Origin of the sequence: Mariprofundus sp. NF (genome assembly GCF_013387455.1) — a bacterium.
Lineage (GTDB): Bacteria > Pseudomonadota > Zetaproteobacteria > Mariprofundales > Mariprofundaceae > Mariprofundus.
This window is the reverse complement of sequence record NZ_VWNC01000007.1, coordinates 115,344-157,849: the sequence shown is the minus strand read 5'-3', so window position 1 is coordinate 157,849 and position 42,506 is coordinate 115,344. Positions and strand designations below refer to the sequence as shown.

Below are 42,506 nucleotides of genomic sequence, written 5' to 3'. Positions count from 1 at the left end.
CATATAATCGACTCAGGCCGCACCTCAGCCTGGGAATGAAAACACCCGAAGAGGTGCATAAAAAAGCCGACTGCCATTGGCAGCCGGCTTGAATAAAAAAACGTCAACGTATTTTAGGACGAGACACCGTTAGCCTATTCTGATCAGGACTCCAGCAGTACTGCCTGAGCAGCAGCCAGACGTGCAATAGGCACACGCGGACCGGAGCATGATACATAGGTCAGGCCGATGCTGTGGCAGAAGCGGATAGAGGCTGGATGGCCACCATGTTCACCACAGATACCGATCTTCATGCCCGGTTTAACACCGCGGCCCCAGTTTACGGCCAGCTCCATCAGTTTGCCGACGCCGTTGGCATCGAGTACTTCAAATGGATTATCCTGAAGGATTCCAGCTTCGTTATACATCGGCAGGAATTTGTTCTCTGCATCCTCGCGTGAGAAGGAGAATGTTGCCTGAGTCAGATCATTGGTACCAAAGCTGAAGAAATCGGCCTCCTCGGCCAGCTGTTCAGCTCGCATGCAGGCACGAACGACCTCCATCATGGTGCCGAATTTGAAGATTGGTGCGATACCTTGTGACGCTTCAACCTCTTGCCTGATGGTTTCAACAATTGCTTTGATCGCGATGAGCTCTTCAGAAGTACATACCTGAGGAATCATAATCTCAGGGTGAACTTCGGTGCCTGCTTTCTGGCATACGCAGGCCGCTTCAAGTACTGCACGAATCTGCATAGCATAGATTTCAGGGAAGGTGATGCCCAAACGTACACCGCGATGGCCAAGCATCGGGTTGACTTCAAAGAGGGCGCGAACCTTTTTAAGGATCGCCTCCTTCTTCTCGATCGCTTCATCCACCAGCGATGAGTCAGCTAGCTGCTGAATTGGTGCCAGAGCACCATTGCGGGTAGAGAGCAGGCTCAGTGTTGCAGTCAGTACCTCTGAACCACGCATGGTGTCTTTCAGATGTTTCAGCTGCACGAGATCATCAATCAACTGATTCTCTGAAGGCAGGAATTCGTGGATAGGTGGATCAAGCAGACGCACGGTCACCGGGTTGGGTGACATGGTTGTGAACAGTTCAACGAAATCCTGACGTTGGATAGGCAGGAGTTTATCAAGGGCTGCCTGACGCTGTTCAAGTGTGTCGGAAACAATCATCTCCAGCACGATTGGCAGACGCTCTGCGGCATTAAACATGCGCTCTGTACGGCACAGTCCAATACCCATGGCACCATATTTAAGGGCGCGTTCAGCATCTTCAGGGATATCGGCATTGGCCATCACTTTCAGGCGTGCACGTTCATCTGCCCATGAGAGAAGGGTTTTAAGCTCTTCGGAGAACTCAGCCTCAACGGTTGCAACTGCACCGAGATAGACATTACCGGAGGTGCCATCGATGGTGATCAGATCACCCTCTTTAATAACAACTTCACCGATATGGGCGCGACGGGACATAACATCAACTTCAATGCCATCAGCTCCGGCCACGCACGGTTTGCCCATGCCACGAGCCACAACAGCAGCATGACTGGTTTTGCCACCACGTGAGGTGAGAATAGCTTCAGACACAAAGAAGCCATGGATATCTTCAGGCTTGGTCTCTTCACGCAGCAGAATCAGAGGACGATCATGCGCGGCTTTCTGCGCCACGGCCCTGTCAGCATCAAAGACTACATGGCCACATGCAGCACCGGGGCTGGCTGGAAGGCCGGTTGCCAAAGCCGTTACTTTGGCATTGGGGTCAAGGCGGGGGAAGAGCATCTGCTCCAGTGATTCAGGTGCAATACGCAGCAGCGCCTGCTCTTTAGTGATCAGTCCCTCTTCAACCAACTCGACCGAAGTGCGAACCATGGCCTGGGTGTTCATTTTACCATTACGGGTCTGCAGGCAGTAGAGGATACCTTTCTCAATAGTGAACTCGAAATCCTGAACCTCGGAGTAATGGGTCTCAAGCTTGTTACGCAGCTCTTCAAGTTGACGGTATAGATCCGGCATCTCATCGGCCATCTGGGCGATTGGTTTAGGCGTACGAATGCCTGCCACCACATCTTCACCCTGTGCATTCACCAGATATTCACCGTAAAAGATGTTTTCACCAGTACCCGGGTTACGAGTGAAGGCCACGCCTGTTGCACAGTCATCACCACGGTTACCAAATACCATAGTACAGATATTTACAGCAGTACCGTTGGCCTGATCCGGTGTGATGTTGAATTCACGGCGGTAATCAACGGCGCGTTTGCCTGACCATGAGCCGAGAACCGCTTTAATCGCCAGATCCAGCTGTTCATACGGATCTTCAGGGAAAGCGCGTCCTGTCTGGGCATGTACGATTTCAAGGAACAGGGTTGCAATCTCTTTCAGATTTTCAGCAGAGAGGCCGACATCTTCCTTGACGCCTTCACGTTTCTTGATCGCTTCAAATGGCTCATCAAAGTGCTCATCTTCAATGCCGAGAGCTACTTTTCCGAACAGCTGGATAAAACGGCGATAGGCATCATAGGCAAAACGCTCGTCACCAGTCTGCTCAATTTCACCCTGCAGTGTTTCGCTGTTCATGCCGAGGTTGAGGATGGTGTCCATCATACCGGGCATCGACATCGCGGAGCCTGATCGTACTGATACCAGCAGTGGATTATGGGCATCGCCGAATCCTTTGCCTGTCAGCTTCTCAAGTGCGGTCATCTGCTCTTTTACTTCATCCATCAGACCAGCCGGATAGGTATTGTTATTCTCCAGATAGCTAAGGCATGCCTCGGTTGTAATGGTATATCCCGGAGGGACATTCAGGCCGATCTGTGTCATCTCACACAGGTTGGCGCCTTTACCACCTAGAAGTTGTCTCGCTTTGCCGTCTCCCTCCATAAAAGAGTAGACGTATTTGTTTTGCTCATTAGTCATTATTACTTTCCCTGAAGTCCATTGAAACACGCTCTGTGTCCATGGTTATTAGTGTATTGGGCAAGTCAGAATTGGCTTACGCCGAACAGCAGCATCATACGCCTGAATGGCTTTTCTGAAAAGGGAGTATTTCTGATCAGAGACTTTTTGCATCAATTCAGAGCTGCCTCTTTTTTTACAGTGGAAATTCCTCTGCCGGAGCTGTTCGAATATGGCCGCAAATATGCACTGGTAGTTATAAGTGTTGATGCATGAATCTTTGGAGGTGAAGTAGAAAAATACAGTTAAAACAGGTGGTTGTATTGCTTTGTTAATGCCCTATATGGATCGTATTTCGATTTGGAGCGGTAATGTTTGCCGCTGCTAAGGGGAAAGAATTGCCTTTTTACAGGGGTGAAGGGTGAAGCTGACTGTCGCGCTGGGGCTGCAGTACGACAGCAGCAGACCTGATGCTTATGCTGTTGTTCCATCCGAACTTGAGCGAGCAGTGGTTGTTCCTGCTTGCAAAGATGCTGTGATTGATCTGCAGACTACACCACCACCTGCGCAGCAGTTTGAGTTCAGCTGCAGACATAACATCTTCTTTTTAACTTATACGCTGCAGGGGTTGCCCGCTCCCATCGCTCTGAACCCTGGCAGTGTGGATATGTTCGCCTGACTTTCAGAACATGCGGCTTCTGTTCCTGGCTATGAATACCTGTAAATGCTCCAGTTTGTAATCTCTACTGTATATTATAATATGTACTGCTTTATCTGCATGCTGTTTTGGCATGGATATTGATAGTAGTATGGTAGGCTGATTGATTAGCGATATCAGGGCGCCGGCATATGCCGGTAAATATTGAGGTGACATGCCGGATCAGGATTACAGTGAACACAGGAATTTTGAGCGTTATCCCATCGATTTTGATGCGGAGATTACTGGCTCTGCTCCGGGTGGAGATGCCTTCGTCGACAAGAGTGTGTTACGTAATATATCTGGCGGTGGTGTCTGCCTGTTAACGGATTTTCCCGCCTATTATGCACTTGGACGGGAGGTTTACTTAAGAATACGCCTGCCTGATACAGACAAACTGGCTGCATATATGGTCTGCAGCGCTACCGTCGCGTGGATTCACAGGAGTGAGGCAACAGAGTCTGAAGCCGAGATTGTTTTTATCGGTCTCTCTCTGAATGATCCATTAACCTTTGAGAGCCAGAAATTTTCCACCATTGCCGATGACAAGGCGTCCGGGCTCTGATGATGAAAAAGGCGATTCGATTCAGAGATATTGAGCAGGCCAGTTACAGCCTGATTGGATTTATTCCCTACCTTCTGGCCCTCTATCTGGTGATCTATCTTGATGCCGAGATCACCCCGACGCTGCTGCTGATCGGTCTCTCTGCTCTGCTTGCGCATCTGACTGGTTATTCAGTGATTCGCAAATTTGGCAGGCAGCTGTGCAATGTTCGGGATATCACCGGTCAGGCGGCGATGTCAGATGATAAGCAGTCGATTGAAATTCATGAAAATACACCCGATGAACTGGTTGGTATCATTGAGCATTTTAATACGGTACTGGCGGAATCGGAACGTTCATCGCGCAATTTCCAAGAGATGACAACCAAGCTGCTGCTCTACACCCGTGAAATAGAGGGCTACCAGAAGAAACTCAGGGAAGAGAGTCTGTCGCGCAGCCGATTGAGTCGCTATGTTGATAAGAGCCTTGTCGAAAAGATTATCAATTCAGAAGAGGATATCCCGCTACAGAATATGCAGCATGAGGTGACAGTGCTGTTTGCCGATATACGATCATTTACTTCGATTTCAGAGCACATGAGCCCTGAAGAGGTGATCGGCATGCTCAATGACTATTTTGATGCCATGGTGAAGATCATATTCAAGCACAATGGCATTCTTGATAAATTCGTGGGCGATGAGTTGATGGCCACCTTCGGTGTGGTGGGCAATCAGGATGAAGGAGCGCTGAATGCGCTGCAGGCAGCCCTGGAGATGCAGCACTGCGTGAAAGCCCTAATGCCCGAATTCAGGTTAAAAGGTTATCCGGTATTTGAGGTCGGCATTGGTGTGAATACGGGCGATGTTGTGATGGGTAATGTAGGGTCAAAAAATCGAATGGATTATACGGTGATTGGCGATACCGTGAATGTTGCAGCCCGTCTTGAGCAGATGGCAGAAGGTGAAGTTATTATTGTCGGCGAAGAGACCTATAACCGTTGTCATCATCTTATTTCCATGCAGCCAAGGGGTGATATCAAGGTGAAGAACCGTGGCGCACTGGTTAAATGTTATCAGATGAGCCTGAGTTAATACCTCAATACTCTTTCAGGCTCTTCTCCGAACAGAGAAACAGAGCCGATCTTATAGTCACCACCGCGATTGGTCATGATGAAGCCATTGAAGGGATCCTGATAGTTTCTGTCGCGCACACGCATAATCTGTTTGCCATCAATCTGGATAGTCATTACACCACTATTTGAGCGTAACCAGTTGATTTTATGCAGCTTACCATCGCCAAGCAGGTTACTTTGGTCATAGCGGTCAATCACTGCCGACATGCCTGAACGGTAGCGGATAACCTTTATGGCGGGCCGGTCACCTCCCTCATAGGCAATGCGGTAGCCGGAATCACGCTGCCTGCCTTGATACGGTCCCCATTCAAAACTGCCCTCTCTGTTTAGTCCATGCCGGCCGAATTCGACAGTGATAGCAAAAGCATTGCTGATCTGTGCCGCAGTCGAAATATCTGCCTGAGTGGAGAGTGCGGTGGGTTGCGTCTCTGCTCTTCTATCACCCGGTTGTATCACCCCCTCCAGCAACATGCCAAGGATTGCCTCTTCAGTGGACTGGCGTGGCTTATCCTGAGTCAGGGGTTGTCGTCTGTTTTCAAGGCGGGAGCGGAGTTTGCCAGAGCGGTCAATCCGGAAGTGATCCATATCGCCATGCCAGACAGGGTTTCTGGTCAGATCCCCATCGCGGAAATCATCATACAGAACCTGTTTGCGCCAGGGGGCGTCGTAGCGAGAGGTAAGATCGCGAAGCTGGTCAATAAACCGGTAGTTGGCACTTCGATCGCGCTCCGCCTGATCGGTTAATTGCTTTAGTTCCTTGACGAGTTGTTGTGTCTGTTGCTGATCCGATTGTGCCAGTAGGGGGGCAGGCGCCCATAATATCGCTAGCATTATCCACATTACTTTCATGACAATCTCCCTGATAATCAGTCGGTCAGGCTGCTTCTCTGAGGCCCATCCTCTTCTTCGTTCTCCTCATCATCATCCTCTTCTTCATCTTCCTCAAGCTCTTCGGGCCTGTTTCTATCGATAAAGTAGATGATCAGTCCTGTGACAACGGCAATAAAGGCCAGTGTCAGTACAACGGTGGCTGAAGGTGGAAGATCGAGAAAGTCCGCGAGCAATGTGCCTGCGGTACTGGCAATAACCGCCAGTGTCAGTGCCTGCCATGTTGGTCCGTTATGACCACGCCGCCAGACTGAGAGGGCAGGCATGACCAGGTAGGCGAATACCAGCAGTACACCGATGGCATAGATCGCCGGTACAATGATCAGGCTTAAACCGGCATAAAAGCGCAGACGGCCACTGAAGGTATTGCTGTGCTCAGGCAGGGCAAGCAGCAGTCCCAATCCGGCAAATACGGATAGTTCAATGATACCTTGCCAGTCGATACCCAGCACGCTACCGAACAGCAGCCCCATAAGCTGGCCCTCTCCATAGGGGAGTAGGGATAACAGCACCATGCCAACCGATGCTGCAAAGGCGTATACCGCACCCATCACCGCCTCTTTGGGAAGCGGTGTATCCTCATCCATCAGTGCCATCAGAACCAGTGCGATGGAGGTGGTTGCCGCAGCGGCATAAACGCCCGGTATTTGCAGTGCCATGCCCATGGCGTAACCGGTTGCTGCAACCTGTGCCAGAGCCAAGTCGACAAATACGATGCGTCGCTCTAGCACCCGTTGTCCGAGCACCGGCAGGGTTATGGCGATCACCAGCGTGGCTATTAAAACAGTCAGTAAAATCATTGGCTCCACCTCGCTACGCGCTCTACCATCAAATCAAACATGCCGATGTACCCCTCTGTACCATAACCTTCAACGGCATCCGGTAGTATCATCATTTTAATGCCAGCTGCGCCGGCAAGGCGCTTGGCAATCGCTCTGTTGTTGTAGGGTTCAACCCAGATCAGCTTGACGTTTTTCTCCCTGATCACTCTGAGCAGGTCATCCATATAACGTGTTGATGGTTCAATGCCGGATCTCGGCTCAATAAAACCACCCAGTTCGATATTCATCGCTTCCATGAAATAGACATAGGTGTTGTGGTAGGTGATCACCACACCAGTATGAATATTCATATGATCACGCCATACCGGCAGCTTCTCTTTGACTGCCTTCTCAAATTCGGATGCCCGCTGCAGATAACGCTCAGCGTTGACCGCATCAAGTTCACTCAGGCGAACGGCTAGTGCATGGGCAACTTTGATGCCCATTTCAGGGTCTAACCACCAGTAGGGGTTTTTATCCGGTGACCACTGGCTGATCTGCTGCGAGCTCATGCCACGTGGTACACCTATCGCTTCAATGGCATCACCACCGCTGAAATAACCATCGCTGCCGGGAATGATTTTGCTGTTGCCTGAGCGTTTTATGAGCGAGGGAAGCCATGAGGACTCCAGACCAAAACCGACGCTGAAGAGTAGTAGGGCACTGCTCAGGGCACGGGCATGGCCGGGGCGGGGTGAGAATACATTGGGATCGTGGCCGATGCTGGTGAGTGATTTGACGTGAATATCTATGCCGCCGACAGCCTGAGCAATCTGGGCGAGGGCGGGTACGGTTGCGACAACATGAGGTTTGGCAGTTGCAGGGGAGGGGAAAGAGATCAGGAGAAGCAGCAGGGGGACTGCTGCTGTATAGATCGACTGAAGCACTGCTGATTTTTTCAGCAGAGACATAATATTCCGTATGATCTGTTATTTAGCATCATTTACCCCGGCAAATGTCTGTTTTTATGATCTATTTCCTATAATCTAAGCAGGTTTAGTGCCAACTTGCCATAGTAGTTGGTATAATTTTAATTTATGTAATCTATAACTTTTATAAGTTAGTTATTTTGTAAAGATCGGTTAGAGTATCCCCAAGATTTGAATGTGGGGGCAGTTATGACCGATAAGGATCAGTACAAGATTCACGAAGAGCCATTTTATCAGGCACAGGACGATGAGATCGAGCTCTATGAAGCCGCTTATGCCGCACGATTGCCGGTGATGGTGAAAGGGCCAACAGGTTGTGGTAAATCACGTTTTATTGAATATATGGCATGGAAACTGGACAGGCCGCTTATTACCGTGGCCTGTAATGAAGATATGACAGCTTCGGATCTGGTAGGTCGTTACCTGCTGGATGCCAACGGCACACGCTGGCTGGATGGTCCGTTGACCACTGCAGCACGCATTGGTGCGATCTGTTACCTCGATGAGGTGGTTGAAGCGCGTCAGGATACCACGGTTGTAATCCATCCTTTGACTGACCATCGTCGTACACTGCCGCTGGATAAGAAGGGCGAGCTGATTGAAGCACATCCTGATTTTCAGTTGGTGATCTCCTATAACCCGGGTTACCAGAGCCTGATGAAGGATCTGAAACAGTCGACCAAACAGCGTTTTGCCGGTTTTGAGTTCGACTATCCAACGGCTGAAGTTGAGACCGGTATCATTGCTAAAGAGACCGGTATTGATACGGAACTGGCTGCTAAGCTGGTAGGTATTGGTGGCACGGCCCGCAACCTCAAGGGTCATGGTCTGGATGAAGGTATCTCTACCCGTCTGCTGACTTATGCTGCAGCTCTGATTAAGGGTGGCGTAGCGCCTAAGGCTGCATGCCGTATGGCACTGGTGCGTCCGATTACCGATGACGCAGACATCCGCGATACACTTGATCACGCCATTGACGCGACCTTCGGCTAATCGCGTTATTTCACACAGGCTTACGGCTCTGCTGAGAGGTTAAGGTATTCCTATGGTTGAAACAGTCACAAGAAGAAAGATGGACGTCGAGATGTACTGGCAGCGCTTGAACTGCAAGTTTGCTCAGGTTGACCGGGTCTTTGATGATTGCATGGTAGAGGCCAAAGCCCGACTTTCGAGTCAGGGACTGGTTGCCTATATCGAACATGCAGGTTTCCTTGGTAAGCTTGGGCGAGGGCCTGAGCCTGTTCTGGTCTATCTGGAAGAGGCACCGATTGTCGCTTCAGAGGTTGGTGAAGAGGCGCTGGCGGATCTGCGCGAGTTTGCACACTACCTCTCGACCCATACCAACTTTAAGGCGATGGTGCCGTTTCTGCAGACCAGTGGCGCTGTAGCTCGACGCCTGAAAACCTATAAGTTGTTTCGTCAGTATATTGAAGTGTTACGTGATATGGTGGAGAAAACCTCCGTCTCTGTACTTGGTCACCACACCACATTCCCAAGCCCCGGCCTGCCCGATCTTCTCAAGCAGGCACCAAGGCTGTTGATTGAACTCTCCCTCGAAGGGTTTAAAAACTGGGTCGAGTACGGCATCAACTATTACAGCACACATCCCGGACGTCAGGTCGACTACTTCAGCTTCCAGTCACCGGATGCGCATGCTGTGATGCAGCGTGAACGCCATGGTACGTTGCTGATGGATCATGAGCGCAAACTTGATTCATACATGCGCGGCCTGTGGGCTGATCACGATTATCTTGTGCCATATTCGCTGGCCTTTGATGAGTTGCGCAAACCGATGCCTTACTATGATGATCTGGGTATCCGCATTCCTGATGTCTATGATGATGATCGGGGAGTGAAGGGAATTGATCGTTATCGCGCTGCACTGGCGCATATGGCTGCACATCGTCGCTGGAGCCAGAAGATGGTGGTGGATAACTGGAGCCCGTTCCAGCGCCTGGCTGTTGAAACCTTTGAAGACTCGCGTGTCGAATATCTGGCCATGCAGCGCTTCCCCGGTTTGAGAAAGATCTTTCTTGCCCTGCATCCGATCCCGGATGAGAAGGCGTTGCAGCTGGAGAGTACGTCCCTGATTAATCTGCGTTTGGCGATGGTTTCCAGGGCGATTCTTGATCCTGATTACCAGTATGAGAATGCAGATGTGCGTGAGTTTGTCGGCCGTTTCTTTGCTGAGATGGAGAAAGATGGCTCCAAGAGCATGGATATGGCGATGATTGCCCTCTCTTTTATTGGTCGAACCCGTAAGCAGTCTGATGCGTTGCCCAACACCTATTTCGATAATACTGAGGTCGATTATCGTGATGATAATCGTCATCTCTGGATCTATATCGAGCAGGGTGATGATGAAGAGACAACCTTTGAACACCTTGATCAGAAGCAGCAGGATAATGAAGAGCTGAAAGGCCTTCCCCCGCGTCACTATCATGAGTGGGATTATAACGCCGTTCACTATCGTCCGGATTGGGTGAGTGTCTATGAATCACTGCACCCGCGCGGCAATGCAGCGAAAATCGATAAACTGCTTGATAAACACAAGGCGTTGGCCAAACGTTTGAAGGCGATGCTCGATATGCTTAAACCTCAGGATAAGGTGCGTATCCGTTATCAGGAGGAGGGCTCTGAACTTGATCTGGATGTAGCGATTCGCTCATTGATCGATTTCAAGGGTGGTTCTCAACCCGATACACGTATCAATATGAGTCACAAAACCGATGGTCGTGATGTTGCGGTGATGCTATTGCTCGATCTGTCGCAATCGCTCAATGAGAAGGCGGTGGGTTGCAATCAAACCATTCTCGAACTCTCTCAGGAGGCAGTATCACTACTGGCCTGGGCTGTGGATCAGGTAGGTGATAAATTCGCTATTGCCGGTTTCCACTCTGATACACGTCACAATGTTCGATACTTTCATATGAAAGGTTATAACGAACCCTGGAATGATGAAGTCAAATCACGACTAGCCGCCATGGAAGCGGGTTTCTCAACCCGTATGGGTGGTGCGATGCGTCATGCAGCTCACTATCTGAAAGCACAGCAAGCAGATAAAAAGCTGATGCTGATTCTCACCGATGGAGAACCGGCTGATATCGATGTTGATGATGATCAGCTATTGATTCAGGACGCCAAGCAGGCGGTGAAAGAGCTGGGTGCTGATGGTATTTATAGTTATTGCATCAACCTTGATCCCAAGGCGGATGAGTATGTGGCAGATATCTTCGGCAAGCAGTACACCATTATTGATCATGTCGATCGTCTGCCCGAGAAGTTGCCGGAACTGTTTATCGCACTGACAAAATAAGATATGTTAAGGGGCCCAATATGGGCCCCTTTGCTTTTTTCAACAACGTAATACCTTATAATATAGGTCATCCATTGTTTGCCGTTGAAAAAAACAGTATTGCCTTCGCAGAGGCTGAATTTTAAGTGTTGCCTATAAAATAGGCAGGTGATGATTAAAGCATGACCAATTCTACGCTGATGCAAAATAAAAAACGTTGCAAAATAAGCATTCTCAATATGGCACTACGATTGCTTTGTCTATTTGATTACTAAAACCTATAACTAGAGGACATCATCAATGAGTGGAAACGAATCCCGACTTCAAGCAATTCATCAGATCACCAATCGTCAGGCGACACCTGTAGATCAGCCTGAGCCATTGAGCAAGATCTGGGCTACTGATGTATTTAATTTGGCAAAAATGGAGGAGTGCCTCTCCAAGAGCGCCTTCAAAGCGATCAAGAAAACGGTTCAGACCGGTGAACCGCTTGATCCGGCGACTGCCGAGGTTGTTGCCGCAGCCATGAAAGAGTGGGCAATGGGTAAGGGTGCCAAGTTCTTCTCCCATATCTTCTATCCGATGACCAATGCCTCTGCTGAAAAGCATGATGGCTTCATCGTGACCAACTCCGAGGGCAACGCCATCACCGAATTTTCCGGTAGCCTGTTGATCAAGGGTGAACCGGATGGTTCATCATTCCCTAACGGTAGTATCCGCATGACCAATGCCGCACGTGGTTATACTGCCTGGGACCCAACCAGTCCGGCCTATATTATGCAGACCGAGAATGGTGCGACATTGACCATCCCAAGTGTGTTTATGTCATGGACCGGTGAAGCATTGGATAAGAAGATTCCGCTGTTGCGTTCCAATGCAGCGATGAACAGAGCCGCACAAAAGGTGCTCTCATTGATGGGTGAAACGGAAATCGCTCCGCTGAACTCAAGCTGTGGTGCTGAGCAGGAGTATTTCCTGGTCGATGCCAACTTTGCCGCCGCTCGTCCTGACCTGTTGCTGGCTGGACGTACCCTGTTTGGAGCGCCTTCAGCCAAAGGTCAGCAGTTTGATGATCACTACTTCGGTGCGATTCCACAACGCGTTCAAGTCTTCATGCAGGATTTTGAAGAGCAACTATACAGACTCGGTATCCCCGCAAAAACCCACCACAATGAGGTTGCACCGGGTCAGTTTGAGATCGCGCCCTATTTTGAAGCGGCCAATGTCGCTGCCGATCACCAGCAGCTATTGATGACCGTGTTGAAAAACAGTGCCAAGAAACACGGCTTCCTCTGCCTGCTGCATGAGAAGCCATTTGCTGGTATCAACGGCTCCGGTAAACATGTGAACTGGTCGGTGGGTAATGCTACTCAGGGTAACCTGCTTGATCCGGGTGATACCCCGCATGATAATCTCAACTTCCTGCTCTTCTGTGGTGCTGTGGTTCGTGGAGTGCATCTGCATGGGCCGCTGCTGCGTGCTGCGATTGCTACCGCCTCCAATGATCATCGTCTGGGTGCGAATGAGGCTCCGCCTGCGATTATGTCTGTTTATCTCGGTGATCAGCTTGAAAAGCTATTTATGGATATCAAAGAGGGCAATCTCAGTGTGACAGAAGAGGGTGGTGAGATGGATCTTGGTCTCTCCCAGATTCTTAACTTCAAACGCGATCCGGGCGACCGTAACAGAACCTCTCCATTTGCTTTCACCGGCAACCGTTTTGAGTTCCGCGCTGTTGGCTCTGCTCAGTCTGTGTCAGGACCACTGGTTGTGATGAATACCATGTTGGCTGACTCCCTGGAGTGGATAGCCGGTAAACTTGATGCTGAATTGGCATCAGGTAGCGATCAGGCGACGGCTGTGCTTGCTGTGCTTAAAGACCTTATCAATGAACATGGCAATGCAGTATTTGGTGGCGATGGCTACTCAACCGACTGGCATACTGCGGCTGTTGATGATCGTGGGCTCAAAAATATTCCAACAACTGCTGACGCACTGCCTGCACTGCGCGAGGCATCGGTAAAAGAGCTGTTTGCATCGACTGGCGTACTCTCTCCTGTTGAGCTGGAGAGTCGTTTTGAGGTCTATTCAGAGCAGTATATTCTGGCTATTGAACTGGAGGCCAATCTGGTTGTGGAGATGGCAAAATCGAGCATCTATCCCACCGCAATCTCCTATCTTTCAGAACTTGCAGCAGCCAATGTAAGTATGGCTGAGATGGGCATTGAACTGGATAGTTCAACAGCTAAAACTGTTGCAGCTGAAGCCAATGCAATGATGGCTGCTGTTGCAAAACTGAGTGTAGCACTTGAGCAGCACGATTTTGCATCGACTGAAGCGCATATGCAGTACCTTGCCAAGGATGTACGCTCTCTGATGGATGAGGTGCGTTTGCATGCTGATGCGCTTGAAGGTGAAGTATCTGATGAACTCTGGCCTCTGCCTAAATACCGCGAGATGCTGTTTATCAAGTAAAATAGATCTACAGGATAATAGAAAAAGGCCGCTTTTCAGCGGCCTTTTTTGTTTCATTCTCTCACATTGTCGTGGTGAATCCAGTCAGCACCGAGGGTGCCCTGCAGGCGTTGCAGGTAGTCATCACTTGTCACCCTCTCAATCATGCGATCAGTCTTGCTGATACGTTCGGCAAGATGTGCGCGTCTCTCATGCTCATCTTCATCAAGCACAGTGATCTGAGCATTGAGATTCTCGCGGTGCTGTAGCCAAACCTGAGAGTCACGAGCCTGTTTAATGTTCAGGCGTTCCTGGTACCAGTCACTCTGCAGCAGCTCCTCGCGACTGAACATCTGGCGGATGGATGGATCATGAATATCCCTGCCCTGGTAATGACCATGAGCCATGATATGCAGTAGTGCCTGCAGTGGCGGGCAGGCATCATCAATAGAGCTATCCTCGAAGTAGGAGAGGGCGACGCGCTGGTGAGCTTCGCATATATTGTTGATGCCATCGACAAAGCTTTCCATATCCTGCGTTTCCGGTTTCAGCATCGCTTTATCAAACACAGCCACAGGTGTATCAAACAGTTTGCCGAAATGGTTGCGCACGAAACGCTTGCTGATCCGGTAGCCAAGACGACTGGCAAGCACGGTTTTACCGTTGTATTCAAAATCTTCCAGTTTTTTCAGATAGCCCCATTTGATCATATATTGAGGCTTCTGAACTTTGGCCGGCAGGCGGCACCAGATTTCAGGTATTAACATGCTGATGTCATGATCGATGCGCCGTTTTGATCCAATGTAACCGGCAGCCGTGGAGAAGCCGTCATAACCACAGAGGATAAAGGAGACCAGTGCTGTATTAAGGTCTGCTGTGGCGCTAAGCGGATTGAAAGGGCCCTTGGTGAGTGCCCCCTCAGAACCGGCACCTGTAGTGGATGGTGATTTGCCGGTCAGGCTGCAGATGAAATCCATGAACAGCTCAGGAAGTTTCTGATAATGGATCGGATTATAGACCGCCAGTGGCCGGATGCCCGGTTCCGCCGGATTGTTTCGTCGTCCGGTCAGAACCGCATTAACCGGAAGGTAGACCTTCTGTTCCGGTTCAAGTCCCCGGCGCAGACGGGTGCTGACTTCAGCCAGATATTTCGAGCGCGGATCGGCAAGATCAGGACGATCCTGCAGGTAGCGGACATTCAGGCTCGGTTTACCATCGACAATTCTCGGATGTGCGCTGGAGATGAAGTAGAGCGACTCATCCATCTCTGAAGCATGGCGGATCAGCGACTGCATAGGTTCGCTGAACTCCTCAAAATGCATCACATCATCCATCAGTTCACGGGCATCGTCCCGCTGCATAGGCTGGAAATTGGAGATAAAGCTGTTGCCGCTGGAGAGATCAGACTCGGTCTGTGTATCCGACCCACGGTTAACCGCTTCATCAGGCCTTTGGAAGAGTCTTTTTTCACAGTTGTCCACCAGCTTGATGCAGGGGTGGTCATACTCCGGGTTGAGCCCGCTGACATAACTTGCAGGAATGACAATCGAGGCGCTGATATCATCCTCCATCTGGATTTTATCCGATGCGATAAAGTCCTGACGCAACTTGAACAGGCGCCAGCTGCCATCATCTGCAAAACCGACACGCAGATAGCTGGCCATCAGCTTGCGACCATTGTATCTCAGTTCATGACCGGGACTGCCGTTAACCGTATCAACGGAGAAGTGCTCGTGCCAGTTCTCTCCCCAGGCAGTTCTGTAGAAGCGCTTGATCATGAAGACCAGTGCGAGAATGTGGCTCGGAATGGTTTTCAGCCAATGGTTGTACTCATCTGTGTAGTCGAGAATCGAAGGGGTTAGCAGTTTGATCACAGAGCCCAGACTGCGCTCCTTGCTCAGCAGCGTTCGAGAATCACTTTTCTCCGATTCAGGATGACGGAAGCGGTCACTATAGTTACGCTCAAAGATAGCCCTAACCTGTTTGAGATCCTGTTCAAAGTTATCGACATAGGTTGGCCCTGAGATCACTGCACCGGCAATCGACTTGGAGATCTCCGATTTGCCGCCGCCAGATACGGTACTTGGTTTATGACAGAAGGTGCCTTCACCAATGGTGCCGATCAGTCGCCAGCTTGGTGAGTGGGCATGGCGCGCCATATGTACCCTGAAACCACTGGGGTAGATAAAGGTATTAGCGGCCAGCAGTTTGATCTGTGACGGTCCGTTTGGACCTTGCCAGCAGATCTGCATCTCATGCATACTGATCTGCGCATCTTCAGGCAGATAGATGATGTCGGGGTACTGCTTATCAACCGCATAACCTTCCGGTTTGAGCTCTATCTTATCGCTCAGGCGATGGCATAGGTCGGCAAAGGTGTGATTGTCGAGCATATCACTGGCACGCGGGATATAGACCTCACCAAGGTTGTAGCGTGGAAATGCCAGTGCGCCACCGGCATGCTCCTCTTCACAGCCACCGAAGAGGTTGGCCGAATAACTGATCTGGGATTTAATCTCTTTCTTGCTGTAGCCGAAGTAGTTGTCGGCAATGATGGTGACGATAACACCGCGTTTGTCACGGCAGACCACTTTAAATGCCTGACCATCGTTATAGAGATCATCTTCATGCTGCCAGCACATGCCGTCATGGCGCTGGCGATCAGTGGCCTCATCAATGTGCGGTAGCCCCAGTGCCTTCTTCTTCAGCTTCACCAGATGCGGGGCGAGAATGATGCAGCCGCTCTGGCCGGTCCAGTGCTCGATATCGGCTGCAGCATCATTTTCAGTCAAAAACGGATCACCGGCATTACCGAAGATCGACTCTACAAAATCGAGATTGGAGACCAGACCACCGGGGGCAAACATGCGCACCTCCAGACTCTTGTCTGATAACAGGCCGGCAACACCGACAACACCCGGCACGCCCGGGCGTACTTTCGGGCGTAGTAACAGCGATACCCATACCTCCGCCTTCTTCTCCTCCTCACTGGTGGCAGGCAGCTCCATTAGAGAGCGGGGGGGATTCAGTGCCTCTTTGATCAGGGCACCATAGGTGGCAACCGGCACCTCAAGTTTATCAGCCGGCACAGGCAGGCCACCGGCAGCAATATGGAATACTCCCTTAGTGGTGCGGCGGTCGCTTTTCGGGTTGTGCAGCACCCCCTGTAGCAGGCGGTAGGAGTCGACCAGATCGGAGTGGAAATGGGTGCCGTTGAGCGGCAGCGATACTTCGCGCGCCATGCCGGGACGATCAAGAACAAATGTGGTGCCGGGCAGCTCCACCTGTTGCTCAACACCATGCTCAGCCAGATAGGCATTGAGAAAGTTCTGAATGCGTTGATCGGCAGGGCAGCGGTAGGCTGAGAGCAGACGGCGTTGGCGTGCGTAATGTTTGAGCAGACTGTCAGCAATGGTCAGGTAGGAGTGGTCTCCACCCTCAAGTTTGCAGGTCGGCTGACCCAATGCGGCCAGCTTGAGATTGATATGCTGGTGCCACACATGCGGTGGCGCTGCACTATGATCATTTTCTGTTGTAAAGACAGGCTCATTCATTGACTAAATCCGGTATTCAAGTTCATTTAAATTACTCGTCTATTCTACCCATCTGAGTGGCTGGATACCATCTGAATTCTAATGCTATACCAATGCTCTTTCAGGTTTTTAACGCACTGATTATACAGCAATGGCTATGCCAATGGTGAAGGGTGAAATATCAATGCCTTTAGCCTGATTGAGTTGGATGAATGCTTAATGAATATGCAGGGCTGCTCATTGGACAGACACTGTGATGATTAATTTTATCAGTTCGGCTTGTTGGTGTAGGGCCACTTAGGCGTGTTTTCACGCTCAATCTCTTGCAGCATATCAAGATAGAGTTTCTCCACCTTGGTTCGTGCCCAGGGATTTCTTCGCAGGAATTTCAGGCTCGATTTTACCGAAGGGTCGTTGTTAAAACATTTGATCCTGACGTAGATGCCCAGCTCACCCCAACCATAGTGTTCAACCAGCGCATTGAGGACTTTCTCCAGGGTCATGCCATGCAGTGGGTTGTTGGGCTGTTCATTCATAAACCGGACTCTCTCCTGTCATAGACCACGCCAAGTATACGAACAATCAGCGGCAAGTCTCGCAATGCTGGGGCCTGGTAAACAGTCATCAGCATTAACCCGGACGAATGGCGATCCAGATGGTGTGGTGTACGCCGGATTTTTCCGAGAGCGAACGCACCTGCTTCTGATCCACATCGAAACCGACCTTCATCATACGCTGGGTAAATGCCTGATCTTTGGAGGCAGACCAGACAGTAAGCACACCACCGGGTTTAAGTGCATCATAGGCATTGTTCAGTCCGCGCAGGCCATACAGGGCATCGTTATCATCACGGCTGAAACCATCCGGGCCATTGTCGACATCGAGCATAATGGCATCGAAGCCGTTTTTGTTTTCACGCATTACTTTGCCGACGTCCTGTTCCAGAATGTGAACACGCTCATCCTCTATCGGGCTGCCAGCCAGAATACCCAGGTATTCCCGGTTCCAGCGAACCACGGCCGACATCAGTTCAGAGACAGTTACCCGCGCACAATCGGTTGTGTTGGCAAGTACTGCAGCCAGTGTGTAACCCATGCCAAGACCGCCCACCAGAAGATGAGGTTTTTTCCGCCCGGCAATCGCTTTGCAGGCCAGTTCCGCCAATACATCTTCCGAGTAGTGCAGGCGGCTGTTCATCAAGTCGCCAGCTTTATCCACGCGAATCGAATAATCGATACCACGTTTATACAAGCGCATGGTAGTACCGTGTTCAGTGGCTTCATCAATGAGTCTGAAGGGGATCATGGCTAACTTCCTTTCGTCAGCCTTAAATCCGCTGAATATATTATGTTGAGAACTCTGCCCTTAGAATCAGAAAAACAAAATAACAGCTATACAATGGTACAAGGGTAGACCTGCCCCCGCTGTCGGTTTCGTCTGAATGTTATGCAGGGTTGATTTCGGCAGCGACCACTGAGATCTCTACCAATAGCGCTTCTCGAGCCATACTGGCTGTGACACAGGCGCGAGCTGGTGCATGCCCCTCTGGTACCCAGTTGTCCCAAACTTCATTCATCTCGGCGAAGTACTTCATGTCTTTGATATAGATCGTTGCCGATAAAATATGATTCCTGTCGCTACCGGCTTGTTGCAGCAGCTCATCGACCTTCTCCAGCATCGTTGCTGTCTGCTCTTTAATGCCTTGCTCGGCATCTTTGCAGACCTGGCCGCACAGATAGATTGTGCCGTTGTGTTTAACGATTCTGCTCATTCGTTGTTTTGTTTGCATGCGTTCAATCATGGTCTACACCTTTAAATGTTCATCGTTGTTATGACTCCGATTCATGGAATCGTCGGATATCGAATGGTTCGATTGGCAGATCGGTTTTTCCATCGAGAATCAGTTCGCTCATGATACGGCCAACAACCGGCGAGAGCTGGAATCCGTGTGCAGAGAAACCGAAAGCGTGAAAGATGCCGGCAGCTTTCGAGCTGGCCCCGATCACAGGGATATTGTCGGGCATAAAGCCTTCGATGCCAGCCCATGTGCGCACAATGCGAACCTGAGCCATATGGGGAAAGAAGCGGGTCACGGTTTGGGCGCTGGTCTTCAGCGTGGCAAAGTCGATCACCGACTGCTCGCGCTCAAAATCGAGCTTGGCCAGATGGGCACCACCGATAATCACCGTACCGTTCTGCATCTGTTTGAAGGAGAGCTGGTAGCCCTCTGCGCCTACGGTCAGATCAAGAAATGGCGGTAGCCGCTCTGTTACCATCAATGTCGGCGCTTTCGGGATAAGCGGTACCGACTCTCCCAGCATGGCGGCGAAACGGTTGGCCCAGGCTCCGGCACAGTTCACTACGGTTGCAGCAGAGAACACCCCCTGAGTAGTTTCAAGCTTCCAGCCATCACTGCTCTCTTCGATGCCCAGCACCTCAACACCGCTACGGATTTCAGCACCGAGCGCGATTGCCTTGTGGCGAAATGCTGTGGCGGCATGGAAAGGTCTGGCAGAGCCATCATCGGGATTGTAGAGCGCACCGACACATCCACCGACAAGCTTTGGCACAAGCCTGTAGAGCGTTTCGCTATCAATGATCTGCTCATGCTGATAACCCTGCGCCTGCAGTGTATCCACACGCGCCTGCAGCTTCTGCAGTTGTGCACTGCTCTCAGCAACCCTGACCTGACCATTGAGCACGACATCGCAATCATCATCCACCAGTTCGCGGATATTTCTCCACATCTCTGCAGCGGCAACCGTAAGCGGAATCTCAGCCATGTGGCGATTAAGCTGGCGCAAACCACCGGCATTCACACCTGAAGCGTGGCGGCCGGGGCTCTCTTTTTCCAGCACGATAGCTTTGATGCCGCGACGCCCCAGCTGCAGGGCAGTCGAGAGGCCCTGTAATCCGCCACCGATAATGATCACATCTGCTTTCATTCTGTTTCCAACCCGGCAAGCTGCTCAATCGTTAATGGTCGAATCGGCGGACGAATACGATAGCCGCCGGAAATCATCTTTTTATCACCCAGTTCACGGGCAACAATCTGGCTGACTGCGTTATCACATTGGCGACCCTGACAAGGCCCCATGCCACAGCGGGTAAGGAACTTCACCTGATTGGCATCCTTATGGCCGGCATGGATGGCCGTGCGTATGGCTCCGGCATTGATCTCTTCACAACGACAAACCATGGTTTCATCCGGCGGTGCACTTAACAACTCAGCCGGAGGATGGAAGCGGGCCTCTAAAAAGGGGCGCACACGCAGATCATCCCGCATCCAGCCCTGATCTTTACGGGCAGCAATATCCCTCTGTTTTTCATCTATGCGGCCCAGAGCACGTGCCGCCTCAAAACCGGCGATACGACCGGCATGTCGTGCTGCAACTGCACCGCCGATGCCGGAGCCGTCCCCGACAATGGCAATACCATCGATTGAGGAGTTATCCCACTCATCGGCCACCGGACGCCAGCAGAGCTGATTGGCATCCCAGCTGTGATCACAACCGGCACAACGGCTCAGATGGCTGTCTGGGATGACGCCAAAGTGGCTTAATAGCAGATGGGTATCAATACGCTTCCTGCCGCCGCGATGGGTGAACTCAACCGCCTCCAGTGTATCGCCGCCAACCGCATGAAATTCAGTCACACCACTATAAAACTTCACCCCTGCCATCTTGAGTTGCAACTGATATTTCAAGCCTTTGAGGATGTAGTGGTGGGCGAGCAGTGCGCCAGGCAGATGCGGCAGGGCGCGCCAGATATTGCCGGCTGGAGACATATCCAGAATGGCGTGAATCTTCACACCGGCATGCAGGTATTGCCAGGCAAGCAGCAGAAGCAGGGGGCCAACACCGGCCAGAACCACACCCTGTGCGGGCACAAGTCCGGAAGATTTCAGTAAGATCTGTCCTGCACCTGCACTCATCACACCCGGCAGTGTCCAGCCGGGGAAGGAGACCGGGCGCTCCATGGCTCCGGTTGCAATGATAATGCGATCAGCAGAGATCAGAGAGGCTTTGCCATCGCGCAGAAGGCCTATCTCCCGTTGGCTATTCAGGTTCCATAGTGTGGTGGAGGGCAGATAGCTGGCACTACTCTGGTTAAACTGATCAATCAGTTTGCGTCCGTAGTTATAATCGGGGCCGAGCAGTGAGGCGCGCTGCTCAGGAATTGTGCCTACGGCGCGATAGATCTGGCCGCCGGGATTGGCCTGTTCATCAATTAGCAGGCATTCAACGCCAGCGTTGGCCGCAGTGGTCGCAGCAGCCAGACCGGCCGGGCCACCACCGATGACGATCAGTTCATGCTTCTGCATCAGCTGTATCCTTCAGCTGTACCGATCTGGCGGCGAATCTGCATCCCTTCCTCTACAGTAATCTGACAGGATTGCCGGTTTGGTACACCATCGATCTCCACCAGGCACTCATAGCAGACACCCATCATGCAGAAGGGGGCACGCGCTGCTCCCGATATGGGCGTGGTACGGCACGATCGAAGCCCCGCAGCAAGCAGTGCGGCAGCTACTGAATCACCTTCACGTGCTTGTGTGGGTTGGCCATCAATATGGATCTCAACCCAGCGACTCTCAGGCTCATCTAAACGACGGAAAACAGGCATCGAACTACAGAAGCACCTTACTGGCGATATCAAAGTGTTCAAAAATCATCTCGTGCTGTAGCTCCAGAGATTTGCCCACGCCGGCAGCCTTGGCACGCTTAAACATGGTCAGCGCAATGGCGACATCAAGGAATGAGAGCCCTACGGCATCGAAATAGATGCGCTCATCATCTGATTCGCGACCCGGCTTATCGCCCGATACCAACTCATGCAGATCTGCATGAACATCGTCATCACTGATCAGCCCCTCTTTATACATCCGGCTCACTGTCTGCGTACGATGCTTCACCGTATCCCAATCGTCGCAGACAATCTTGTCGCAGAGGGCGGCCACAGCATATTCATCCTCCCAGCCACCAACATGGCTGTAAAAGGCACCCGGCTTGACCCACTCAGCTTTCAGCAGTGGTGCCTGAGCACCTGTTGCGGTGACCAGAATATCGGCCCCCTCCATCGCTAAGCGGATATCACCGTTTGTAGCGACAAACTCCATATCGGGCAAAATCGGAGAGAGCTGATCGATAAATCCCTGCTCCTCAGCAGCACTCAGCGCCGTAACACGGCATACCTTAAGCGAGGGGCGCACCACCTTCATCGCCAGAAGGTGCATCTTTGCCTGCTCTCCGGCACCGATAAAGCCGATGGTTTCCGCATTCTTAATGGCAAGATGCTTCGCAGCAACAGCACCAACAGCTCCCACCCGCATATTGGAGGCGAGCGTGCCATCCATCACCGCGACAGGGAAACCGCGTTCGATCTCCGACAATACAAAAATTGCCGATAGATTCTGCACATCATATTTGCGTGGATTATCAGGGAATACCGACACCCATTTTACACCGCATATCTTCTCATCAAGCATCGTTGCTGGCAGACAGTTGATCCGGTTCTGAGTCGCTTCGTCGAAAATCTGTACAATTTTCTCCGGAAACATGATCGAACCTTTTTCAAAGTCCAATAGCGTCTGCTCCACTACCCCGATAATCAAACGCATATCAAAACAGCCTGCGTCAAGCAGGCTCTCCTGAGAAAAATAATTAAAATCTACTTCGTGATGACTCATGTCGTCCTTCTTTTGATGATCTCTATTTGATCCAAAACCCGGATTCTCCGGGAAGGTTTTACGGCAGAAGATGATACATAAAACATGCTCTGAATTAAAGGTCGATAAACCATCGAATTGATGTTTTTTAATAAAATATCAGATAATTTTAGCATGCTGAATTTCATGTCAAAGCAGGACTTGGCGTGGGAGTCATGAATGTTGAATCATCTTGCTCGATATTTTTGATGATGGCGCAATCCACGCAATCTTTGCCATCCGGAGGCCGATATGCCGACAATGAATGTTTCACTCACGAAAGAGTTAATGCAGTTGGTGCAAAGCAAAGTGGCCAGCGGCATGTACAACAACGCCAGTGAATTTATTCGCGAAGCCATTCGCAACACCGACTCCAACGATAAGCTTCTTCACGAACTGAAACTGGCCCGTCTGAAAGAGATGCTAAAACCGGGCCTGGTTGAAGCCAGAGAGGGTGTGCATGCCGACTACGATTACGAACATTTGATGCGCGAGTTGGACAGCCGGAGCTGATGGCCGTTTTCCGTCTCACTCCTGCTGCGAAGGCCAGCCTTATTCAGATTGCTGCTTTTACTGAACAGCGTTGAGGCCGAAAGCAGAGGTGCGCTTACATCAAGCAGCTTGATCACTGCTTTCATCTTCTCAACAGATCACCCGAGATTGGTAGAGTCAGAACGGAGATCGCCTCGGAACTAAGTAGTCACCCGTCCGGCAGCCATATCATTTACTATCTTACGAAAGCTGATCACATCGTTATCGTCGATATCCTGCATCAAAATATGGACCCAGTGCGCCACCTTCCATCTCAGCAGTAATGATAAAATGTTGTAATGCAAGACCATGCCTCGGGTGCTTGCTATTAAGTCATTGCTTACAATGTCCATTTTGACCCTGAAAAGGAGCCTCTAAGCCCAATAAATAGGGCTTATTTCTGCACTAATACAACTGAATCAATGCTTTAGCTTGGTCCGACCCCGTCGGTTTGGTCGGTTTCGACAGAAAATCACCTGTTGGCGAAATAGATATAGGTGTAAAGCAGGGTAGAGGCAGTGACATAGAACTGATCGACCATTTTCCTGCGTGCCAGGTTTTCTCGGGAATTGGTCAGGTCGATCAGGGCTTGCCTGATGAGGAAGGTGTAGAGGATATAGAAGAGAAAAGGGATCACATGAACGGAGAGGGGGTAATTACCAACGACTTTCCCGAAAAAGGACAGTATCCAATTGATCTCGGTATAGATGCCGAACAGTCCCAGGGCGGAGTTGATGAACATCCATTTGACTTCATCACGGCCGAAAAAGGTAAGATAGAAGACGATGTAGGACAGAATGGCAATGCCACCAAAGAGATAGAGAAACAGGGTTGGCGGACCCTCATCCGAATAGGCCATGACAAAACCGGAGAGACCGAAAGCCAGCATATGAAATAGAAAGAAGGGGTAGATTTTCAGCCCTGAAATTTCACTCCCTTTTGGATACAGCTTGCCGTTGATCTTTATGTCGTTGCGAAGTTTCATGCTGATGCAGTAGGGGTAGAGGGGGCTGGGTTAATATGGCGCATGTCTTACCCTCCATTGCTTTATATCAACAGAGATTAGATAAGTTGAACACCTTCGGCAATTATCATTAACTCGGAGACAAAGCTTTATGGTACTTTTCCCCAATGAAAGAAGAGCAGCGTAAGCGTATCATCGATAAACATCGCGATAGCCTGACCAGACATGGCTATCACCCCAATGCGCTCTACTGGTCGAGCCGTGAGATTCAGGAGATTCGCTTCAATGTGCTGGCGGATATCGGCATTCAGAATGGTGATTCGGTGCTCGATGTTGGTTGTGGATTCGCTGATTTCAAAAGCTGGATTGAGGGGCAGGGAGTGCCTGTTCACTTTACCGGTGTCGATATCTCTCCCGATCTGATCTATACGGCACGCGAGCGGCATCCTGAGTGTGAACTGTTGTGTGCTGAGTTGAGCGATTTTGAACTTGAGAATGGTGCATTTGACTGGGTGGTTCTATCCGGTGCGATGAATGAGCAGCTTCATGATGAGGGGGAGTATGCGCGCAGACAGATCGCCCGCATGTATGCCCTGTGCCGCAAGGGTGTTGCCTTTAATATGCTTGATGCTCGCCATCTCAGGGCACATGACCTGCAGAGTGTTGATCCACTTGAGATGCTGGCGTACTGCAAAACACTCTGCCCCAATTGCGAGTTGCATGACGACTATCTTGCTAATGATTTCACCATCTATATGAGACGTTGAAGCAGGGGGCGATTACGCCTGTTCGGATTCTGTTTCGATAAATGAGAAGCGCTGACCGATGGTGTCGGCACAGGTAATCAGGGTGCCAATGCCCGGAATCTCCAGTTTTGAGCGGACAATATCACCACCTCCTTCAATAAAACGCTCGGCAATTTTATCGATGGAACTTACTTCGGTGATCGCTTTGGATGCTGTGGAGACATGGATGAAATCGAAAGGGGCATCATAAACATCGATATGCCAATCATTCTGCTCTTGATGGTGAACCCTGTTCTCAGAAAAATAGCGATGCTGCCTGTTGGTCAGTTCTGATAGATTCATAGTCCTCATGACACTACCTCGCATTTTTTATTTCATCTCACCTCATACAGATATCTATCGCATATATTGAGCCAGAGTTGAGTTTTCGACGTCAGCTGTTTATAGATCAAGTGTGTTGCAATTGGTTTTTAACCACACTTTGGCATGGCGATAGTCGGGCATAACAGACTCCACCAGAGCCCAGTAATCTTTCGAATGGTTGTGGTGAATCAGGTGGCAGAGTTCATGCACGATGACATAATCAATGACCCATGCAGGTGCCATAATCAGACGCCAGTTGAAATAGATGCGACCATCAAGATGACAACTTCCCCAGCGGCTTCTGTAACCTTTTACACCGACATGGGTGGGGCTTTTGCCCAGCACTTTAGCCAGTTGCTCGGTTCGCTGCTTGAGATGGATTTCAGCCTGCTGGCGATACCACTTCTCAATCACTCTTCTGACTAGCGCTGTTTTTTTCTCATTACCGGTGGAGGCGGGCAGGGTGAGAGTAAGATGATCTTCGCCCATGGCAACAGCTCTTCTGCCTGTTTGAATATCAAGATTTCGTGGTTCACCCAGAAACAGAAATGGTTCACCCTGCGTGAATGTTTTCACTTTAACGGATGGCCTTATCTCACTGTTAAAATGCAGCTTTTTCTTGATCCAGTCTGACTTACTGCTGATGAAGTTCTCGATAAACGAAATCGGGGTTCTGGTCGGAACCAGTACATCAATATCACTGTTGGCGCGGACGATGATGCTTAGCGTTTTTCTCTTCGGGCTGCGGATCAGGTTATAGGAGAACCCGTGATCCTTTAGCTCACGCTTCAGCTTCACCAATATCCAGCGCGTAACTGTTGTCGCAGTACTGGCAGGAGAGCGTGACTTTACCGTTCTCATCTGCGAGTTCGTGTAGCTGCTCATTTGAAATGCCCTGCAGTGCCAGCTTCATCTTCTCCTGTGTGCAGTCACAATGATAAGCGTAGCTATCGCTGCCGACGGTTTTGCAGTTCAATGATGAGAAGTGGCTCAGGATCGATTCAGTGGAGCCGTTTTCAAGTACGCTGTCCGGAATTTTGGCCATCGCTTCTACAGCTTTGAACCAGTTCTCCTCATCACAGCCGGGCATCGCTTCAATCAGGATAGCCAGATCACCAATGAGGATGACATCAGCCCTGATCTGTACCGACTGATGCAGATAGTGAATGATATGGTCGGCAAGAAAATCGGAGTGATGTTCAATGGTGGAGATGTAGGGTTGGCCTACACCCATATCACGCACTGTAGAGAGGCGAATCGGGTTTCCCATCCAGCTGCTTAATCCCGCATGATCTTCATAGCGCAGGGCAGTCTGCTCCTCCTGCCAGCTAACCAATCCGCGCACTGCACCACCGCGTGCTTCAGAGAGCAGCCGTTGCAGCGGGGCTGATGCTCCGTTTGCCGCATCGAGCTGCAGTACCTGCCGCACACCGCTTTTGCTGATGCTGAGCAGCAGAATAGAGGCGAGCAGGGTCTGCCCGAACAGCTCGGCAACCGGGCCATTCAGACCGTGAATGCGTTTGGCCTCTGCATTGATGCCGCTGCCACGGATAATCGCCCCACGTGTCGATGCATCGGAGAGCAGGAAGCGGGTAAGGGTGTCGGGTTCTGTAACAGAAGTTGTCATATCTCTTTTGTCAGCCATCTTTGAATTTCAACCAGTGAATCAAAGCAGTGACATGCACCGGCTTCACTTAACTCTTCGCTGGAGAAGGCGTCGCATAGTCCCAGACCACGACTACCTGCTCGTGTTGCCGCTTTCATGTCGGCAATGCCATCACCAATCATCACCGTGGCTTCAGGTTGAACATGGAGTGCTTCGCAGGCCAGCAGAACCGGGGTTGGATCAGGTTTCTCAGGGCGCCCGTCAATTTTACCGATAATCGCCGCAACATGATGGTTCCAGCCCAGCGCAGCAAACTGTGCCTCAGCACGTGACTGACTCTTACTGGTTACAATGGCACAGGGAATAGCCATCTCTTTAAGCCAGTCAAACAGCGCTTCGGCACCGGGTAGTGGATTGATATGCTCGAGGTAATCTTCATCGTGAATTTCGAGGAAGCGTTTGCCTGCCTCTTCACGGCGATCACCAAACAGCGAGATCATACTGCAGTCACCCCGACCGGTGTGCCGTTTGACCTCTTTTGCGCTCATCTGCGGCAGACCATACTCAACAAAGGTCTGGTTCAGGGCGCGAATAATGGGGGGGAAGGCATCGACAATGGTGCCATCCATATCCAGCAAAACTGCTTTGACTCTATTCACTGCTTCATCGCCTCGAACTCATCCAGCATCCACTGGCGCAGTTTCAGAGATACCGGGCCAGCCTTGCCATCACCGATAGTGATCTTATCGATATGGCTGACGGCAACCACAGCGTTGGTGGTGCTGCTCATTAAGCATTCTGTGAGTCCGGGTTCATCCAGCTTCCATGGTCGTTCAACCACAGTGATGCCGTGTTCTCGTGCAACTTTCAGGGCCAGGTAGCGGGTGATGCCACCGAGCACCTGATGATCAAGCGGGTGGGTGACGATATCACCGTTAATCACCGCAAAGCAGTTGGTCGCACAGCCCTCAAGGAGGTGTCCCTCATCATCAAGCCAGAACGCCTCATCAACGTTTTGCCGTGCCGCTTCCTGTTTGCCGATCACACTGGCCAGCAGTGCGATGGATTTGATATCACAACGTTTCCAGCGGATATCCGGCAGTGTGATAGCCGAGGCTCCCGCGCTCAGTTTTTCAGATGAGGGGAAGGGGAGTTCGCGGGAAGTAATCACCAGTGTCGGTTCAACCGCCTGCGTAATAAGGTGGCTGCGTGGTGCCACGCCACGGGTAGCCTGCACATAGATCATGGCGTGATCAAAGGGGTTACGCCTGTAGGTTTCATGAATCAGTTCGATCAACTCAGGGCGCGACTTCAGTAGTCTAATGCCGATGCCTTCACATGAGCGCTGAAGACGGTCGACATGTGCATCAAGTTCGAGAAACTTGCCGCCAAAGCAGGCGATGACTTCATAAACGCCATCGGCAAACTGAAAGCCGCGGTCTTCAATGTGGATGGTTGACTCATCCAGTGGCAGGAAGCGGCCATTGACCCAGGCCGTGAGCTGCATGTTTACTGCTGACCTGCTTCAGTTGCACTGCCTTCGCTCTCTTCGGAATCGGGCTCACGCCACCACAGACGAACACCATCCCACTGACGGCTGATCCATGAGGCGCGTTCCACTGCACGTGTGGCGATCATATCAACAGATTTAAGCACTTGCGCGGTATCCCTGTTATCACCGAAAACGGCATCGATGGTGCCCAGCTTCTGAGCCTCCTGAATCGGTGCTTTCAGCGGTGCATCGTAACGCAGACGGAAGGAGAGGGATGCCTCATTGCCTTTAGGAACAGTCACCCAGATTGGATCGGCAGGTTTCAGCCAGACCTGAGATTCAGTACCTTCAAAGACTTCAACCTGACGACGAATTTCACGCTCGGTAGGGCGCAGGGTTACAAAGTTACGGAAGCTGAACTGCAACAGGGTTTTGGTCTGCTGAGCTCGAGAACGATCCGAACTCGTACCGAAAACAGATGCGACAAAACGGGTGGTGTTGATCTCAGCAGAACCGACAAGGCAGTAACCGGCCTCTTCGGTGTGGCCGGTTTTGATACCATCGGCTTCAGGATAGCTCCACAGCAGACGATTGCGATTGGGCTGGTGACGGCCATCAAAGGTGTAACCCTTTTCACTAAAGATCTCATACATCTCAGGGAAATCACGCCACAGTGCAGCGCCAAGAATGGCCATATCCATGGCTGAGCTGTAGTGCCCCTCTTGCGGAAAACCTGTTGCGTTGAGGAAGTGGGAGTTGACCATGCCAAGCTGTCTGGCTTTATCATTCATGCGCTGGGCAAAACCCTCTTCAGAGCCATCAATATGTTCAGCCAGTACAATACATGCATCGTTGCCGGAGAGGGTGGCGATACCGTGCAGAAGCTCTTTTACGGTTGGTTTCATGCGTGGCTCAAGGAACATGCTGCTGCCGCCGATTTTCCACGCCTTTTTACTGACCGATACACGGGCATTGGTGTCCAATCGTCCCAGTTTAATCTCTTCAAAAGCGAGATAGAGGGTCATCATCTTGGTCAGACTGGCCATCGGTAGTTTTTCATCGGCATTGCTGGCAGAGACCACCTGCCCGGAACGGGCATCGATCACGGCCCAGGAACTGGCATCAACCTGTGGTGCTTTTGGCCATGAAACGTCGGCTGCCTGAGCAGATGAAATCAATAGCAGCGCTGCTACCAATAATCCAAATAGAGTGTGCACACCTGTGCTGCGACATAGATCTCTGTTTACCATTGCCAATTCTCCTCGGGCTGGGCTTCCCACGCCTGACTGCTTGCCAGTGCGGGTGTTTCCAAACGTAACTGTTGGGCGTGCAACATTAAACGGCCATATGTTTTACCACCGTAGCGCGCATCACCAAGAATGGGACACCCTAATGCGGAAAGATGGACACGCAATTGGTGAGTTCTGCCGGTATGCGGGATCAATTCAACCAGAGCACGATTACCGCGCCGCTCAATCACACGTGCTTCACTCTCACATTCGCGTCCTGCTTCTGAAACATGGTAGCAGCCTCTGCTATCTCGGTTTTTATCGATAGCCAGGGTGATGCGTTGCTCATCCCACTCAGGAGCAGGTTCGGTAACAGCCAGATACGTTTTGAATGCGGATATTTTCCACAGGCTCTGAATATGATTAAGCACTCTGGGATCGGATGCGAAGAGCATCAATCCGGATGTACCTTTGTCCAGCCTGTGAACCGGCCGTAAATTGTCTGCATCTCTGGGTAGCAGTTTAAGGTGGCGAGCCAGCTCATCAGGCAGCGTGCCTCGACTACGATGCAGCGCCTCCTGCGCATACTGGCCACTGCGTTTATTAATCAGATAGAGCGGAGGTTTCTGCCAGACAAGTTGCTCAGGATCAAATGGTGTCAGTGTCTCATTTTCAAGGATGACAAGGCGCAGCTTGTCACCGGCTTTAACTGCTCTTCCAGCTGTGCGACAGCGTTTTCGATTGAGATAGACGCCGCCCTCATCAATGGCCTTGCGCGCCCTGCGGCGTGAGAGGGAGAAACATAATGCCAGCGCCTGATCCAGACGGCTGCCTGCATGAAGCGAGGTGAGCGTGGCGCTAAGGTCCTGGTAATCCGGTTGTGTTATACCCATCAGCGAAACGGTTGGAGTGCTGAGAGCACATCCTCATGTGTATGGCAGATCTGAATCGATTCGAAGGCTTTGTCTGCAGATAAGACCAGCTCAGAGGAGAGCGTATCAATAATAGGTTCCCACATCTGCCCATAGAGAAGTAGTGGACGCGGTTCAAGTACACGAATGGCCAGCAGATCCCAGGTCATGGCAACTTCAGCCAGCGTACCAAGACCACCGGGCAGCACCAGCCAGGCTTGCGCCTCCTCAATCATGGTGCCCATGCGATCAAAGAAGTTTCGTGAACGGATCTCTTCGCTCAGTGTGTTATTGGGTGGCGTAGGGAAACGCTCAAGTGTGATGCCGCGAATATGACCGCCACCGGCGTGAATACCTTCAGAGAAGGCGGCCATCATGCCTTGATGTCCGCCGGTCATGCCATCCCAGCCCTGTTCGGCAATGGCTCTGGAGAGTGAAAAGACATCCGCATACTCAGGGTTGTCCGGGCCGAGCCTGGATGAACCGAAAGCGGTCAGGCGAGGTCGCGTGCCCATATTACTCAATCACCACGACGGCCTGATTATAACCGTTTTTCTGTAGTGAAATCACGGTCTCTTCCACCTTCTTCATGTTCTCGATCGGGCCGATGCGCACGCGGTAGATGGTTTTCTCGACAACCTTTTTCGGGTGCAGGCGAACAGTCGGATAGAGCGGTTGTAGTGATTGCTGCAGGCGATTGGCATTGGCTTCAGATCCGAAGGCACCCAGTTGCACGAAGATGCCGGCCTCTTCTACGGTCGTTTTAGCGATGGGTACAGGAGCGGGCTTAGGGGCTGCAATGGCATCAGGAATAGTGGTGGTTGCCGGTTTGGTTTGCAGACCAGGCTTCTGATCAAGCGTCTGCACGCGTACACGCGTGGTACCCTTATCCATAAAGCCGAGTGAGTTGGCTGCGGCATAGGAGAGATCGATCAGGCGGTTTTTTACAAAAGGGCCGCGATCATTGACGCGTACAACCACACTGCGTCCGTTCTCCAGATTGGTGACACGTACGAGCGTCGGCAGCGGCATGGTCTTATGCGCAGCTGAGAGACTATACATATTATAGGACTCACCATTGGCGGTCAGCTTGCCATGGAAATCATCGCCATACCATGAGGCGATACCCGTTTGATCATAAGAGGTGAGCTGTTGCATCGGCGTATACCAGCGCCCGGCCACCATGTAGGGCTTGCCGGTTTTGTATGTGCCACCTTTGCCATCAGGCAGGGTTGCAGCACCGCTAGTTTTGTTCGGCGGTGAGTTTGTATGACTGGTTTTCTGATGGTTACAGCCTGTGAATATGGTGATCGCGAAGAGGCTGATCAGGGTGAGGGGAATCAGTCGACAGCGAATTTTTCACGCTCCCACATGGCCGCAATCTCAGTGACCGCCATGGCATAATTAAAGGATGGATTGTAACGCATGATGACCCGGAAGTTATAGTGTACCAGTGCCAGCTGTCTGCCATTTTTGGTCTGCATCTCAATGATGCTGACTTTATCATCCTCTAACCATGGCAATGGAATCTTGTTGAAAACCTTTGGCATCTCACGACGCAGATCAGCCAGCGTGACCCAATGTGTTGGTTTGCTATCTTTAATATGTTTCTTCCATGTTTTATTCAACTTGGTGCGTGGCGGTAACCAGTGCGCGACAGGCCTGCCGTGCTGCCATCCATGTTTCTGAAAATAGTTGGCAACACTGCCGATAATGTCCGCTTTGGAGTTGAACACATCGCGAATGCCATCCCCATCATCATCCACGGCAAAATCGCGGAAGGAGGTGGGGATAAACTGAATGGCACCGAAGGCACCGGCATAGGAGCCTTTGAGTTCACTGAGTTTAAGTTTATCCTGAAGCGATATCTGAATAATGGCAGCAAGCTGGCTGCGGAAAAATTTTGCCCGTCTGGGGAAACCTGTAGAGAGCGTGTAGAGTGAATCAAGAATGGGCTTGCTGCCATGGGTTTCACCAAAGCGTGTTTCAATGCCCAGAATCCCGGCAATAATGGCCGTGTCCACCTGATATTTCTGCTCAGCCGATGCGAATGTTGAACGGTTCTCTTTGAGGAATACTTTACCCTTATCAGACATGCTCTGCTTGATAAACAGTGGGCGATATTTGACATAGGGCTGTGATTCCCACTGTTTGTTCATGCTTTCGATGATGCCGGGTTTAAATACCGCATCCTTGATGATTTCAGTTAACTCATCAGCAGGAAGTCCGGTTTCACTGGCAAGCAGTGAAACAAGCGCTTCACGGCTTACCTGCTGGGTGCCATCAGGTGCTTTGCTGGCTGCCTGAGATGTCAGAGGAGCTGTGATCAATAGCAAGATCAACAGCAGGGATCTGTAAATAGTCGTATTGAGGTGAAAAACGGAGGTCTTTGGAAAAATCATCTGCGAAGCTTAGCGGCGAATGATGCTTTCAGATAGTGCCAAGAGGGGTGATTATTCATCCCCTTGTAGTGAAAAAGATAATGAACCGAATCACGCTATTCCAGCGCATCATCATTACTGGAGTAACCGAAAAAATAGGCATCATCAGCCATGCTTTCGGTAAGTCTGGCACGTTCCAGGGTTTCCTGTTGTGCCTGCTCGGCAATATCAGGGGTGAAGGAGGGGGCCATCCAGAGGCTGGTGCCGGTTGAAGGGGAGGGTGAGATCAGTAACCAGAGTGCGTGGGAGGCTCTGGTCACTGCCAGTGGATATGCAATAGCAGGTGAATAGAGGGTCAATGTCTGATCACGATGCACTACGATATCAGGATCTGTTGTAATCTTCAGATGGTGATGCAGATGCAGACCGGTAGGGCGGTAGCTGGGGATGTCGTAGCTGTCGAGTTGCCAGATCACAGCATTGCCATCAGCAGGCAGCAGGGATCGCTCAAAACTGATCTGTTGTGGTGACTGTTGCGACTCAGAGAGCATGACTGTGGCTGCAAAGAAGTAGGTTGTCTGGCTCTGTTGCAGCGGTTCATCAGCAATCTGATTGTCGCCACAGGCAGCCAGCAATAGAAGTGTGAGAAGAGCCGGAACTCTAATGGTTAAATACAAAACAGTGTTAAGAGAGTCCGATAGACTCTTAGAAGACGAATTCGCGGCACTCCGGAACACCTTCCATATCCTGCAGCAGGGTTTCAAACATACCCACGTCCTGAGCGTTGTTGCCAACTTTACGACGGTGAATCAGAGAGACCACAGGATTGGAGCCGATAAAGGCCATCATCTGGCCATTCTCTGCCAGCAGGGCCTGGATATGAGCCGGCACCTCTTTGATTGAAGCGCCCAGAACAATCACATCAAAGGGCTGCTGCATTTCAGTAAGTGCAGCCATCGCATCAGGGTCCATGGCATTGACCTGCAATACCTTGGCATTGTTGATGCCGTGGTTACTGATGTTGTCACGAGATAGATCTGCAAGGGTGGCATGAATTTCACAACCGACGACTTCAGCTGCCTGCATGGCCAGCATCGTGGTAAGGAATCCTGTACCTGTTCCAATCTCAAGAACGCGTTCATGACCCTCAAGCATCAGGCATTGCAGAATCATCGCCTCCTGCAGAGGTGAGAGCATCTCCTGATTGGCTGGCAAGGGAACGTGACCCTCCATGTAAGCAAGGCTGCGCAGGTGTTCAGGCAGGAAATTCTCGCGAGGCATGGACTCAATCAGATCAAGTGTTGTTGGATCCAGTACTTTGCAGCAGCGGATCTGGTACTCGACCATGTTGCGTCGTGCGGATTGAAAGTCTGTGGCGGTCATAAAAGCTCCCCTCGTAAGCGTTTATCAAGGCTCAGCAATATGCAGCAGATGGTTGAAAATGGCAAGTCTGTTTTCCCGGTTTATGGTTTTCCAATGCTGAAAAGGTGATCACGCAGGATCTTTCTGTTGTTGCTCAAGCTGCCTGTATCGGCTGCGATTTTACCATCCACTTTGATGCGCAGGCTCAGCGCATTGCCGCAGGTGATCCATAACCGCTCTGAGCTGCTGCTTACATTGACGTGATAACCCTGTTTCAACAGTGCCTCACGATGCGGTTTGCTATTTTTGTTGCCGCTCTCATCAGGCAGGAATATCTGTAGCCAGACATCGCCATTCACAGCTTCGAAACGGTAGAGATGTTTTTGCGGGATAGCGACCTCTTTCTCTTGAGCCGGCCTGTCTGCTACGGCTGTTGGACTTTCTGTTGGGCTATTCGCAGTAGCGGGACTGGTAGACTCGACTGCTAATTCCTCTGCAGCTCTAACCGGCTCGGCCTCATCCACAGTTGCTGTCTCAAGTTCTGATTGCATGGTCGGTGCGAATTCGACCACTGCATCGGGCGCTTCGACTTCGCTGTTACTGCTATTAATAATATTAAACAGGATAAACAGAACGACAAACGCGATACCTGCAATCCAGGCCCATTTTCTTGATGGTGCAACAGCAGGGTCAGGGAAGGTGATCGGTTTGGTCAGTTGATACTGATCATTTTTAAGTAGCTCCAGATCATGACTGATATCAAGCTGCAGATGCCTGCTGTACTGGCGCAGAAAGCCCAGCGCATAGACTTCATCGGGAAGATCTTTCCAGTTTCCCGACTCCAGAGAGACAAGATTGGATCTGCTGAGTTTCAGCAGGCGTGCCGGAGTATCAATGCCCTCTCCGCGCATCTCTCTTGCTTCAGTGAGTTTTCTACCGATCTCGCATAGCAGTACCTGACGTGGAGAAGCCTGCTCTTCCGGTTTTATTGTGACTTCATCATTCATAATTAATACAACCGTTCCATCTCATCCAGTGCCCACGCCTGATCCATGACTGAGGCGGCATTCTGGTTGAAGTCTTCAAGCATCTGTCGTGCCTGTGATTTGGCATTCTGTTTCTTCAGGATGGTGAGAAGCCCTTCAACAATCGTGCGATTGCTGTTGTTTTTATTATATAGTGCCTGATAGAGCAGGCGTGCTTCATTCATACGGTTGTCTGCTGCATAAGCGTTAGCCGTCTTGATTTTGGGAAGCAGGCTATCAGGGCTGAATGTCTGAGCCTGACTGTAGGCTTTGATGGCTTCAGTAGCTTTTTTCTGACCGAGCAGGGCATCGCCAAGATTGATAAAGGCATAATCCTGATTGGGGTAGCGAGGATCATCCAGTGCGGCGCGCGCCATCGACTCGGCCTCCTTAAATCGTCCGCTTCTATTGAGCAGGTTGGCATAGTTGTTTTTTGTGGCCGAACCCGCGTCATGGCGCATGGCGCGCTTGTAATAGGATTCAGCTTTATCAAAGTTTCCACGTAGCAGCCAGGCATAAGCCAGTGCATCGAGCACCTCGGGTTGATTAGGACGCAGGGCATTAGATTTCATCAGCTCTTCAAAGGCTTTGGGCAGCATGCCCTCTTTGCCGATGGCATCCAGCCCCAGTTTGTAATGGGTTTCAGCCAGTCTCTGGTTCTGGTCTGTCTGTTTCTGATTGCCGGCACAGCCTGTCACTGCAAGAGCAACAGTCATCAGTAGTGCTACTGTCAGGTTTTTACCAGCCATGAGAGGTGATCCGATCATAAAAATCTCTTTACCAGCGCATGAATCGGCCGGATTGCATCATCACTCTGTACTTTCAAATCGGCAAAAATACCGTGTTCCAGGGCAGTGGGGCAGCCACAACTGCAGAGCTCATCTGCTGAGAGCGTATTGAAATAGTTCTGCAACATCGCCTGTGCTTTAACGCCATTGCCACGCATGACATCAAGGATCGATTGTACCGAGACATCCTCCTCCTCTTCATGCCAGCAGTCGTAATCGGTACTCATGGCCACCGTGGCGTAGCAAATCTCTGCTTCACGGGCCAGTTTGGCTTCCGGCATGTTGGTCATGCCAATCACATTCATGCCCCAGCTGCGATAGAGCTCTGATTCAGCGCGAGTGGAAAATTGAGGCCCCTGCATGACCAGATAATTGCCATTTTCATGGGTAGTGATGCTGGCACTGTTGCAGGCTTTCAGAAGTGATGATTTCAGGCATGCGCATACCGGATCAGCCATGGATACATGGGCGACAACAGGGCCATCGAAAAAGGTGCCCTCTCTGCTGTGGGTGCGATCGACAAATTGATCAACGAGAACAAAGTGACCGGGCTCAATCTCCTGTCGTAGCGAGCCGACAGCAGAGATAGAGATGATGCGATTCACGCCTGCCAGCTTCATGGCATAGATGTTGGCGCGATAATTGATTTTATGGGGTGGGGTTGCATGGTCGCGGCCATGGCGAGGCAGGAAGACCACTTCATGGCCATTTATTCTGGCCAGCAGCAGTTCATCTGAAGGCTTGCCGTAGGGCGTATCAATATTGAGTGAGTCGATTACCTCAATGCCCTGAATGTCATATAATCCGCTACCACCAATAATACCCGTGCGCGTTTGCATCTGCTCTCCCTTCACTATTCTGGTGTCTCTGCTTTCAGTTGTCCGCAGGCCGCCATGATATCCTCTCCGCGAGAACGCCTTACAGTGGCACGAATTCCTTTTGAAATCAACTGTTGCGCGAATTTGCTCATGTGTTCCTTTGCGCTTCCAGCATAGGGGCTGCCGGGGTAGGTGTTAAACTGGATGAGGTTGACCCGTTCCCGCTCAGGATTGACAAAATCGATCAGCGCTCGGATATCCTCATCTCTGTCGTTGGTCTCTTTGAGTAGCACATACTCCAGTGTGATATGACGCTGTTTGCCCAGCGAATACCGGTTCAGGCAGTCACGCAGCTGTTTGAGCGGATGTTTTTTGTTGATCGGTACAAGAGTGTCGCGAAGTGAGTCGATGGCCGAGTGCAGCGAGATGGCAAGATTAACATTAAAGGCTTCCCCCAGCCTGTTGATCTGGGGCACCAGTCCGGATGTTGATACCGTGATTCTGCGACGCGAGAGTTTCAGTCCGTCATCTGAGAGCAGGGCAATCAGGCTACCGTGAAGCCCTGCTTCGTTGGCCAGCGGTTCACCCATACCCATATAGACGATATGTGTGACCTCATTGTGCAGATCCTCGGCCAGTGGTTCATTGCGTAGATCCGCTTTGATCATCAATACCTGAGCAACGATTTCACCTGCCGTCAGATTGGCTTCAAAAGCCTGTGTGCCGGTATGGCAGAATGGGCAGTCGAGAACACAGCCGACCTGTGAAGAGATACAGACGGTGCCACGGCTCTCTTCAGGGATCAGCACACTTTCAACCATCTTTCCCGCCATGCGTGGGCGATTAAGCGCAAAGACATATTTGCGTGTGCCATCTGTAGAGCATTCGCGGCGTACCAGACGCAGAGGTTCACAGAGCACCTCTTCATTGAGAATGTTGCGCAGTTCATTGGGTATGTTTTTCATCTCGTTCGGATCAAGAACGCCCTTATTACGCCAGTCGATTACCTGCTTGGCCCGAAAAGCGGGCTGACCGCGGTCTTTCATCAGCAGCTGCAGCTTAGTCAGGGAAATGACAGGCAGTTGCGGTTTTTCGTTGTTGTTTGGTGTTGATGATGAACTTGGCATGCGGCGCATTGTGACAGAGTGCGTGTTTCTGAGATAGTCTTGCGCCATGGTTACCTCACTGGCAAGCGAAACCCCTGTATCTATTCCACTGCATGATTTCACGACCATGCTCAATTTTTCACGCAGCGTATTTGCTCTGAAGGATAATCCGGCCTATCTCAAGCTGCTGGAGCCCTATCTTCCTGAGATGGCAAAGATAAAGACGCAGTGGCCGAGCGTGTTGATGGGTTTTGATTTCCATCTCACCCCGGACGGCCCGAAACTGATTGAGATCAACAATAATGCCGGTGGACTGTACATTGGTGATAACCGCTGGATGCCTCAGCCAGTGATTGCAGAGCTGCCCGGCTCACTGGAAATACGATTGACTGAAATGTTTCATGGCGACTGGACGACCATTGCCATTATGGATGAAGATGTAACGAATCAGTATATGTATCCGGAGATGCAGGCCTACGCCGTGCTGCTTGAGCAGCAGGGGCGCCATGTTGTGGTGGTAAGTCCTGAAGATATTCAGCGCACCAATGACGGATTGTTTGTGAATGATGTGCGCATTGATGCCATCTACAATCGCCATACCGATTTTTACCTTGAGGCGGCGGATGTCGCACATGTTCGCGCAGCTTATGAGATCGGCCAGGTGGTGATTAATCCGCATCCACGCAGTTATGCACTGATCGGTGATAAATCACGCATGGTAGACTGGTGGCGTGAGGGGCTGCTTGAGCAGTGCGTCGACTCTGATGCCGTTGAGAGCATTCGTGCGGTAACACCACAAACTGTGCAACTGGCTGAGTTCGACAGGGACCGGGCCTGGGCTGAGCGCAAGCAGTGGGTATTTAAGCCTTCAGCACGTCATGGTGGTAAGGGTGTTGTGCTCGGCAAGGCCATGAGTCGTAAACGCTTTGAATCACTGGATATCGAAGAGACCATTGTACAGCAGCTGGTTCCGGCATCCATGGTTGAGGTAGAAGGGCAGAGCATGAAGTTTGATATTCGCCTCTATATGCATGGAGACAAGCTGATTGCCCTGGCCGGTCGTGCCTGGCGTGGGCAGGTGACCAATTTCCGTGAGCCGGGCAGTGGCTGGGTACCGTTAAGCGTTGAAGGATGATCTTAGCGTTGCGGTGATTATTCCGATCTTCAATGAGTATCGGGTTTTACCGGATATGATTAAACGGATGCAGCAGCTTGGCGCAGATGAGCTGATTATTGTCGATGGTGGTTCAAGCGATGGCAGTCTTGAGATGCTGCAACAATCAGGGTTGCGGTGGATCTCTTCAGAGGCAGGGCGAGCCCGGCAGATGAATGCCGGTGCCGCACAGTGTGAAAGTGATATTCTCCTTTTTATCCATGCAGATACAGTTATAACTTCAACCCATATTTCAGCTGTGAAAGGGGCTATGAAGGCTCCTGAATATGTCGGTGGCCGTTTCGATGTCAGGCTATCTGGCTCTCACCCCGCCTTTGCGCTGATTGGCTGGATGATGAATCTGCGCTCGCGATTGAGTCGTATCAGTACAGGTGATCAGTGTCAGTTTGTGCGCCGCACGCTGTTTGAGAAGATCGGCGGCTTTGCTGATCTGCCATTGATGGAGGATATCGCGCTCTCAAAGGCGCTTAAACGAGAGGGTAAGATCGCCTGTTTGAGGCAGAAGGTGATCACCAGTTCTCGTCGCTGGCAGCACTCCGGTATTTTCAGGACAGTGCTGCTGATGTGGAAGATTCGACTGCTCTTCTGGCTGGGTAGGCCTGCTGATCAGCTTGCACTAATCTACAGGCAGTCGCGCTGATGAAAGTTTCAGGCATCGGGGTTGTGGTGATGTGTAAAGCACCGCTGGCAGGGCGTGTAAAAACCCGTTTGATGACTGAGTTTTCTGCCAGTAGAGCTGCCGAGTTGCATGCGGCCATGGCTACGACAGTGATTAAGCGGGCAAAACGACTGTTTGAATCGGTCGTGGTCGCTGCAGATGATCCGGGACACCCTTTTTTCAGTGCATTCGGAGTGCCCGTGACCGATCAGGGTGAAGGCGATCTCGGTGATCGCATGCAGCGGCAGGTAAGTTCTGCTTTTGCTGATGGGGCGGATGCGGTCATGCTGCTGGGAACCGACTCGCCGCATATGGCAGATCAGCGGCTACTAACTGCAGCCCGCTTGCTGAAAGAGAATGATGTCGTGCTCGGGCCGGTTGAGGATGGCGGTTACGATCTGCTGGCCATGCGGGCAGATTATCCGCTCTTTGAGAATGTAAACTGGTCAACTGCTGAGGTTGTTGATCAGACGCTGGCCCATATCGATGCTTTAAGTCTCTCCTATGCGCTGCTTGATCTCAGCTTTGATGTGGATCTGCCTGAGGATATTCAGCGTGCGGTTGCGATGGGTTGGCAGATTGACAATTAGTCATAATGTCGGCTTGAAGGTGGTGGCCAAAGGTATTGAAAGAGTTGAAGAACTTGAGCTGTTGAGCCAATACGGTTGCGACATCGCACAGGGTTATTATATCTGTGAACCGCTGGCCGGTGATGAGCTACTTGGCTGGTATGAAACAACAGTGCAAAAATAGAGAGAACAGAGCCGCACCTCTGCTATGCTCAATCATCAAAAATAATTCACCTTGCACCTTTTCCCGATAGCCCAGTCACGCTAGGGTTGGCGAATTGGCGGGTGAGTCATGAACTTGCCCGTTTTCTGTGTCTGGAATTCAATGTTCCGATCAAGGAGAAGCCACGCCGATGCCACGCTGTAATGATATTCAATCCATCATGATTCTGGGAGCCGGTCCGATTGTAATCGGTCAGGCCTGCGAGTTCGACTATTCAGGTGTTCAAGCCTGTAAAGCGCTCAAGGAAGAGGGGTTCCGGGTCATCCTGGTCAACTCCAATCCCGCTACGATTATGACCGACCCCGAGTTTGCCGATGCCACCTACATTGAGCCGGTAACCTGGGAGGTTGTTGCCAAGATTATCGAGAAGGAGCGGCCTGATGCGATTCTGCCAACCATGGGCGGCCAGACGGCACTCAACTGCGCACTCTCGTTGAATAAACACGGCATCCTTGAAAAGTTCAATGTGAAACTGATCGGTGCCCAGCCCGATGCGATCGATAAAGCGGAGGATCGCGAACGCTTCAAACATGCGATGGACCATATAGGTCTGGAGATGGCGCGCGGCGGTTTTGCCCACTCCATGGAAGAGACGCGCGCACTGGCGATTGAGATCGGCTACCCGATCATTATTCGTCCATCCTTCACACTTGGCGGCTCCGGTGGCGGTATCGCTTATAACCCTGAAGAGCTGGAACAGATTGCAGCTTCCGGCCTTGATGCTTCACCTACCGATGAGATTCTTGTTGAAGAGTCAATTATCGGCTGGAAAGAGTATGAGATGGAGGTGATGCGCGATCACGCTGATAACTGCGTCATTATCTGCTCGATTGAGAACTTCGATGCCATGGGTGTGCATACCGGTGACTCGATTACCGTGGCTCCTGCCCAGACACTGACCGATAAAGAGTATCAGAAGATGCGTGATGCCTCGATTGCCATCCTGCGTGAGATCGGTGTGGAGACAGGCGGCTCCAATGTTCAGTTCGCCGTTAACCCTAAAGATGGGCGTCTGATTGTTATTGAGATGAATCCGCGTGTATCCCGCTCCTCTGCCCTTGCCTCTAAAGCCACCGGTTTCCCGATCGCCAAGATTGCGGCCAAGCTGGCTGTGGGTTACACCCTTGATGAGATCCGTAACGATATTACCGGTGAAACCTGGGCTGCCTTTGAGCCGACCATCGATTATGTGGTCACCAAATTGCCACGTTTTGCTTTTGAGAAGTTTCAGGGTGCCGATACACGCCTGACCACACAGATGAAGTCTGTGGGTGAGGTGATGGCCATTGGTCGCTGCTTTACCGAATCCCTGGGTAAAGCGATGCGTGGCCTTGAGACCGGTTCCTGTGGTTTTGATTTCACGATTCCTGATGATGTTGATGAGGATCGATTCCTGCAGGAGAAACTTGCTGTACCAAGGGCTGAGCGCCTCTGGTGGATCGGTGAAGCGCTGCGCGCCGGCTGGTCTGAAGAGCGGGTGTTTGATGTCTCGCATGTTGATCCATGGTTTATCCGTGAGATCACAGCTGTGATTACGCTGGAAACCACCCTTTGCGGTCGTGATGTTGCTTCACTAAGTGCGGATGAGTGGCGCCAGGCCAAACGCGAAGGCATTTCTGATCTGCGTCTGGCACAGCTGTTGGGCAGTGATGAGTTAAGCCTGCGCAAAGCACGTCAG

Annotated in this window: 43 protein-coding genes and 1 pseudogene (1 of these 44 only partly in view); 15 read left to right on the top strand and 29 right to left on the bottom strand. The window is 51.1% G+C overall.

The window, feature by feature from the left end; genetic code table 11:
* A pseudogene (locus F3F96_RS12750) lies at window positions 1–92 on the top strand (integrase); the annotation flags it as partial.
* Window positions 93–143: 51 nt separating this feature from the next.
* Here F3F96_RS12750 and ppdK read toward each other — a convergent pair.
* A complete protein-coding gene (ppdK, locus tag F3F96_RS10755; RefSeq protein ID WP_176963261.1) occupies window positions 144–2,903 on the bottom strand; it encodes a pyruvate, phosphate dikinase in 2,760 nt (919 codons plus the stop codon).
* A gap of 400 nt (window positions 2,904–3,303) precedes the next feature.
* Here ppdK and F3F96_RS10750 point away from each other — a divergent pair, with 400 nt between their 5' ends.
* The 3 genes from F3F96_RS10750 (at window position 3,304) to F3F96_RS10740 (ending at window position 5,214) form a co-directional block, all read left to right on the top strand.
* Complete coding sequence (locus tag F3F96_RS10750) at window positions 3,304–3,561, top strand: hypothetical protein (RefSeq protein ID WP_176963260.1); 258 nt, start codon at window positions 3,304–3,306, stop codon at window positions 3,559–3,561.
* Window positions 3,562–3,754: 193 nt separating this feature from the next.
* On the top strand, window positions 3,755–4,144 hold the full coding sequence (locus tag F3F96_RS10745) for a PilZ domain-containing protein (protein WP_176963259.1): 390 nt from the start codon (window positions 3,755–3,757) through the stop codon (window positions 4,142–4,144).
* On the top strand, window positions 4,144–5,214 hold the full coding sequence (locus F3F96_RS10740; protein WP_176963258.1) for an adenylate/guanylate cyclase domain-containing protein: 1,071 nt from the start codon (window positions 4,144–4,146) through the stop codon (window positions 5,212–5,214). The genes F3F96_RS10745 and F3F96_RS10740 overlap by 1 nt, the downstream gene beginning before the upstream one ends.
* Here the strand turns inward: F3F96_RS10740 and F3F96_RS10735 are convergent.
* The 3 genes from F3F96_RS10735 to F3F96_RS10725 are packed head-to-tail and all read right to left on the bottom strand — an operon-like array spanning window position 5,211 to window position 7,875.
* The gene (locus tag F3F96_RS10735) at window positions 5,211–6,104 is read right to left on the bottom strand and encodes a hypothetical protein (protein ID WP_176963257.1); all 894 of its coding nucleotides are present in this window, start codon (window positions 6,102–6,104) and stop codon (window positions 5,211–5,213) included. The two genes, F3F96_RS10740 and F3F96_RS10735, sit on opposite strands and share 4 nt — an antisense overlap.
* 17 nt (window positions 6,105–6,121) lie before the next feature.
* Window positions 6,122–6,943, bottom strand: a complete 822-nt coding sequence (locus F3F96_RS10730) for a metal ABC transporter permease (protein WP_176963256.1) — start codon at window positions 6,941–6,943, stop codon at window positions 6,122–6,124.
* Complete coding sequence (locus F3F96_RS10725; RefSeq protein WP_176963255.1) at window positions 6,940–7,875, bottom strand: metal ABC transporter substrate-binding protein; 936 nt, start codon at window positions 7,873–7,875, stop codon at window positions 6,940–6,942. The genes F3F96_RS10730 and F3F96_RS10725 overlap by 4 nt, the downstream gene beginning before the upstream one ends.
* A gap of 207 nt (window positions 7,876–8,082) precedes the next feature.
* Between F3F96_RS10725 and F3F96_RS10720 the strand changes: the two genes are divergently transcribed.
* From F3F96_RS10720 to F3F96_RS10710, 3 genes are all read left to right on the top strand, one after another.
* Window positions 8,083–8,886 (top strand): CbbQ/NirQ/NorQ/GpvN family protein, encoded by an 804-nt coding sequence (locus tag F3F96_RS10720; RefSeq protein WP_176963254.1) that lies wholly within the window; start codon window positions 8,083–8,085, stop codon window positions 8,884–8,886.
* A 52-nt stretch (window positions 8,887–8,938) separates the two neighbouring features.
* On the top strand, window positions 8,939–11,209 hold the full coding sequence (locus tag F3F96_RS10715; RefSeq protein WP_176963253.1) for a nitric oxide reductase activation protein NorD: 2,271 nt from the start codon (window positions 8,939–8,941) through the stop codon (window positions 11,207–11,209).
* 279 nt (window positions 11,210–11,488) lie between these two features.
* Window positions 11,489–13,663 carry a glutamine synthetase III gene (locus F3F96_RS10710; protein ID WP_176963252.1) on the top strand — a complete coding sequence of 725 codons (2,175 nt, stop codon included), beginning with the start codon at window positions 11,489–11,491 and terminating at the stop codon, window positions 13,661–13,663.
* Window positions 13,664–13,716: 53 nt separating this feature from the next.
* Here the strand turns inward: F3F96_RS10710 and F3F96_RS10705 are convergent, their stop codons facing one another.
* The 8 genes from F3F96_RS10705 to F3F96_RS10670 form a co-directional block, all read right to left on the bottom strand.
* Entirely contained in the window at window positions 13,717–17,196 is a 3,480-nt protein-coding gene (locus F3F96_RS10705; RefSeq protein ID WP_176963251.1) for a hypothetical protein, read from the bottom strand.
* A 248-nt stretch (window positions 17,197–17,444) separates the two neighbouring features.
* Window positions 17,445–17,711, bottom strand: coding sequence for a VF530 family DNA-binding protein (locus tag F3F96_RS10700; RefSeq protein ID WP_176963250.1), 267 nt, complete (start codon window positions 17,709–17,711; stop codon window positions 17,445–17,447).
* A 94-nt stretch (window positions 17,712–17,805) separates the two neighbouring features.
* Window positions 17,806–18,480: a spermidine synthase gene (locus tag F3F96_RS10695; protein ID WP_176963249.1), complete on the bottom strand. Its 675-nt coding sequence runs from the start codon at window positions 18,478–18,480 to the stop codon at window positions 17,806–17,808.
* 139 nt (window positions 18,481–18,619) lie between these two features.
* Window positions 18,620–18,976 carry a RidA family protein gene (locus F3F96_RS10690; RefSeq protein WP_176963248.1) on the bottom strand — a complete coding sequence of 119 codons (357 nt, stop codon included), beginning with the start codon at window positions 18,974–18,976 and terminating at the stop codon, window positions 18,620–18,622.
* A gap of 28 nt (window positions 18,977–19,004) precedes the next feature.
* Window positions 19,005–20,120, bottom strand: a complete 1,116-nt coding sequence (locus F3F96_RS10685; RefSeq protein WP_176963247.1) for an FAD-binding oxidoreductase — start codon at window positions 20,118–20,120, stop codon at window positions 19,005–19,007.
* Entirely contained in the window at window positions 20,117–21,499 is a 1,383-nt protein-coding gene (locus F3F96_RS10680) for an NAD(P)/FAD-dependent oxidoreductase (RefSeq protein ID WP_206675330.1), read from the bottom strand. The genes F3F96_RS10685 and F3F96_RS10680 overlap by 4 nt, the downstream gene beginning before the upstream one ends.
* On the bottom strand, window positions 21,499–21,801 hold the full coding sequence (locus F3F96_RS10675) for a (2Fe-2S)-binding protein (protein ID WP_176963246.1): 303 nt from the start codon (window positions 21,799–21,801) through the stop codon (window positions 21,499–21,501). The genes F3F96_RS10680 and F3F96_RS10675 overlap by 1 nt, the downstream gene beginning before the upstream one ends.
* A gap of 4 nt (window positions 21,802–21,805) precedes the next feature.
* Entirely contained in the window at window positions 21,806–22,864 is a 1,059-nt protein-coding gene (locus tag F3F96_RS10670; RefSeq protein WP_176963245.1) for an ornithine cyclodeaminase family protein, read from the bottom strand.
* Between the two features lie 270 nt (window positions 22,865–23,134).
* Here F3F96_RS10670 and F3F96_RS10665 point away from each other — a divergent pair, with 270 nt between their 5' ends.
* Window positions 23,135–23,395 carry a type II toxin-antitoxin system ParD family antitoxin gene (locus tag F3F96_RS10665; RefSeq protein WP_206675329.1) on the top strand — a complete coding sequence of 87 codons (261 nt, stop codon included), beginning with the start codon at window positions 23,135–23,137 and terminating at the stop codon, window positions 23,393–23,395.
* A 98-nt stretch (window positions 23,396–23,493) separates the two neighbouring features.
* Window positions 23,494–23,697, top strand: a complete 204-nt coding sequence (locus tag F3F96_RS12745) for a type II toxin-antitoxin system RelE/ParE family toxin (RefSeq protein ID WP_176963279.1) — start codon at window positions 23,494–23,496, stop codon at window positions 23,695–23,697.
* 188 nt (window positions 23,698–23,885) lie between these two features.
* Here the strand turns inward: F3F96_RS12745 and F3F96_RS10655 are convergent, their stop codons facing one another.
* Window positions 23,886–24,398 carry a hypothetical protein gene (locus F3F96_RS10655; protein WP_176963244.1) on the bottom strand — a complete coding sequence of 171 codons (513 nt, stop codon included), beginning with the start codon at window positions 24,396–24,398 and terminating at the stop codon, window positions 23,886–23,888.
* A 146-nt stretch (window positions 24,399–24,544) separates the two neighbouring features.
* On the opposite strand from F3F96_RS10655, the gene F3F96_RS10650 reads away from it, so the two are divergent.
* Window positions 24,545–25,144, top strand: a complete 600-nt coding sequence (locus tag F3F96_RS10650; RefSeq protein WP_176963243.1) for a trans-aconitate 2-methyltransferase — start codon at window positions 24,545–24,547, stop codon at window positions 25,142–25,144.
* Between the two features lie 12 nt (window positions 25,145–25,156).
* Here F3F96_RS10650 and F3F96_RS10645 read toward each other — a convergent pair whose 3' ends face one another.
* From F3F96_RS10645 to rlmN, 16 genes are all read right to left on the bottom strand, one after another.
* Window positions 25,157–25,465, bottom strand: a complete 309-nt coding sequence (locus tag F3F96_RS10645; RefSeq protein WP_241697794.1) for a hypothetical protein — start codon at window positions 25,463–25,465, stop codon at window positions 25,157–25,159.
* 99 nt (window positions 25,466–25,564) lie between these two features.
* The gene (locus F3F96_RS10640; protein ID WP_176963242.1) at window positions 25,565–26,284 is read right to left on the bottom strand and encodes a SprT family zinc-dependent metalloprotease; all 720 of its coding nucleotides are present in this window, start codon (window positions 26,282–26,284) and stop codon (window positions 25,565–25,567) included.
* Window positions 26,268–27,131, bottom strand: a complete 864-nt coding sequence (locus tag F3F96_RS10635; protein ID WP_176963241.1) for an Hsp33 family molecular chaperone HslO — start codon at window positions 27,129–27,131, stop codon at window positions 26,268–26,270. Before F3F96_RS10635 ends, F3F96_RS10640 begins: the two co-directional genes overlap by 17 nt.
* Window positions 27,110–27,751, bottom strand: a complete 642-nt coding sequence (locus F3F96_RS10630; protein WP_370465540.1) for an HAD family hydrolase — start codon at window positions 27,749–27,751, stop codon at window positions 27,110–27,112. The genes F3F96_RS10635 and F3F96_RS10630 overlap by 22 nt, the downstream gene beginning before the upstream one ends.
* Window positions 27,748–28,599 (bottom strand): aminotransferase class IV, encoded by an 852-nt coding sequence (locus F3F96_RS10625; RefSeq protein WP_176963240.1) that lies wholly within the window; start codon window positions 28,597–28,599, stop codon window positions 27,748–27,750. Before F3F96_RS10625 ends, F3F96_RS10630 begins: the two co-directional genes overlap by 4 nt.
* A gap of 2 nt (window positions 28,600–28,601) precedes the next feature.
* Complete coding sequence (locus F3F96_RS10620; RefSeq protein ID WP_241697793.1) at window positions 28,602–29,762, bottom strand: D-alanyl-D-alanine carboxypeptidase family protein; 1,161 nt, start codon at window positions 29,760–29,762, stop codon at window positions 28,602–28,604.
* Window positions 29,763–29,827: 65 nt separating this feature from the next.
* The gene (locus tag F3F96_RS10615) at window positions 29,828–30,706 is read right to left on the bottom strand and encodes an RluA family pseudouridine synthase (protein ID WP_186338969.1); all 879 of its coding nucleotides are present in this window, start codon (window positions 30,704–30,706) and stop codon (window positions 29,828–29,830) included.
* Window positions 30,706–31,239 carry an LOG family protein gene (locus tag F3F96_RS10610; protein ID WP_176963238.1) on the bottom strand — a complete coding sequence of 178 codons (534 nt, stop codon included), beginning with the start codon at window positions 31,237–31,239 and terminating at the stop codon, window positions 30,706–30,708. Before F3F96_RS10610 ends, F3F96_RS10615 begins: the two co-directional genes overlap by 1 nt.
* 1 nt (window position 31,240) lies before the next feature.
* Window positions 31,241–31,882 (bottom strand): septal ring lytic transglycosylase RlpA family protein, encoded by a 642-nt coding sequence (locus F3F96_RS12630; protein WP_176963237.1) that lies wholly within the window; start codon window positions 31,880–31,882, stop codon window positions 31,241–31,243.
* A 182-nt stretch (window positions 31,883–32,064) separates the two neighbouring features.
* Entirely contained in the window at window positions 32,065–33,060 is a 996-nt protein-coding gene (locus F3F96_RS10600) for a lytic transglycosylase domain-containing protein (protein ID WP_176963236.1), read from the bottom strand.
* Between the two features lie 161 nt (window positions 33,061–33,221).
* Window positions 33,222–33,782 (bottom strand): hypothetical protein, encoded by a 561-nt coding sequence (locus F3F96_RS10595; protein WP_176963235.1) that lies wholly within the window; start codon window positions 33,780–33,782, stop codon window positions 33,222–33,224.
* Between the two features lie 28 nt (window positions 33,783–33,810).
* A complete protein-coding gene (locus F3F96_RS10590) occupies window positions 33,811–34,488 on the bottom strand; it encodes a protein-L-isoaspartate O-methyltransferase (RefSeq protein ID WP_176963234.1) in 678 nt (225 codons plus the stop codon).
* 80 nt (window positions 34,489–34,568) lie between these two features.
* Window positions 34,569–35,474, bottom strand: a complete 906-nt coding sequence (locus tag F3F96_RS10585; protein ID WP_176963233.1) for a RodZ family helix-turn-helix domain-containing protein — start codon at window positions 35,472–35,474, stop codon at window positions 34,569–34,571.
* A gap of 2 nt (window positions 35,475–35,476) precedes the next feature.
* Entirely contained in the window at window positions 35,477–36,259 is a 783-nt protein-coding gene (locus tag F3F96_RS10580; protein WP_241697792.1) for a lipopolysaccharide assembly protein LapB, read from the bottom strand.
* Window positions 36,256–37,119 (bottom strand): S-methyl-5'-thioadenosine phosphorylase, encoded by an 864-nt coding sequence (gene mtnP, locus F3F96_RS10575; protein WP_176963232.1) that lies wholly within the window; start codon window positions 37,117–37,119, stop codon window positions 36,256–36,258. The genes F3F96_RS10580 and mtnP overlap by 4 nt, the downstream gene beginning before the upstream one ends.
* A 14-nt stretch (window positions 37,120–37,133) precedes the next feature.
* Window positions 37,134–38,225, bottom strand: a complete 1,092-nt coding sequence (rlmN, locus tag F3F96_RS10570; RefSeq protein ID WP_176963231.1) for a 23S rRNA (adenine(2503)-C(2))-methyltransferase RlmN — start codon at window positions 38,223–38,225, stop codon at window positions 37,134–37,136.
* A 46-nt stretch (window positions 38,226–38,271) separates the two neighbouring features.
* Here rlmN and F3F96_RS10565 point away from each other — a divergent pair, with 46 nt between their 5' ends.
* The 5 genes from F3F96_RS10565 to carB all read left to right on the top strand — a co-directional run.
* Window positions 38,272–39,339 carry a hypothetical protein gene (locus F3F96_RS10565; RefSeq protein WP_176963230.1) on the top strand — a complete coding sequence of 356 codons (1,068 nt, stop codon included), beginning with the start codon at window positions 38,272–38,274 and terminating at the stop codon, window positions 39,337–39,339.
* Entirely contained in the window at window positions 39,329–40,018 is a 690-nt protein-coding gene (locus tag F3F96_RS10560) for a TIGR04283 family arsenosugar biosynthesis glycosyltransferase (RefSeq protein ID WP_186338968.1), read from the top strand. The genes F3F96_RS10565 and F3F96_RS10560 overlap by 11 nt, the downstream gene beginning before the upstream one ends.
* Complete coding sequence (locus F3F96_RS10555; RefSeq protein WP_241697791.1) at window positions 40,018–40,626, top strand: TIGR04282 family arsenosugar biosynthesis glycosyltransferase; 609 nt, start codon at window positions 40,018–40,020, stop codon at window positions 40,624–40,626. Before F3F96_RS10560 ends, F3F96_RS10555 begins: the two co-directional genes overlap by 1 nt.
* Complete coding sequence (locus F3F96_RS10550; protein WP_176963229.1) at window positions 40,616–40,789, top strand: EAL domain-containing protein; 174 nt, start codon at window positions 40,616–40,618, stop codon at window positions 40,787–40,789. Before F3F96_RS10555 ends, F3F96_RS10550 begins: the two co-directional genes overlap by 11 nt.
* 169 nt (window positions 40,790–40,958) lie before the next feature.
* Window positions 40,959–42,506: the start of a carbamoyl-phosphate synthase large subunit gene (gene carB / locus F3F96_RS10545; protein ID WP_176963228.1), read on the top strand. 1,668 nt of this gene lie beyond the right edge of the window; 1,548 of the gene's 3,216 nt are visible here — the first part of the coding sequence; it begins with the start codon at window positions 40,959–40,961; its stop codon lies beyond the right edge, outside the window.

Excerpts from the sequence above, each read along its gene's own strand:
- F3F96_RS10735 (WP_176963257.1), bottom strand. The coding sequence starts at position 6,104 with ATGAAAGTAATGTGGATAATGCTAGCGATATTATGGGCGCCTGCCCCC.
- F3F96_RS10580 (WP_241697792.1), bottom strand. The coding sequence starts at position 36,259 with ATGATCGGATCACCTCTCATGGCTGGTAAAAACCTGACAGTAGCACTA.
- F3F96_RS10635 (WP_176963241.1), bottom strand. The coding sequence starts at position 27,131 with ATGGCTGACAAAAGAGATATGACAACTTCTGTTACAGAACCCGACACC.
- F3F96_RS10670 (WP_176963245.1), bottom strand. The coding sequence starts at position 22,864 with ATGAGTCATCACGAAGTAGATTTTAATTATTTTTCTCAGGAGAGCCTG.
- F3F96_RS10645 (WP_241697794.1), bottom strand. The coding sequence starts at position 25,465 with ATGAATCTATCAGAACTGACCAACAGGCAGCATCGCTATTTTTCTGAG.
- F3F96_RS10585 (WP_176963233.1), bottom strand. The coding sequence starts at position 35,474 with ATGAATGATGAAGTCACAATAAAACCGGAAGAGCAGGCTTCTCCACGT.
- F3F96_RS12630 (WP_176963237.1), bottom strand. The coding sequence starts at position 31,882 with ATGCAACAGCTCACCTCTTATGATCAAACGGGTATCGCCTCATGGTAT.
- F3F96_RS10700 (WP_176963250.1), bottom strand. The coding sequence starts at position 17,711 with ATGAATGAACAGCCCAACAACCCACTGCATGGCATGACCCTGGAGAAA.
- F3F96_RS10675 (WP_176963246.1), bottom strand. The coding sequence starts at position 21,801 with ATGCCTGTTTTCCGTCGTTTAGATGAGCCTGAGAGTCGCTGGGTTGAG.
- F3F96_RS10655 (WP_176963244.1), bottom strand. The coding sequence starts at position 24,398 with ATGAAACTTCGCAACGACATAAAGATCAACGGCAAGCTGTATCCAAAA.
- F3F96_RS10590 (WP_176963234.1), bottom strand. The coding sequence starts at position 34,488 with ATGACCGCCACAGACTTTCAATCCGCACGACGCAACATGGTCGAGTAC.
- ppdK (WP_176963261.1), bottom strand. The coding sequence starts at position 2,903 with ATGACTAATGAGCAAAACAAATACGTCTACTCTTTTATGGAGGGAGAC.
- F3F96_RS10710 (WP_176963252.1), top strand. The coding sequence starts at position 11,489 with ATGAGTGGAAACGAATCCCGACTTCAAGCAATTCATCAGATCACCAAT.
- F3F96_RS10680 (WP_206675330.1), bottom strand. The coding sequence starts at position 21,499 with ATGCAGAAGCATGAACTGATCGTCATCGGTGGTGGCCCGGCCGGTCTG.
- F3F96_RS10740 (WP_176963258.1), top strand. The coding sequence starts at position 4,144 with ATGATGAAAAAGGCGATTCGATTCAGAGATATTGAGCAGGCCAGTTAC.
- rlmN (WP_176963231.1), bottom strand. The coding sequence starts at position 38,225 with ATGCCAAGTTCATCATCAACACCAAACAACAACGAAAAACCGCAACTG.
- F3F96_RS10705 (WP_176963251.1), bottom strand. The coding sequence starts at position 17,196 with ATGAATGAGCCTGTCTTTACAACAGAAAATGATCATAGTGCAGCGCCA.
- F3F96_RS10745 (WP_176963259.1), top strand. The coding sequence starts at position 3,755 with ATGCCGGATCAGGATTACAGTGAACACAGGAATTTTGAGCGTTATCCC.
- mtnP (WP_176963232.1), bottom strand. The coding sequence starts at position 37,119 with ATGCAAACGCGCACGGGTATTATTGGTGGTAGCGGATTATATGACATT.
- F3F96_RS10625 (WP_176963240.1), bottom strand. The coding sequence starts at position 28,599 with ATGCAGCTCACGGCCTGGGTCAATGGCCGCTTCCTGCCACTGGATGAG.
- F3F96_RS10555 (WP_241697791.1), top strand. The coding sequence starts at position 40,018 with ATGAAAGTTTCAGGCATCGGGGTTGTGGTGATGTGTAAAGCACCGCTG.
- F3F96_RS10615 (WP_186338969.1), bottom strand. The coding sequence starts at position 30,706 with ATGGGTATAACACAACCGGATTACCAGGACCTTAGCGCCACGCTCACC.
- F3F96_RS10730 (WP_176963256.1), bottom strand. The coding sequence starts at position 6,943 with ATGATTTTACTGACTGTTTTAATAGCCACGCTGGTGATCGCCATAACC.
- F3F96_RS10650 (WP_176963243.1), top strand. The coding sequence starts at position 24,545 with ATGAAAGAAGAGCAGCGTAAGCGTATCATCGATAAACATCGCGATAGC.
- F3F96_RS10685 (WP_176963247.1), bottom strand. The coding sequence starts at position 20,120 with ATGAAAGCAGATGTGATCATTATCGGTGGCGGATTACAGGGCCTCTCG.
- F3F96_RS10690 (WP_176963248.1), bottom strand. The coding sequence starts at position 18,976 with ATGATTGAACGCATGCAAACAAAACAACGAATGAGCAGAATCGTTAAA.
- F3F96_RS10565 (WP_176963230.1), top strand. The coding sequence starts at position 38,272 with ATGGTTACCTCACTGGCAAGCGAAACCCCTGTATCTATTCCACTGCAT.
- F3F96_RS10715 (WP_176963253.1), top strand. The coding sequence starts at position 8,939 with ATGGTTGAAACAGTCACAAGAAGAAAGATGGACGTCGAGATGTACTGG.
- F3F96_RS10610 (WP_176963238.1), bottom strand. The coding sequence starts at position 31,239 with ATGGGCACGCGACCTCGCCTGACCGCTTTCGGTTCATCCAGGCTCGGC.
- F3F96_RS10695 (WP_176963249.1), bottom strand. The coding sequence starts at position 18,480 with ATGATCCCCTTCAGACTCATTGATGAAGCCACTGAACACGGTACTACC.
- F3F96_RS10725 (WP_176963255.1), bottom strand. The coding sequence starts at position 7,875 with ATGTCTCTGCTGAAAAAATCAGCAGTGCTTCAGTCGATCTATACAGCA.
- F3F96_RS10720 (WP_176963254.1), top strand. The coding sequence starts at position 8,083 with ATGACCGATAAGGATCAGTACAAGATTCACGAAGAGCCATTTTATCAG.
- F3F96_RS10665 (WP_206675329.1), top strand. The coding sequence starts at position 23,135 with ATGCCGACAATGAATGTTTCACTCACGAAAGAGTTAATGCAGTTGGTG.